We start from the raw sequence: 57,671 nt of genomic DNA on the forward strand, positions 1-57,671 counted from the left end.
AGGCCGAAACGGCGCTGCGAAACGCCGAGTCCGACCTGTGGAAGCATGCCGTCCCGGCGATGAAGGACGCCGTCGAGCAGAATCAGCTCGCCTCCAAGTACGCCAGCGCCAACCAAGCCAACGCCCCACCCAGGGACGCACATGGCACCGCGACCCAGCGACCCCAGCAGCCCCCTCCCCAATCCGCGGGAACGGCGGCTCCGCATGCGACCGGTCCACATGCGACTCCGCACACACAGCACGCCCCTGCCGCCACCCACAACGGCACTCCCGTCCCGACCGCCGCCGGCCTCGCCGCCGGGGCGGCATCCAACCTGGCTTCCGGTAACCCCCCGGTCGCACCCAACCTGCGTGACGAGCACGGCGACAGCACCCTCCGCCACCTCCTGCAGGTGCTGGACGCACCCGGCGGACAGGCGGCCGCACCGTTGCTGCCGGTGGCGCAGGCCGTCCGCGACGCGGCATTCGATCAGGTCGAGTCGCAAGGGATGCCCATCGGCACCGACGTCGCCGACCACGTGCGCGAGACCGCACGAAATCTCTTGGACACCAGCCTCAATCAACTCGATCCGGCGCAGCGTCAACTCGTCACCGACGCCGGGACGGTGCTGCAGCAAGGACGCCGGCTCGAAGACGCGCACACCGCAGCCGTCGCCCAGTTGGTTGCACAGGTGCCGACCGCCCAGCCCGTCCTCGCGGCCGCTACGGGTACCACCGTCCCGTTCGACCAGTTGCCCGCCGACGACCGCACCGAGACATTGCAACGGGCACAACAGGGAGACCGGTCCGCCGCGCAGACATTGGACCGCCATTTCGGCCCCGCCACCGCCCAGGGCCTGTGCACCGTGCTGTGGAGTGCGGAGCGCGGCACACCACCAACACAGGTTCAAGTCTTGGCACACGCCATCGCCCGCGCCGCAATCGGCGCCGCCGAGGCCGGTGGCTGGCAGGTCCCCCCGGGCGTAGACGTCGGCGACTGGCTGCTCGGCGAAGCGCGCAACAACACGTTGCCCGACAGCCTCAATCTCTTCAATCCCGCCGTACGCCGACTCGTCGACGAGACGCTGAATTCCCAGTCCCCCGACGACCTCACCGACGCCCAGGCCGCCTTGCTCGGGTGGGTCGCACAGGAGATCGCAGTACGGGCCACCACCGGTTCGACCGCCCGGCAACCGCAGTCCTCGGCCGAGAACCACGCGGCCCGAACGACTCCTGAGACGACAGCCGAGGCCGATCGGAAAACCAAGCAGGCCATTGCCCGGCAGCTGTTCGAGACGTTCGACATCGAGGTGCTCGGACTGGACAAGCCGGGGATCTCCGTCGACACGGCTCTGTCGATCAGGAATGCGATAGTCGACGGTTTCGCGGCAGGGCAGGAGATCAAGCTCGACGTCGTACTGGTCGCCCCCATGGTCGGCAGTACCGGCGCCTGTATCTGGACTCCCCAAGGCATCGAAGAGGACGCCCCGACCTTCATGGTCCTGAACGAGAACCTCTTCGGTGACCCGGAGAAATTCCGGAACACCATGCGGAAGGCGGTGCGGGCAGGCCGCCTGATGGCCCCGACCGGCGATCCTGCGTACGACGCCGTCAGTCACGAGATGGGGCACCTGCAAGACAAGAACGCCCGAGAGGGCATCTACGAAAAGCGGCCGATACAAAAGGAACGAATCAGACACGAGAAAGAAGAGCTCGCCAAGAAGGCGGAAGATACCGGGGAGGCACGCTCCGAGAAATCGGATCAGACGGCGGAGGTACGCTCCGCAGACTCGAAAGAGGCGCGGGCCTTCGGTTTCCTGTACGAGCATTTCGTTGCCTTCAAGAAGGCGGACATGCTGCCATCGGAAATTGCTTTCGATGATTGGCTGGGTCAGCTCGACTCATACAGCAGGAGTAGGAAGAAGTTCACAGAAGAAGATCGCCTGTACAAGGCCTTCGTATCGTGGACGAATCAATTCGAGAGTCGGGCGGCTTTCGACAAATGGCTGCAACGAGCCGGAATCTCACGGGTTACCGGTCCGCTGCGCCGGGTTTTCGACGAGCAAACAGACGAAGCCGATCGAGCGGGCTGGGTCGATATGAGACTCGTATACGACGCTTGGTTGCAGCAGCTCGATCCCCACACTCGCAGACAAATACTCACCGGCGAATTCGAACAAGCCCATCCCGATCCGGACGCGGCGACGAAGAGGGACGAACTGGGGACTTACGAACCCCAGCTGGGCGACCTCAAAGTATTCAATCCGGCAGAAGCACTGGCCGAGGCGAACAACGCCTTCGGCAGGACCGCACCGGCCGATCGCACACATCCCGCCTACGTCCTGCAAGCCCTGCTTCGAGACACTCCGTATTTCCAGGTGTTGAGGGAAGCCGAACAGCGCAATGCCCTGGTGCAGGCGGACTATCGCGGTCCGGTCCCGGCTGCGTCCGAGTTCGGCACGAGCATCGCCTCGAACGGACCGTCGGCATCCCTGGCCGCGAGATGGCGCGCTATGTCCCCCACCGCCCGCGCCGACTACGCGGAACAGCAAATCGCATACTTGAACCCCGACACCGGTTTCGTGCTCGACGAGTTGGCCCGGCTCCAGGCGGAGCACCGCGCCACGGTCGCATCGTCCCCGGATCGCACCGCACAGACGCCCGAACCGCGAGCGCCCCAAGGTAATTCATCACGTACGGCGGCGCCCGGGCGACCTGACGGCAGGTCGGCGCTCCCACCGGAGTTTTGGCAGCAGCACAGTCAGTCCCACGCGCGGGCAGCTGTCCCGGCCCCGATCCACCTCGGTGACCCCGACGATGCGCAGCTGGACCCGACGCAACCCGTCCCGGACTTGCCGACCCCTCGCTCAGACCTCGCGTCGAGGCGTGCTCCTTTCGACAGCTTCCGGCAGCAGATCTTGGCGATCTACCTCGCTGGTCCGTCGACCGAACGGAACGGTGCGGTGGCCGGCGCGCTGGCCGATGCCGCCCCTGAGGATCTGCAGCGCGCCCTCCGCGAAGCCGGGCTCGACCCGAACCAGCAGCGCGTACTCCGCCAGTTCTGGCCAGGCCAATCGGACCGGACGGCCGAGGCGGTGCTACCGGCTCCCGGCGAGGACATGGACCCCCTGCTGTGGGCTCCTATTCGCAAATTCGCCTCGGCGGTCGCGCGGGTCCGGGCGGTGGGAGAGTCTCCCGCGAGGGTGGTTCCGGAATCAGATCGGCCCGAACCCGAGGATCCGACCCCGGACAGAGGCGGACTGACCCCCCGGGAGCTCGAGGTGCTGCGCCTGAGTGCGCGTGGCCTGTCGTACCGCGAAATCGGCCCGGTGATGGGGATTTCGCACCAAACCGTCCAGACTTATGCCCGGCATGTGTGCGCCAAACTCCGCTGCCCGAGTTTGATTCCCGCGGTCCTCGCGGCAGATCGGGAGGGCTGGCTCGGCGACCCGTCCGGCCGACCTACCGATGTCGAGTTCTCCCCGGACGATATCGCCATCCTCCAGCTGGCGGCGAACGGCCTGGACAATCGCGCCATCGCTACCGAGCTGGCGACGACGCGGTATCGAGTGCGGACGTTCATGGCCGAGCTCCCTGGCCGGTTGGGTGTCGAGGGCAGGCTGCCTGGTCTGCTGGCGGCACAGCGGCAGGGGGCGTTCCAGCCTGGCGATCCCCAGTCCGCGGCAACGCGGAAGCACGTCGATCTGTCTCCCCGCGAACACGAGATTCTCGACCTGGTTGCGGCCGGTCTCACGGATCATGCGATCGGTGACCAGCTGGGAGTCACGGCAGCTACGGCACGGGGCTATCGGGTCCACATCCAGGCCAAGCTGGGCACCTCGGATCCCGAGGAACTCGCAGCCCGGGCGCGTGGCCTCCAGTCGCCGCGCGCACAGGCGCGGACCGTCGAACTGAGCGAAGTCGAGGCGCTGCTCCTCCACCTGGTCACCAAGGGAGTGCCACCCGAGGCCCTCGCAACCGCACTCGGCATGCCGCAGAGCCGGTTGGATCCCTTGCTGGCGCAACTGGCGGACAAGATCGGCGCGCGCGGCAGGATCCGGGTGTCGGCGCAGCGACAAGAACCGTCATCGCAGCGCGAGAGGCTCGAAGCGCTCGCCGAGTCGCTGCCGGGCGCGAGCCGTGATCCGGCAGCGGTGTCCTGGGCCACGGTGCGCGCCTTCCGATCTCGGATCGCCACCCGCCCGTCCGAACTGACCGCGCGTGAGCCCGAGGTGCTGCGGCTGGCCGCACAAGGCTTGTCACTCAAAGCGATCGCTCGCACGTTGGGCGGATCGCACGCCACCGTGATCAACGAGCTCGACAGCATCGCGGTGAAGCTCGGAACCCCGGATCGGGCCGTGCTACTGATGGCGGCGCAGCGGGCATGGTCGGCCGACCACCCGGAACCGATACCCGAACCAACGGCCGACGTCAGTCTGACACCGCAGGAAACCGAGGTCCTTCGCCTGGTGGCCCGGCGGTTCACGAACCCGGCGATCGCGGCAGAGCTGGGCATCTCTGTGCCGTTGGTGAAGCACATCCGGATCGGCCTGCGCACCAAACTCGGTATCAACGACACCGCCGGGCTGGTCGCCTGGGCTGTGCACAGCGGTATCGCCGTCGACGATCCCGCGGACGCCCCGGACCCGGAGTTGCAGGCGCGCGTAACGGAGGCGCTGCAGCGGGCAACGGCGACGGCTACCGACAACGACCGAGACGAGTCGACACCCGACTCCCACGAGGCCTCGCCCATCCCCGCCGACATCGACGGATCTGGCGAGGCACAATCGGCCCAGCCCGCCGAAGCGGCCTCGGACCCAGCCCAGACCGCGCTGGCCGAGCACCTCGGGCTGCCACCGGGTGCGGTGACGCGGGGAGCTGTACGCCTGGCCCTCGCCCTCGTCGCGGAACAGACACACGCCATGCCCACCGCCGTGACCGGCATCGACGGTCAGGCGCTGAGTCGATGGATCCGGTCCCAGCTCGAACTGCATGCGGATCAGGAAGCGGCCACTCGCGAGGGCGCGCTTGCCGAGCTGGAGCGGCGCGACGGCGAAGAATCCGGTCTCCGGGATGCGGCCGACCCTGAGGCTGATCCGTTGGGCCAGAACGGTTTCGACAACCGGCGCCGGGCCCTCGACCAAGAATTGCGGGCACTGCTGGGGTTGCAAGACCTGAGCCCACCCCAGCCGATGACCACGGGCGAGGTGCTGGCCGAGCTGTACTGGATCACAAGCCTGACGGACTCGCCGGAGCTGGAACACTTTGTCGCCGCGAGTGAGACCTTCCTGTGTGCCCCTCTCGAATTGGCGGCAGTCCCGCTGGACGCGGTCCAGATCCACACGCTGCGCAACCAGCTGGCGCAGCAGGTGGGCGTCGCCGACGACGAACTGACCCGCACGCACGCCGAAGTGCTGGCCGCCGACGAGACCGTTGCGCCACAGACGCGCCGTCTGGCGGAGCTCTACCTCACCCTCCGCCTGATCGAAGCCGAGCAGAAGCCGACACGGGCCGATATCGCCCGGCTGGCGGGTGTGGGCGAGCCGTACGTCAGCAGTGTGTTCAACGGACGGTTCGGCGTGAAGAAGCCGTGGCACGGCGAGACTACGCAACGCGTCCTCGCTGCGGCTCACCGGTTGGGAGTACCTCCGGACCGCGCGGACATCGCGGCCCTCACCGATCCGAACTTCGTGACCCAGCGTGTTCGTCCGGCACGATGGGTCGGCAACGAGTTCGTCCCCGCGTGGATCAAGCCGCAGCCACCTCGCGAGACGTTGGCCGAAGCAGCGGGCACGGCCAAGGCCACGGTCCGTGATGTGGTGAAAGGCTCGGGCACGCAAGATGACATGCGGCTGGTGCGAAGTGCGGCCGAGAAGATCGGGTTCTGGTATCACCCGGACGGGCCGATGGGGACGGTCGACGCGATCACACTGTCGGAGGGCGAATTCTACGTTCTGCGCCTGATCGCCGACGGCATCGCCGAAGATTCCCTCGCCGCCGTGCTCGGGATCACGCCGGACCAGTCGAACCGGCTGCTCGTCCGACTGGCCGAGCGGGTGGGATTCGAGAGGCCCGTCCGTATGCCTACGGACGCACAATCGAGCGGTTTGCCCGACGGCGCCGTGCCGCCGTCCCCGGAGCAGACCGGTCTGTCACCTCAGCAGGTCCAGAAGCTGCGACTGGTAGTGGCGGACGTGCCGCATATCCCCATCACGGGCACGGTTCCCGCGGACACCGTTCAGGCGTTCCGTTCCGCCCTCGCGGAGCGGCACCCCACCGCACTCAGCGGCAGGGAAAGGGAAGTACTCGCGCTACTCGCCGAGGGCCTGACTTCCGGACAGATCGCGGCCAGGCTGGGGTTGTCCCGCAACACGGTGAACGGGTACATCGCGCGCGCGGAAATCAAGCTGCATACCGACGGCCTGCGTCCCACCATGCAGGCGGCACAACAGCACGGATTCGTCGGAGACGCGGAGGAAACAACCACACCGGGCCGCGAATCGGACCACACAACCGAGTCCGGTCAGCACGAACATTCTTCCGCTCCGCCCGACGTCTCCGCTGTCGACGCCGATGACGGAATCAAGCAGGCGATCGCGGCCCAGTTGTTCACCTTCTTCGGCATCGAGGTACTGGGGCTGGACAAGCGGGGGATCTCGGTCGAGACGGCGCTGTCGATCCGGAACGCGGTGATCGATGCCTTCGCCGAGGATCCCACCATTCGACCTGCGGCGATTGTCGTCACATCCATGTCGGACCGCGCCATCGCCGCGGCGGATTGGATGCTCGGCGAGCCGGAATTCGTCCTGTTCCTCAACGACAATTACTTCAGCAACAGGGAGTCTTTCACCGCCGCGATGGAGGCGAGCTTCCGGCGCGGTACGAAGACCGCGCCGACCGGTGACCCGGTATACGACCGCCTACGGCACGAGCTGGCACACCTGCGCGACGCGGCCGAACTGCTGTCGCACCACGCTCCACCGCTCAGCGAATCTCGGTACGCCCACCTTGCCGAGTTGCGAGCCGCGGGCGAACTCCCCGCGGACACCCGTTTCGATCGACGGCAGGACTACCGGGACATGCTGGCGCCCAAGGTGTTCGGCTATCTCCGCGCCTACTTTGTCCGGTTGCGCGCAAAGGGAGTCCTGCCTTCGGATACGCGGTTCGATGAATGGCTGAAACTACTCAATAGCGACAGCCGCGAGAAAAAGGAGGAACCCGCGGAGAAACCGGGAGAGCCCAGGGTCGCTTTTCTCCCCGAGGACGAAGTCGACCCGGATTGGGATTGGTGGGGTGCGGAGGCCGTACTCAATCCGGCGGAGGCGCTGGCCGAGGCGAACAATTCGTTCGGCCGCAGCGCGCCGGCGGATCCCACGCATCCGGTGTACGCCCTGCGGGGATTGCTCAACGGCCTCACCGTGACGCAGGCGCTGGAAACCGACGGGCCCGCGAATGCCGTGGCCCGACCGTACCAGCGCGGTTCTGTCCCGGCCGATTCCGGATTCGTCGCAAGCATCGCGCCGAATGGCCTGGTCGCCACGCTGGCACGAAAGTGGCGCGGGATGAGCGCCGAGGCCCGGGCAACCTACCGGGGACAGTTGGAGGCGGAGCTCACACACGTCACCGCCGACGGCTCGCCCCACTTCGTCCTCGACGGGCTGACCGAACTGGTCGACCAGCAACAGGCCAGAATGCCACGCGCAGAAAACAATACCGACGACGAACCTCCGTACGTCGCCGACGGCAACCGGGGTACCGCAAGTTATTCCAGGGCCGATCCCCCAGACCAGGCATCGACAGAGCAATCACCAGCGGCCAGCGAACAGCAATCGGCCAGCGACCGTGAGACGACATCCGGCAGCCGCATCGATCCTGTCGCGATCGACCTCGGCGATTCCGACGAGCCGGACACCGTTCTGCAGCGCGCGCGGCAGGGGGATGCGACGGCGTTCAACGAGTTGCGCGAGCGATACGGCCGGGCCTCACTCCGGGAAGTGCTTGCTCGGCTCGGGGTTCCGGCCTCGCCGACCGGCCGCGACTTGCGGCCGCTCGTACAGGTGGCACAGGAGCTCAACCGCATGGCATTTCGGATCGCGCAGGCGCACCGATGGCGTGCCGATGCGGGCACGGATCCCAGCGAATGGCTGCACAGCATCGTGGGAGGTCTGGTAGACGGCTGGTTCGGGCTGAATGCCACGCAGCGCAAACACGTCACCGAGGCGGTGGACGCAATGCGGCGTGGCGCAGCGATCAGCTTGGTGCAAAGAGGTGCGCTCAACAGATTGGTCGACGCAGGCGAGCAGGTGATAGCAGTCGCCGAAACGCACGCGACCGACTCGTCACAGCAGACGGATAGTGGGCTAACCAAGCGTCAGTTCGAGGTGCTCGGGTTGATGGCCGCGGATATGACGAGCCCCGAGATCGCGGAGGAGCTGGGGTTGTCCCCGGGGACCGTGAGCATCTACGCGACCCAGGTTCGCCAAAAACTCGGTGCCCGCACCCGGGCGGAAGCGGTGTACATCGCACTGAGCACAGGCATCCTCCCTGGCAGTCCCCGCGCCGACGGCGAGGCATCCGGTCGCGAAGATCTCCAACTGACCAGTCGCGAAATCCACGTACTCGGGCGGATCGCGAACGGAGACACCAGCGACGACATCGCTCAAGACCTCGAGATCTCTCCGAGAAGCGTGGACCAGTTGGTGGGTCGAGTCGGCCGGAAACTGGGCGCTCGCAACCGTCCTGGAATCCTGGCTGCCGCCGCAAGAACCGGCGACCTCCCGCTCGCCGACCCTGCCGACGCCGTCCCGGGCACCGGCCGCATATGGCTGGCCGATTACGAAACCAACGTGGTCACTCGGATCGCGAACGGTGAGACCAGCAAAGACATCGCGCAGGCGCTGGGCCTGTCCTCTCTCACCGTGGACGACTACCTAATGCGTGTTTGCCGCAAGCTCCGCGTGCACAACCGGGCAGCGATGGTGGCCGTCGCCATCCGCGCCGGACTCCTTCCGCGCACGGACAGGGCTGTGGAAGCGCCCGAGTTGACCACCGCCGAAATCGACTTGCTCACCCGCATCGCACACGGCGATACGAACGCCGATATCGCGGAGGACCTCGACATGTCCTCGAGCGCTGTGGACAAGGCTCTCGCCCGTATCCGCGAGAAACTCGGCACCCGCAACCGGCCGCAGACGGTAGCCGTCGCCATCCATGCCGGTATTTTGCCCGGTACCGACACAGTCGGAGAAGCCCCCGCAACCGGTCCTACCGAGACAGCCTCGTCGCCGCCAGTGTCGAACGCGGAGCTGGAGCCGACACCCCCCGTACCCGACACTGCCCCGCCCGCAACCTCGGCAGATCTGCGGGATCAGTACGGGCTCGACACCTTCCGGTACGTGCTGTCTCTGCTCGGAGTACCGACGGTGGCAGGCGGTACACGAAGCCCACGGCAGGCGCGCGCCGTGCAGTTGGCTTTGGAGATCAATGACGAGGTATTCCGATTCTCGGAGATGGACCGGGACGGCGATATCGCCGACCGATTGCTGGAAACCGCGCGAAAACTAGTGGAGCACAGGTGGTTCCACCCTCTCCGTGCCGAGATTCTTGCAGTGATGCGCACCGATGGCATCGCCGAATCGGATCCTCGGTACCGTCGGATTGCCGGCCTGAGCGTCACCGAGCTGCGGCGGAACCTCGACCAGGCCGAACACAACCGTCGTTCGAAGTTTCTGGAGGCAGCGGACAGCCTCCGCCACGGCGGGGGCATCCAATCGTTGACGCGCCTGGAGAAGAACGTTCTGCTGCGAGTCGCGGACGCGCCGCACGGAGCCGACGACTCGACGCTCCCGGATGCCCCGGCAGCCACCGGCACCAGACAATCGAATACCGATACGGCAGCCCACGTACCTTCGACGGGTGTCAACCAATCATCTTCCGACACAGGATATCCCGAGCTTTCCGATCGCGAAATCGCTGTACTCAGCCTCGTGGCGGAGGGCCGCCCCCATCGCGAGATCACAACGCTGCTTTCACTGTCGCGCCGCGAGATCGGGACCGCCATGCGTTCGATCGCGGCGAAACTGGGCACCAATCAATGGGCGGAAATGTTGGAGGTGGCGCGACGCAGAGGAATTGATCTGAATGTCGGCAGCCCGGCGAACTCCCAGCGCAACCAGTCCGGGAACGATGCCGCTGCCCGATTCGGCACCGGCACATCCGACGTGCCGCAGATCCACCTCGGCAACATCACCGATCAACCACCGCACCCCCCCGCGGACACCGACAGCCGGCACCCATCCACGCCCGGCAACCCAATCGACCCTGTCGCTATCGACCTCGGGGACTCCGAGGACCCCAGCGTCCGGGACCTCGAGAAAGAGGAATCACGCGACAGCAGCGCCCATGAACCGATCCATCCGGCAAGCACCCCATCAGGGGCTGGGCTGGGATCGCCCGGCGCACATGCACATGTGCCCAGAACCGCGATGCGGCAGTTGCTCGAGCGATACGTCGCACAGGGTCGCCGGGATGATGCTATCGCTGTGCTGCGGCACGAGTTCGGCGACAAGGTGTTTCGGTGGATTTCAAGAGCCTTTGCCGAACCCCGAGTGGCGCAGGAAATCACAGACGAAGCATTCGCGGCGAGTGTCGACCGTCTCGCTCAGATTCCTGACCGGAACGTCGAGGCATGGGTGGTATTCATTGCGCGCAACCTCATGCCCAAACACGCCGAGTTTGCGCAGTTCCGGCAACGTATCCAGCAGGTCTTCACTGAAGCCGGAGGCGCGGAAGAACTCCGGCAACCGCTGGCCGAGGCGACGACGTCGGAGCTGCAACGGGCTCTGGAGGCACTGAATGCCACGCAGCGCGCGAGGCTCGGCCGCTTCTGGTCCGGCGATGCCGCGCAGTCGCTGCCCCAGGGCAATCGCCAGGCGCAGGACCGCGCGGTGTGGTCCGCTGTCCAAACATTCGTACTCGCCGTTGCCGCTGAACGTGGGAGGCACTCGACGACCCGGGTTGGCGTGGCGGAGCTGAACGGCTTGCAGGTCCAATTGCTCGGACTTGCCGCGTCGGGCCTGTCCAATGAGGAGATCGCGGAGCGTTGGGGGATTTCGACACCCCGCGTCGCCGGACACTTTCTACTGATCGCCCGTCTCATGAACCTCAACGTTCGCGAATCGGCACTCGATGCAGCACATCACTGGTTCCCCGAGGCCCCCCGCCCGGACTCGGCCACACGCACACCGCACACCATGACGGTGGGGGATAAAAAACTCTACCGCGCTCTCACAGAGACCGAGAAGGAATTGTTCCAGATGGCGGTGGCGGGAAATACCGACACCGAAATCGCGGAGCGCTGGAAGATATCCGAGACGAACGTTGTCGCGCGCTGGCTCCAAATCGCACACAAGCTCGGGATCGAATTCCGCAGCGACCTGTTGGACAGCGCAGCACAGGCAGGCATCGTACTTGCATCACGGCCTGAAATGACTGAGCGCCATGCGGGCGACACAGCAAATTTCGATATCACGGAACAGCAGATAGAACTGCTGCACCTACTCGCGAAAGGCTGGGTCAGCAGCGCGATAGACGAGCGCTGGCATGCACCGCCCAGAACAGCCGAGAAACAACTGGCCCAGGTAGCCAAGCGGTTCGAAATACCGGGCCGGGGCCCCGCAGTAGTAGCATATGCGTTACGCAGAGGAATTATCGAAGGACCGTACGACGGATCGGCTGCGGCCGAGCTGACGCCGAGAGATATCGCACTGATCGAGCTTGCGGCAGAAGGTAAGGCCGATCCGGAGATTGCGAAACTCATCGGAAGAACTCCCGCAGCAGTAGGCGAATATTTCAGGGATATTCGCCACCTACTCGGCGCCAAGACGCGTTCTGAGATGGTGGCTATGGCTATCACCGCAGTCGACACCCGAGCGGAGGAAATCACACCGGGTCGACGACAGAAAGAGCTACGCAAACTATTTCCGCCCGCAGCATCCGTGCCGCGAATGCTGCCGGACCCCGATGATCCGCGTTATGCGTCGATCGATCAATGGCTGAAAGCACTGCGGCGACATTTCAGGATGACGCAAGCAAAGTTCGGCGAGCAGGCCGAAACAGGCACATCGACAATTTCCCGGATGGAGCGGGGCCTGTCGAAGCCACGAGTCATCGTGCTTCGGAATTTGCGGGACAACCTGGGATTTTCCAACGATGTACTTGTCAAGGCACTGCGACGCTTCTATGCACGCCCGGGTGCGACTGTGGCCAATCCGGCAATACAGCGCCGGTTCTGGGATCTGATCGCCACGCGGCGAGGATCTCGCGAGGAAGACGAGATCCATGCGGAAATATTTGAGGAATACGCGTGGATTGCCCGTGCGGCGGCTGCGGGCTGGGACGAATCGGATGGGAGCCGGGCTGCCAGCGACATATTTATCGCCATTCTGAACTTCGCCCCGGTGGACGATTTCTCCGATCTCGCATGGGCGACTGCCCGAGGCGCCTGCAAGGACGACTATTTCGAGCACCGATTTCCAGATATGGACGAGACCACCCGGAAACTCGTCGTCCGGGTGGAGACTTACCTCCGGACCTTCGACAATCCGGATTCGGTCCCCGACACTGAGATCGCGATATCGCTGAACCTCGAACTGTCGAAAGTCTCCGAGGCACGCGCGATTCTCGATCAACGCCTGGCCGCGATTCAGCCGTTTTCCAAGGTCTTTTCAGGCAGGCTACGGCAAGCGCTATCAGATCTGCCCGATCCCGAACTCGCGGAACACGCAATACGCCTGCGCCTTTACGAAGATCTCCCTGTGACACGGGTGGCGAAACGTTTGGGAATCTCACCTGAGCAAGTCGAGCATATCCTCGGTGTGGCCGTGCCAAAACTTCAGGCCGCATTCGCTGAACGCGATCCAAACCCACCGGGTGGCGACGTCCGGGAGCGGGAGAGGCCACGCGGCCCCCGCATCGATCCTGTCGCCATCAACTTCGACGATACCGAACCCACACCGGACACCTCCGAATCGCCCGAATCGGAAACTCCGAACAGGGCACCGTCACGTATTCAACTCACCGATATCACCGCTGGTGACACCACCGCGGCCGAACTCGTAGCGCAACAACTCACCACCTTGCTGGACGGCTGGGCGAACCCCGACTACATCCGCGACATCGCCGATGCTGTCAGCGCATCGGTCCGATGGGGAATCGGCACCATCACGGTCACCGCCGAACTCACCCGCAGTGAACTGCACGTCCATCTCACCGACATCACCGGCGATCACAGCTACGTCGAAGTCGACTGGCACCTGGACCCGACACCCCGGCCCGTCGAACGCGCCGCCCGGCCACCCGCCCCCGCCTCTGCGGACGAACTCGATCTCGCCCGCATGCTGGAGATGTTCGGGGACGAGGACGAAGTTCCCCGCTATCAGCCCGAGGTCGGACGTACGCGAACCGCCGTCGAACAACGGCTTCCGTGGCTGTCCCGCAACGAGGTCGCGCCGATACTGCGAGCGGTCAGCGAACTGGTCACCAACGCCAAGAAGCACCTCCACAGCAACGCCGCCGACCACGGTCTCGCACCCGAAGAAGTCCTCGACCTCTCGGTATCGGCCACCGGCGACGTACACATCACCGTCACCAACGAGCTCGCACCGGGAACCGCCGCGAAACTGCCGCCCTGGACCGACGACGAGCAAGCGTGGGAGCGCGAAGGCGGCCGCGGAACTCAAATCATGATCGCCGAAAGCACTGTGGCGGTCCGACGTCTCACCTTCGCCAATGGCAAGAACACCATCGAACAGTCCGTCGAACACTGGCAGACGCCGCCAGACGGCGAAATCGCCACGGCCCATAGCGAACTCGGATCCAAGAAGCCCGCCGCCACACGATACACGACGACTGGCCGGTTCCTTCGCAACGCCGTCGAAGGACAGGAGGCATCCGAAGAGCAACCGGCCGAGGCCGGGCCTGTCCCCGACTACATCCGCCACTGCGTAGCCCAATCCGTCCGCATGGCCGAGGCGGACGGCCTCGTCGATGCGCGCATACCGCACAAGGACGCGACAGCATGGCGCGAACTCGTCGCCGGCCTGGGCACCGGCATCCACAAAATCGCCGTACCCGAGACCTGGGACAATCCCGACAACGACCCCCTCGCGCAGTACGTCGACGCGATCCTCGAACCCGACAACGAGATCCACAGCGCCGTTTTCGTCATCGAGGACGATCAGGGCAATGCCCACAGCTACTACGTCACGCAGCTGAACGGCCAAGCCATCATCTTCGACACCAACATCGCCCAACCCTCCGCCACCGACCCCGCCCACCCGCACGTCCCCGGCAAGCACGTCGCCAGGGTCCGCACCCGGGATAAGTGGACACAGTCCTACCCCACCATCAACCGCGCCTTCGTCGCCTACTTCACCACCGACACCGACACCGATGGCCTCAAAGGCACCCTCACTCCCCTCGCCCCACCCGACAACGCCAACTTCGAAGGCACCGACAACCCCATCCGAGGCAGGTCCGGCGATACCGAATCCGCCACGACGGCCGCCGCGACCAACCCACCGTCTTCCACATACCGGGCGCCGACGGACCGGAACGATCACGACCCGGTCCCCCTGCCGACAATCCAGGAACTGGTCGCTGATCAGGGGAAACTGCGGACGTTGCGACAGGAAGTCGGGGCACTGCGACGACAACTCCTCGACCTCAGCAAGGGCCGCGCGGATCTATCGACCGCAGCAGCGGTGGACAGGTTGCTGGGGGCACTGCTGCAGCTCGAGCGAGAGGGCAAGCTGAACCCCAGCCAGGCGCGCGCACTCCCGCTGGTCGAGGAGTACCGGCAGAAGTCCCGTCTCCTCGACGACGCCGAACTAGTCCGCGGCCAACATCGGGAGCACAAGGCGAATGCCGCTCGCCGTGCAGATCAGCCGGAAGGCACTCGGCCGACGGAACCCCGTGGACCCGACCCCACCGCCATCGACCTCGCCCCCGACGAACCGTCCAACTCACCCTCCGCACAACCCGAACCGCAACCGAACCGGCAACCATCGGCGGCCGGTCCCGGGCAGGAGGACGTGGGCGTCCACACAACGCCGGACAAGGCGCGTGCGCGCCTGGCGAACTATTTGGAAGCCGACCAGCGGGTACTGGACCAATCGGACCTGGTATGGCATGTGATGGAACTGGTCCAACGCGAATGGCGCGGGATGAGCGAGCGGGCTCGCAGCCGAGCGGCCGGAGGCTTCGTATTGAGCGAGCTTCCTAGATGGATCGGGCAGCGAATAGTTTATGAACGCGACGTGCGCGAAGCGCAGACGCGAACCTTGACAACCGGAGAGCGAAAGCGGTTGGACGCCAGGCGCACTCACCTGGACAACGAGCTGGTTCGACTGCTGTCGCTGACAGATCCGATAACCCCGTGGGTGGCCCCGGCGAGCCGGGATCCCTTATCCGAGCTGCGCGATATCGCGGAACACCCGGGACTGGTGTCCAACAATCAGTGGCTCTTCCGGTCGATAGTCCAACTGACCGAGGACGCCCTGGGCCTTGATTCCGCACGGCGGGGGAACGCCGACCCACTCCTCAATCTGGTCCACGACGTGAACCCGGCGCACGGTTGGGACAACTGCGCGGAATGCGCGATAGTCGTCGATCTCAGGCTCGACGGCAGAACCGGCCTTGTCGCGGCACCGTCGAGGGGCCGAATCATCACCCGTGACTCCGCTGGACACATCCACGTGCCTTTTCTCGAAGCCCACTACTCGACATCGCTGCGAACTGTCCGCAGCCTCGCCGGCTTCGAACGTGAGCTGCTCGATTCCGGTCATCTCGCTCGCGGCATCGTCGCCTTCATCGACCGCACGGAGTGGGACGACAATCTCAACCCGTTTCGGCATGTTGTGAACGTTGTCAATGACCACGGCCTCATTCGCTACCTGGACGGGGGAACGGGCCGCGACGTGACGACCACGATGCGCGAACGCGGCACTCGACTGACGCTGCCCTGGCATCAGCGTGCTCGCGGTGACGAGCCCTCGATCGAGATGGCTTTCATGCGAACCGACGGGCGATACACAGGATTTCAGCGCGGCGCGCCCGGCATCATGCCGCCAAATTCGCCTGCGAGCCCGGACACCACACTGACAGCCGCTGTCCCGGCCGGGCAGTCGACGCCGGAAAATGGACGGCACCACCCCGTCGCCATCAACCTCGACAACGATCCCGACGCGCCGGAAACGCCGGACACCACCCCCGCACCCGACGCACTGCAGGTTCACCACGCGGAATCCCGTGACACCGACCAGTTGCGGGCACTTCGCGTTGCGGTCGCTGCGAGACTGGATGGCACAGCGGACGTTTCGCACGATCCCGTGCTGAATCGCGCACTCGCCCTGATCGATGAGTTGTCGGCCGCGCGGCGCGAGCCGGATGCGCAGATCCCGGCGGATCGGCTGCGGTTGCTCGAGCAGTTCGCACACCAGGTATCGACGTGGTTGGCATGCGCGGACGAAGCCGCCGAGGCGACCGCCGCCTACGAGCGGGGCCTGCAAGAAGGGACCTCGGCCGTCCTGCAGTCCCGGCACGCCGCCGCGGAGGCCCGGCTGGGTGTAGCTCTCGCCGCCGTCGCGGAGGTCTGGGAGCAAACCCGCCGGACGCACGCCGACACACCCATACTGACCCGGCCCACGGACCACCTCCGGCCCGGGGAGACGGAGCGGCTGCGCGAGGTGGCCGAAAGGATCTTTGCGGAGATGATGGCTGCGGCGGCAGCGGTCGATGCGGAAAGTACCACCGACCAAGAACAGCTTGCCGAGGCCACGCGGCGCTATGGCGCGCTGCGGGATATGTCGCAATGGCTGGAGGAGCTGGAGGAACTGCTGGCCTTCGCGGGGCAGTGGGATACAGCACGGATAGGCCGGGAGCGCCTCGCGTTCCTGATCGATCATTTCCGCGCGATCTCAGAGCTGTTGGCGGCGGCGGAGATTCGCGACAATGCCGCCGCTGCCCTTGTTGGGGCGACCGATCGAGAACGACGACTCGCGCAAGCCGCCGAGGACTACGGCATGGCCGACCATGCGGTCCGCAACATCGCGGAGATGCTGGGCGAGCCGCAGAATCACGCGACGGCCACTCCTCCGGCGGCGCAACCCGGCGCACCCGTCGTCTGGCCCGGTGCGGACGGACAACCCGACTACATCGCACAAACCCAGCCCCGGCAGCACGATCTCACCGAGCCCGCGGCATCCGATCCCGGCGGGTCAGCGTCGCGCGATCGGGCCGCAGCGGACCGCGCAGCGCAGCCCGGATCGGAACACCCCCGGGGGCACCATGTCGAGGAACCCCGCGACTCCGATGAAACCGCACCGCGGCGCTATGTCGAAGAGAACCTGACGGTGGAAGATCTGGGTTCCGTTGCGGCAGCGAGCGATCAGGGTCGGCACGCGATCAACGAGGATGCCTTCGCCCTGATCAGAATGAATGTCGGTGGCGAAGTGGCCACCGCACTCATCGTGAACGACGGTCGCTCCAGGCCGAAGGGCGGTCACCGCGCCTCTGCGGCCGCCAAAGCAGCCGCTCACGAATTCGTGGTGGCGGCGCTGCGGCAGGCCGACCGAGACGGCCGGATCGATCCAGTGGCCGTAGTCGAGGGTGCCGTGGCCGCCGCCCAGGAGGCGGTACTCGCCTTGCCCCCGGAGTCTCCCACAGACAAGCCGCCCGCCACCACGATCGTGGTCGCGTTGATGGAGTCGGGACGGCTCACCGTCGACTGGGTAGGCGACAGCCGGGCGTACTGGATTCCACTGGACGGCGGCCCTCCGATACAGCTGACCAGGGACGACTCGAAGGTCCAGGACGTTCTGGATGTCTTAGACGACACCACTCGTGAAGAAGCCGAACACTCGCCGATCGGCGGCCCGGGTCTCACCCACAGCCTGGGCCGGTCTCTGAACGGGCTGAAGCCGCGCGAGAAGGCCCGAAATGTACGCGGCGAAGGTGTCGTCCTGGTGCTGACGGACGGCGTGTGGGAACCGATCAGCCCGGACGACCCCGAACCCATCGCAGACATCGTCCGGCGGTTGCTCGCCCAGACCCCGGGCGATCTCGGCGCCGTCACGCGCGCACTGGTACGGGCAGGCATCGAAGCGGGCACAGCCGACGACGTAACCGCCGCAGCGGGGTTCCTGTCGGCCGCGAACATCGACACCCCCGCGAATACGGCGACGGACCACGACGGGCCCGCGAGCGCACCCCGGAGACCGGACACCGTCGCCATCGATCTCGACGGCCCCGACGAACCTCCGCCCGTCACACCCCAACGGTCGCGCGCCGCTGGACTGGCGGAGCAATCAGCGCAGGGCACCGCGACGCCCGGCGCCACCCCGTGGGCTCGACCCGCACAGAGCGAGACACCGCCGGGAACCGCAGCGCTCAATGTGAGCGTTTCACGGCCCGGTCCTCTCCTGCATCGAGTCCAGGAGGCGGAGCTGGCCCGGTACCTCTACGGTCAGCCCGAGGTCAAGGCTGCGGTGGTGGCGGTGCTGGACCGACTGGAGACGGTGATCAGGGGCCTGTTCGAGGACGTGCTCGAGGATCTGCCCGCGGCGGTCAGGGACGAGCGGATCCGAGCAGTCTTCGACGCGTCCGCGAAACCTCGGTGGGGCGGTATGGTGCTGCCGTCGGTGCCGATGGACGAACTGAAGCGCGACGGAAACCTGCGCGAACTGTTGTCGGCCATGCTCAACGCAATGATCCGCAACGCCGAGCTGGGGGAAGCAAGCGCGGGGCTGACGTTGGACCAGGGCATCGCCCGGTACATGAATCAGACGGAGGCGTGGCGACGGAGCAAAGCGGGCGAGCTGGGGCTGGACTTCGACGCACTGGAGGCGGTTCGCGCGGCCGTTCTCGAGGACAAGCAGCCCGGAGAACCGGTCACCTGGAAAGACCTCGCCTCGGTCAAGTACGTGCGGAGGCACGGCGACGCCGCCGATCGGGCGTTCGCGGAGTACGAGCGACGAAAGCTGGCATTCCCCGAACGAAATTCCGACGTGCCACGTCTCACTCCCACTTCCCGGGATGCCGCCGCGCTGGGCATGCCGCTATCGCTGCGCGAATTCGCCGCGCTGCCGGAGCGGAGAGTGCTGCGGATCAGCAAACTCGAACTCGAGGACGGCGTGGCGATCCCACGTCTCGCGGACGGCCGCGTCGATACCTCCCGGTTGGAAGCCCAGCTGAGAGAACACGACAACTCTGTCGCCTATGTCGCGCCCACCTACCTGCTCGACCCACGCGGACATCGAATCGTCGATGAGAAAGGTTGCCGCATCGCATCGATCCGCGTCTATCACGATGAGGGCACAGTCGGTCCCGAGGAGGCCTTCGCCCTCGACCACTCCGAACGGGTCATCCAGCTCCCGTGGCGACCGGGATACATCTACGTCGCCCCCGACGAGAACAACGACGACATCCGCAGGCTGGCCGAGCAGGAAATCCCGTCGAACGCCGGCATTTCCGGCACCGCCACCCGGATGCTCGCCCGCTTCGACTGGCTGCGCCCGCCGGGCGTCTCCCGGCACGATTTCATTGCGGCGTTGATCGCTTTCATGCTTCCCCACCAGCACACGGTGTACGAGATCGTGCGGGGCTTGGAGATGGCGGGCGTGCGGTTGGGCGACGACTCGGAGTCGATGTACCGCACGATCATCGAACAGTTCGGCCCCAGGCGGCTGCCCGACCGCCCTCCGCATGCCGAGCCTAGTGATAGAAACCGGCAGCCGGCACGGACACCGTGGCACCCATCCGAATCTCCGTCCACTGCTCGGCCCGGTCCGGCCGCATCGGAGCCTCGAACAGACGGCTCTACACCTTGGAAGGACAGAGCGTCCCTCGCCGAGACCGCGCGGAACACAGGCAGCACTCCGAAAGAGGTCGTGAAAATAACGCCGTGGGCGGTGCAGAAGCAAGCCACGTCGATCGACGCCAAATTCGGCATCGAGGGGCGCAACGAGCTGGATCCAGCAATCCGAGCCCGCCACGCCGGCAGCACTGCCGCGGCCGCCCCGCGCAATCCGGCCGGGCCGACCGAGACCACCGATCAGACACCGCAGACCGACAAATCAGCGCGCCCCGAAACGGACGTGTCAGCCCGCACAGGCGCGGGTGCGCGGGCTGGTCGTGGCCGGGATCTGCTTCCTCAGTTGGACTATCGGATGGCAAAGTCCGAGATCGTCGATCCGCCGAGGAGCGAGGACGATCCGATTGAAGATCCGGCCATGCTGCACATCGCGCGAGCGCAGGGATTCGACTCTCTGCCAATGCATGCCACGCCCGAGGAAATCGATGCCCTTGTTGCTGCAGGTGATCACGAGTTGTTCCGCGGCGTCCGCGACCCACGTTATGCCGTAGAGCTCAGGTCGGGTCGATATCTCACGGGTATCCCCGGAAGTTCGTCCTTCGGCATCGGAATCTATGCGAGCACCGACAGCGAAATCGCGCTCGGCTATTCCGACGACCGATCCGGCGGTGTCATCCGGATGGCGCTGCCGCGGAGTGCACGAACGATCGACTTCTCCCGGCTGCAAGAGGAGATGGATGCGGAAATTTCTGCCCTCGACGAGGAAGAGCAGACGCTGGCCGCACGCGAACAGAGTTCCGAAGTGCGTGCCCGCCGCGGGGACCTCGCCATAAAGCGTGAAATCCTGTCGGACGCAGGCCGATACGCCGCCGTCCGCGGCTACGACGCCTACTACGTACGCGAGGAAGGCGCCGCCGACGTCTGGGTCATTCTGAACCGGTCGGCAGTGGTCGTCGCAGCAGAGCCAACAGCGCAATCCGCGACCCCGGATGCGAAGCCGGCCCCATCCGGCAATCGCGTCGACCCCGTCGCGATCGACCTCGACGATCCGGACGAGCCAGCGGGCAACGAGCCCGCTGAGGGGCCCGCCACACCACAGCAACCGACCGATCCGCCCGCCGAGAAGTCGTTGTCGACGCGAGAGCTGCTCGTAGTCAACAAACCGTTCGCACATTTGCTGCTGGGCAGATGGTATCTCCCGGCGGAGGTCGGCAACATTTTCGGCACCAGCCTCGCAACGACTGCCGCGCCCTACGCGCTGATGAACGCGGGCCAATCACCGGCGGCAGCCGCCATAGCCGCCGCCGCGGGGTGGCTCGCGAAGGGCGCCGAGCCACTGGCCGGCCGCACCGCCGACCGTTCCGATCGGCGAAAAATAATGCTCCGGGCCCAAGCGATCGGCGCGGTGGCTGCCGCCGCCACCACCGGTTTGATCCTTTTCGATGCGCCGAATCTCGCCCTTACGGTGGCCGCGGCATCACTGGTCGAGGGTACTGCGGCGACCTACTATTTCCGCGCATTTCAAGCAGTGAACGGGGACCTTCTAGTCACCGATGCGCAGAAGCAAACAGGCAACGACCTGAGGAACGTCACCGGATCCACGGCATCTGTCACCGGACAGGCCCTGGGTCCCGGCCTGGCCGGCATCGCGCCCGCGGCGCCATTCGGCCTGAACACCCTTTCCTATCTGACGAATTGGGTGAACATAAAGAACTTGTCGTTGCCGCCCCAGACCTTCAGCGCGCCGCAGTCCCTGTTCCGTGATATTGCCGCCGGTGCACGGACACTGTGGGACGACAAGTTCCTCCGTGACTACACCGCAATCTCCGCGATAAATAATGCCGCGTTTGCAATGATGGGCTTCCGCACCGCCACCGTAGTGGAAGCCTCCGACCTGGGTTGGGCCGCAGGCGCCGTGGTCGCGGCGCCTGCCATAGGTGGGATAATGAGCGGCGTTCTTTCGAAGGTGACTCGTAACGTAAAGACCACCACCTTTTACCCGCTTGCACTGGCCAATATGGCGGGGGGCTTTGCGCTCCAGGCCGCGACCACCGACCCCGCAATGATCGCGGCTGCGACATTCGTGGACTCGATGGTGATGTGGACCATGCTCGCCCGGGCCGGCACACACGAGCAAAAGGTCATCCCCTCGGAAATGCGAGGTCGAGTAGGAGGTGTGAAGGGCGGGATCTTGAATGTCCCCGCCGGTGCCGGCCTGTTCGTGGCCAGCGCCCTCATCGGCGGCGCCGCGGCGAACGCGCACAGCGGCGATACGGTTGCCGCGCTGGCGGCGACCATCAGCGCAATCACCGCGGCCGGGTACGGCGTTGTCCTCTTCGTCAGACAAGGCCGCGTCTTCTACCGGATCGTCAGCAAAGGCGGCCGTGGGTGGTTCGGACGACGCGAGCGCCCCGCCGGGACCGAGACCGCAATCGGGCCGACGCAGATCCCGGCAACAGCGAGCGTTGGCTCGCCTACGCAGGCAACTCCGGATACACCCACCCCCGCACCGGAGGTCATCGGCAACTGCGCCATCCATATGAGCCGCGTCCACCGGGCACTGGGTGACGACACCACGCCGAAACCCGTCGACAGCGACCCGCGATGGAAGGCCGAAGACAATTGGCGCATCACCGAGGAGACCCTCGGCGCCCAACTCCGCCCGATGAAGACCAGGGGGCTCGACCCCATTGCCATAGCCGTCGAAAAAATCCGCGACAAACGCAACAAAATCGACAGTGCCGCTGTCACCGTTGCCGGACACATCCACTACATCGTCGACGTCGAAGGCCAAATCCTCATCTTCGACACCCTCATCGACACCGCCACCACCCCGGATGCGAGCACCGCATCAGAAGCGAAACGCGCCCGGAAACAACGTGACCTCCACGTCCGCAACTACGAGGGTGACGAAAACGGTGAAAACAAATGGGAACCCTCGTACGACACATTCGAAGAGGCCTTCGCCGCCTACTTCAAGAGCACCAAGACGGGCACGCCCACCCCCGCCCGCCGCCAACTGCCCGAGTTCCTGCACCGCAAACACCCGGTCCAGCTCCTGGGCCGGTCCGCCGACATGCCACCGGAACAATTCCGCCGGTTGCTCGAACAGCACGTCGCAGACGGTCGACCCGATCTGGCAGCAGACTTGGTCCGTAACCGCCTCGGCGACACGGTTTTTCACAGGGCAACCAGGACAATAGGCGAACGCAGCGCTGCAGCGATCCTCCCCGAAGTCTGTGCGGCCGCCGTCGCCCGTCTCCCGCAACTGGGCAACCATGGAGTCGACGAATGGATCGTCGATGTCGTCGCCAGGAACGTCGTGGCGCAACACGCTGCCACCGCCGATTTCTGGCGTAGGATCCGGCGATTCCTGGCCCGCGGTGCCGACCTCACCGCTCCGCTGGCCGAGGTACTGGCCGAGGCAACCACCACACAGGTGCGAAACCACCTGAGCGCTCTCACCACCAACGATCGCAGGCATCTGCACCGCTTCCAACCGATACCGAGCCGAGCACGCGGCATTCAGCCCACCCAGCCGGATGATCCTGCCGATGAATCTCCTGCACTGTGGGCTGCGGCTCGCGAACTGGCCGTGGCGCTCGCCGCCGAGGGTGGCGTCAGCGCGCGAATACCGCTGTCGCCGGAGCCGAACAGTAAACCGGTGACCAGCGCTGCCACCACGACGACGGCCGAGCAGCTCGCCGAACCGGTACTCGGCCGGGACGAACTGCCCGAGCACACCGCCACGGAAGCACCCGCACGTGGTGACCGGAACATCGTCTCTGCCGAGGTGGCCCGCCTGTTCGCGGCGGGTCGGACGGTCGGCGAGATCGGGGTCGCCCTCGGTATGAGCAAGCGCGCCGTAAACGGTCGGCTCCGGCGCCTGTGGGACGAACAAGGATTGCCGGCCACTCGCGAGGCCACCACGGCGGAGATTGTCGAAGCCCTGCGCCGCAGCACAATTGCCGACGAGCTGCCGTCTGTGATCCGTGTGACGCTGGCCGATAACCCGGAATTGTTGCGGGACGGCATCGATCGGCTCGCATCCAGACAGCGGCAGCTGCTGGTGCTCCGCTTCTGCCTGGCGCACACCACCGAACAGGCGGCATGGGCGACCAACCGCGCCGCCGATTCGGTCCGGAAGCTGGAGCGAGCCATCTTCCTCCGCCTCGCTCGCTTCCTGAGCGAAGAGGAAACCGCAATGCCGCCGAGCGCGAGGGGGACAACGCAATCCGATGCATCGGATGCGAAGCCGGCCCCATCCGGCAATCGCATCGACCCCGTCGCGATAGACCTCGGCGACAGCGAGGACGTCGGCGGGGACGCAGTATCGCGGTTGAGCCCGGCGGAGGTCGGTGTCTGGCTGCGCGACGAACTGCGCGGACTGACGGGCAACCCCGACGTCGAGGTCCACGAATTCGACCGGCCCGATCTCGACCCGGAGACTATCCGTGAGATCGCCCGGGCTTTGGTGGACATGGCCACGCAGCACCCGCAGGTCGATATCGGCAGCATCGACATCGACGAGCTCTCGTCGAAGGTGGGCGCGAGGACGATGTCGAAGACCGATCCCATCACCGGTGCCGTCACAACCGAATGGATGACGTTCAACGCCGGCTTGGCCACGAATCCGGACGAACTCCATCGGTGGATGCAGGACCGAATCGCCTCCGGGAAGGCCCATCCCAGCATGGCCGACCGTCCTGCGTATGCGATCGTCGTGCACGAGTTCGGTCACATGCTCGACTACGCGGGACGGCGGGAGGCTCGATACCGTGCCGAGGAGATGCTGTTCGATCATTACAAGGCAAATCGCCTGGGCGAGAATACTTACGCGGCGTTCACGGCCTGGCTGCACCGCTACCTGACCGTATACAGCTTCGACAAGAACGGCTATTTCAACCCGACCGAGGCGTTGGCCGAGGCCTTCGTCGATGTCGTGCTCAACGGCCGCGACAGTGTCAACGAGCCGGTGCGGCTGATTTACGACCTGCTGGTGGACTCCGTCGCTGCACCCCGGACAACGGCCGACAGCGACGAGGTGGACCACTCACCGGCCCCCGAGCCCGAGCAGGAAGTTACGCAGGTCATCAGCCAGATGCGCGACCTGGAGAGTGCATTCGGGCAACTGGCCGACAGCGCCGGAATGATCGACCCGACCGTGCTGCTTCGTATCCGTGCGGAATTGGACGCCCTCATGGACGACCGGCTGGCAGCCCGCCCGGATGCCGCGCTCCGGCACGACCAGACGATTGCCACGCTGCGGGATTTGACCTCTCGCTCGGACCTCACCGAGAGCGATGTCCGAACACTCGCCGAGATCGTCCCGATGAAACGCAGCCGAATGTCAGGGTTGTTGCGCGGGGCGAATGATCGCTACGTCCAAGCGCTGCGTGCGGCGGCCCGTTCGCTGCTCGCGGATCTCGACGCCGATCGGCCCTCGCGCGTGGCCGTGGACGTGGCTGTCAGCGAATTCTTCCACGGCCTCCGCGCCGAGGTCGACGATGTGGTGGGAAAGTTCTACTCCGGCCGGAACTCCGAGTGGACGGTCCAGCGCTTGCTCGACAACAGCCGTTCGATGCTGTCCGCTGCCGAGGCCGCTCGGCGGGCCATCACCGACGCGTGGCGCCGCATCCCCGAGGATCGGCTGCTGCCGCTGTTGTCGGAACTCGCCCGAGGCGGGCTTGGCCGAGATGACGTCATCGCTGCCGTCATCGCCAGACTCCCTGCGCCGCTGGGTGTGTCGGGCAGCGTCCGGGAATCACTGCGCCGAGCCGAGAATGCGGTGTTGCGCAGCTACACCGAAGCCGCGGTGCGCGGGTACGTGTTCGGGGAGCAAGACGCGCGGACCATCACGGCCTTCGAAGAGGCCACCGCGAGGGTGCGCGCTGCGGTGGGTCTGTCAGAGACCGATCGGGACCTGTCCGCCGAGGTGCGCGACGCCGTGGTCCGGGCCCTCTCGCTGAACGGTTTCCCCGCCTCCGACACCGCACAACCGTCGACGCACACAGGAACGACCCCGGGCAACAGCGCCGACCCCGTCGCGATCGACCTCGGCGACGGCGACGAGCACGAACCCACAACACCGATCGACGACGCCGAGTCGCCTGACCCGTCGGCCGAGGGACCTCGCGCGAGCCGGACGGCAACCGAGATCGTGGCCGCCTTGGAGCACGCCGACTGGCTGCCGATCGAGGTCAGGGACGCTGTACGTGATAACCGGCGAGCGTTGGCCCGGCGTGTCGACAGACTCCCGGATCTACAGCGAGAATGCCTGCGCCAGAAGCTCATCGAGGGGCACACGACCGCTGCGGTGGCCAGCCTTCTGGGCAAGAGCCGCGGGGCCGTCGCCATGGCCCAGCGCCGCGCCATGGCGAGCTTGTCCGAGCTGCTGCCCCCCGGTTCTCGAACTTGGCTGCAGGCTCCGCAGAAGACGGCGCAGATTCAGGCGGCCGAGCAGGACAAGACCCCCGACGCGACCGCGCCGCCCGTGATTTCCGAAGAAGACGCCGCGCTCGACGCCGAAATACGTGAGCTGGAGCGTGCGCTCGGCATCGAGACCGATGCCGAGCGGACACTCGAGCTCACGTTGTATATGGAGGACAAATTCCGGAATGTAGCCATCGCGGCGGGTGTGGATCGGCCCGAGTTGCTCTTCGGACGTAATGAGTGGCTGAGCTGGCTGGAAGCTCGCCACTACGCCAAACAGCATCTCGGCGACGAGCTGAGCGTGGAGTTCATTCTGAAATTGCATGAGCTGCTCGGGCAGCGGATGGACCCGGAGTCGGCAGGGAGGTTCGGTTTTTCGAAAAACAGGAACTGGGGCTCGTTGCAGTGGCCCGCATCCGAATACGAGCGTGCGGCAATCGGTGCCAACCGTCTTCTCACCTATGTGCCTGGGCCGTTCGAATCCGGCCCGTACGGTGTCGTGTTCTATCCGGCAGAGGAGGGTAAGCCGGGAGCACGCCGGGCTCGAGTCCTGGATGCGCCGTTGACCGAGGCGGAGATCGCGGCCATCAATGACGATCCATTGCTCGGATACCTGCCCGCATTCGAGACCCAAGAATACGGGGTCGTCCTGTACCCGAATTTCGGCAGCCCGGACGGGACGGCCGCGGACGTGGCAGCGATGTGCGAGTGGTTCAACGCCGCAGTGAGTAATCCCGACAAGGATCCCTACGAAGTAGCCGCAGACCTGGAGCTGTGGAGCATTTCCGGGCATCACGGGAAGGGCGACTATCACGGCCGGCTGTCCAGGATCCTGCTGAATTGGGCGCTCGAAAAGCAAGGGAAGCCCGCCAGCGCCATTCCGGAGTTCGACGAAGATCTCCTCACCATGCGGGACGACTGGGTGGACACGGTCAAGGCGGGAAGCCTGCGGTACCGACTGCTCGTAGCCCAGGTCGACCAATCCGCGGGTACAGCGGATCCGGTGTCACTGCTCGGTCTCGTCGGTGCGCAAGAGCGCTACCGCCGCATGGGTGGAAGGCCCGCGCCGTTCGTGCCGGGAGAACAGCACGATGCCCTCGCCTGCAAGCGACTGCTGGCCACGCTGCTGTCGGACGCGCCGCTCCCCGAATCCGACGAGCAGGTACTGGCAATCGTCGACCGATCGCTGCGCGACGGGCCGAATGGGGGCGGGGCCACAGCGCCCCAGCCGGATAGCACCCCGCACGAGCCCGCAAAGCCGACATCATCCGGCAACCACATCGACCCCGTCGCCATCGACCTCGGCGACGAAGACTCCGAGGCTCTAGATCCCACTTCACAGCAGCGCGCCCGAACGACACCGGACCACTCCCGAAACTCGCCAGGCCTGCCCGCAGCCGGCGAGTCCGCGGAGCGACTCTTGAGGGTACTGGACGATATTGGTGATCCAGGGTACGGATGCATCGACGGCTACGGGCCTGTCGGGTTGTACGGAGCGGCCGCGATTGCATTGAGGCATGTCGATGATCGCGGTATTTCGCGTTTCTTCCTGGTGGAGCGAGGCGGAGGCTTCGGACCCGGCAAGTGGGTTTGGCAACTTCCCGGTGGAGCGAAAGGTTCGAAAGAGACACCAGTCAATACCGTGGCACGCAAGCTGGTCGAGGAAGCAGCTACCACACAGGACGACCTCGACCAGTTGACATTGAATGGCCAACGCGTATTCCGGCACCCCGGCCATGATTGGACCCACATAATATATACCGCGGATCTACCGAATCAACTGACGCCAGCAGCCCCGATAAGGGGAGGGACCGTCGCGGAAACCAGGAAAGTCGGGTGGTTCACCGTCGAGGAGATGCTCCGCCTGGACCTGGACAGTATGTTGCGCGGAAGCATTCCCGACATCATGGCGGCCTTTCCGGAACCCGGGTCGACATCTACCGAGCAGTCACAGTTCACACAATCGGCCGAGTTCATCTCCTTCAATGTCGATTCGGGTGCGCCCGAAATGACGCTCGACGGTTTCTACCCGAACGCCCCGTCGAACACTTCACCGTCGGCAATGGCTCGAACGGCCACGCATGCCGAGGAGGTGAATGTTCTCACTCATCACGATTTCAATCAAATCTATTTCTACACTGTCGCCGGTCATGAGACGAACGACCTGATTCGCAGCGCCGACGATCCGGACAACCCCTATGAAGGATTGGAGTCCATAGTAGGCGATCTCAACAGCGCACTTTCCAAGTTGCCGAATTACGAGGCACCGGTTGTATGCCTCATGATCCTGCCGCAAAACGTCGTCGACGAATGGATTACCAAAGGAAAGATAGTTGTCACCGGATTCCTCGCAGCCTCTCGCGACATATCCAGAGTGCCGGCCTACATAGCCAGAGCAGCCAACGTCGAGATCTGGATCGACAGCCGAACCGGTAAAGATGTCTCGAGATTCGGCAGGATGCCGACCGAAATGGAGACAGTATTTCGAGCGGGAACCGTATTCCCGATCACGGCCAGCTACTACAACCCCATTTCGAAACGCATCGTGCTCGAGACGACGGAGATTCCCTGGTCCGGTGAAACTCCCGACTCGGGCGATGCCCCATCGCGCTCCGGAAGGAAATCGGACAACCGCATCGACCCCGTAGCCATCGACCTCGACCCCCACGAACCGGACGCATCCGACAACGCCGAGACCGCCGGTCCGGCTGACACATCCCGCGAGGGCGGCGCCGCTCGCTCCCTCGAGCCGCCACAGCACGAACCCCCACCCGAGTCGGCCGGCGCGGTCGTCGTCCATGGTGTAGATGAATTCGACGAGCTTGCCGATCTGGAGCCGGGACGGCCTGACGGCGAGATGTCCGGCGTCGTCTTCGCGGTCGGTGCGGACACCACCGTATCGACGACACTCGCCGTGCAGGCGGGCACCGACCACCGTCCCCGGACTTCGCTGTCCCTGCACACGGTCGAAACACCCGCATGGCACGACGAGGTGGAGCAAACCCTGGACCTGCCTTACCTCCAGGTGCGAGTCGGGGACGTGACGGCGGAATGCCGGATCAGATACGTCGTCCACGACGACGGGTTCATCGACGCCTATGTCATGTACAACCATCCGGCCCTGTCCGGCAATGCCTTTCGTCTGATCCGCGCGACGATCGATGCCGCTCTCCTCGAGCGCAGCTCCGGTGCCGCGGTGTTGATCAACGAGAGCTTCGAGGGGGATGCCGAGACGCCCCCGCGTTCTGCCACGCGGATGACGTCGCCGCGGGCATACTGGCGGCCGACTGGCAGGGGCTGGCAAGCCGACATGCATATCGGCCAACCCCGATTCTCGGCGGCCGCTCGGATGCGGAGCACCGAGCCCACGGTGGACTGGTTGGTCGACCGATTGAGCGAATTCGGATGGGGAACCGCCGCAGACATATCACGTGTGGCAGTCGCGCTCGGCACGGTAGTTGCTGAGCCGCTGCAGCACAGCCGCGCGGAGATACAGATCGCCGTAACAGTCACCGGACCGGCCCATCCGGTGCGGGTGGAAGTCACCGACGACGCCGTCGCGAACCATGATCTGACGGAATCGATCGACGTCGACGACAGCGGCACATACTCTGTCGACGCTACGGCGCAACGCGTCACATGGTTCGAGGTTCGAATCGCACCCCCCGATACCCCCCCTGCCGTCGCACCCCGCGACCAGCACATCGGACGCGCAGACCCCGCCGCCATCGACCTCGACCCCGACGGGGATATAGGGCAAAGGTCGGCAACTGGTGAGGCCGATGACATCCAGGACGCGATCCGCCGGCTCGAACGGGCACTCGGCATACGCACCGACGCCGAGCGCGCACTCGAGCTCGGCCTGTTCATGGAGGACACCTACCGGGAGATCGCTCTCGTCGCGGGCCAGGAACGCCCGGAGGATATCTTCGACGGCCCTGAAGGATGGGCGAGCTGGCTCGATGCCAGGCGTTACATCGAAAAGTGCCTCGAGGAGGATGCCGACCAGGATCTGACCGTTGATTTTCTGCTGGAGATCCACCGCAGGCTTACTGTTCGGCATCATCCCGAGATGGTCGGCAAGTTCCGGGTGGACCCTGGCGGCTTCGGTTGGCTGAGGTCACCGCTGACCGCGGACGAGATCACCGCAGTCGAGCAGAACCCCCAGCTGACCTACGTGCCCGGACCATTCAGCCCCGGTCCGTATGGAGTCGTCCTCGAGCCCCTGCACCCCGGCCGACCCGGAGCGACGACGGTACGCCGGTTGGAGGTGGCACCGACCGAGGAAGAGTTGGCAGCCATTGCGGCCGATCCGCTGCGCGCGTTCCGGGGCCCGGAAGAGCAGACAGTCGAGCACGGAGCGCTCCTCTACCCGGCGTTCGGCGGTGCAGAAGGCACGCGCGCCGCGCTGGAGCAGGTGTGCCGCTGGTACAACGCGGCCATCCGAGAGCCGGGCGCCGATCCTTACCTGATCTGCGCGGAGCTGCAACAGCGATTGGTCACCATTCACCCGTGGGCCAAAGACTTCAACGGCCGCTTCTCCCGAATGGTGGCATTCGTATGGGGCCTGAAAAAGGCCGGTCTGCCTCCCAGCGCCGTGCCCGGCTTGTTTGACGACGACCTGTTCACCACGGCGCCCGAGTGGGCCGATACCGTCCGGGCCGGAAGCCGCCGATACGCCGACTGGACGGCCGAAGTCGAACGACTGGGCCCCGCGGTGGATCCGGTGCGACTGCTCGGCCTCGAACAGATGCGGGAGCAGTACCGACGCATGGATGGCATAGCGACACCGTTCCCGTCCGGACAAAGGCACGACGGTGATATCGCGATGCGAGTGCACGACGCACTGCGTTCGGGGACCTGGGACCGCGCTGCCGTCCCGGACATTTCGCAAGAGCGATGGGCAGCCAGGAAACCCATAACGCCCCAGTCGGCACCAGACGAGACAACGCCGTCACCCGCATGGGTTGCGGACGAAACTCTCGCCGCAACGCCGGAGGCGGGATGGGCAGCCCGCAAACCCGCGCCCGCACCTACCGCACGGGAGCGAATCGGGTTGCCCGACAACGCCGACCCCATGCCCTCAGCGGCAGACCGGAACGTCGATGTCGAACTGAACCTCGCAATCCTCGCCCGCCACCACGACCACTTCCCGGTCGAATACAGCACCGACCCGGGAGTCGTCTACATCCCCGACCCCGGGAGCTCACCAACCGAAGTCTTCACCACCGGCATCCTCCCGAAGGGAGAAGGCCCACTCACCGCCTACCGCGACCTCGACCACGCCCGCCGCTGGTCCACCACCGGCCGTGTCTTCGCAGCACGCCCCGAAGCCGCATTCCTCCGCGACGACCCCGACCGCTCCGCCCAACTCATCGGCGGAATCACCGGACGAGACATACTCGGCTACTACCACTTCGGCCACGAAGTGCCGGCCACCCTCCCCTACGGATTCACCACCGCAGCCCAGTACGCAGGTGATTGGATTCCCAACTCCACACACGACGATCCGCCCGAGGCACCGCTGCCAGCCGAAACCACTACGCCACCCGCGCCCGGTTCCCGGATGTCCGCCGTCGAATTCGCCGTGCTGCTTGATGAAGCCGAACGCTCCGGACCGCCCGCCCGAACGCGCCCCCGCCATATCGACAGCCAGAACAGCCGCACGGAACTGCTCATCTATCCCAACGGTTTCCAGGTTATCGAGAAGAGCTCGCTGACGCCCAAGTGGCGCGCCGCCGAGATCCTGGTATCGGCTGTCGGCTATCTGATCGGGGCACCCGTACCGCCGGTGATCCCCGCATACGACCGCGAAGATACCGTGCTGATGCCGCGGCTACCGGGCGATGCCGTTCCGAACGTTGCCAGCCTGGATGCTGCTGATCTGGAGATGTTGCGGAACCATCCGGACACGCGCGAGCTTGGTTTCCTCGATGTGGTCGTCGACAACTGGGACCGAACGGACAACCTCCTGCGCGACGGACACCACTACTACGGGATTGACCACGCGTTCGCCTTGAAGAAGCCCCTCGACCCGAGTGCGAGCCCGATCTCGCAGCGCTATGTCACCGGCGTCGACCGCCACAACGAAGCCGACCCGTACGAATGGGCGGCCATCGACCGGAGCCGATCAGAACTCGATGAGCACATCCGTACCGTCAGCGCACTGCGGGCGTTGTTCCTGGTCTACGGGTCCGTGGACGGGTATCGACGGGTGCTCGCGCGGCTGGAAGGGATGCGCGAGCACGCTTCCGACGACGCACCGCAGGATTCGAGACGGCCCGTGTCCGGCGACCGCGAGATCGCCGAGTTCTGGCAAGATTTCCAGGATTTCCTGATCCGTGCCGGGACCGTCGTAGTGGGGGACCCGGCCATCGAAGAACTGTCCCGCGCTCGTACGTCGGATGTCCGGGCTGCATTGGACAGCCTCACGGAGAGCCAGCGACGCCTCATCGATCTGTTTCGGCGCGGTTCCGAGACTCCGGCTTCGGGACAGACACAACCCATCGATCACGGGATCGAACCCGACGAGATAGTGGATGCTGCACGCACACTCGCGATCTCCACAATAGAATCCGGCAGCCGGTCCGGGCCGGAACAGAATCGGTCCGTACAGAAGAACAACTCGGCAGGCGACAACCGCACAGACCCCGTCGCGATCAACTTCGGCTACAGCACGTCCCCGTCCGACGACGAGACCGCCCCACCCGAACCAACTCCCGACTCCCGCTGGGCCTTCGGCACCGCCGAAGGGGAGGAAGGATCCACGCTTCCAGCCGATCCATACCCCACCCAACAGGAGAGGAGGCACGCGGCAAGGGCAATCGCCGCACTGCGCCATCAGTTCGGGGAGGACGCGACACTGCGGTCGCTGTTCGAGCGCGTCGACCCCGCTCAGGTAGTCGATGCCGCCCGAGCCCGCGCCAGAAGAAATGCGCGCTGGTGGTTCTCGCTGTCCGCCGAACAGCAGGCGGGGATGGTGGCGGTACACCCCGCCCTGATCGGCAATACCGACGGCATCCCGTACACCATGCGCGATTACGCCAATCGCCGGTCGATCACCCGGCAGCTCGCGCAGCTGCGCCGGATCATCGGGCACCGCAAACTCACCACCGCGGAGAAGGCGCATCTGCTCAACCTGGAGACCACCCGGGATCAACTGGCCGAAATAGAACGCCGCGTCGCGGAATTCGGTGCGGCGCCGGTACAACTCCTCGCCTACGACGCCCAGAAATACGGCGGCAACGGTCGGATCTCCGTCTCCATCGGAGACGCCGACCAGGCGACGAACGTCACCCGCCATGTCGGCGGCTTCGGGACCACGCTGCGGTCACTGCTGTACCGATCCGGGTTTGCGGGTGCGCAGTACGAGATGACCTCACGGTATGCACCCGAAGAGACCGTGGCGGCCATCATCGATATCGCCTACGAACACCCGACCAAACTGCTGAAGGGAACGGCGCCGGTTCTCCCGTTCGATCCTGCCTATCACCGGTTCGCCGAAGTCGGTGGCTATGTCGTGGCCCGAGACACTGTGTCCTACAACGCCACTCGTGAGGCGCTGGCCGAGCATCGGGGAACCGCGCTGCCGCGGTTGCACACTCTCCTCGGACACAGCTACGGCACCACGACCGTGTGCTACGCGGGCCGGGACGTCCGGCTGGCCGGCGAGATCGACCAGGTGGTTCTGACGGCCTCCCCGGGCGCGGGCCCGATGACCAGGGCCACCGACTTCGGTATCGGGGCCGAGAACGTCTACGTGCTGACGGCGACCCGTGATCCCATCGCCTGGCTCGGCGCCACCACTCCCGACCGGCGCGGCCGATTCCTCAACCGCGGTCTGGGACCGGATCCGGCCGGCGAGTCCTGGGGAGCGGTGCGGGTCACCGCGGAGCCACCGGAGACACCGGAGTTCCGCACGCGCATGCAGGTCCATCAGGGTTACAACTCGTATGCCGATATCGAGGCCCAGGTGCCGACCGAGTCGCTGGACAATATCGGCCTGATCACCGCAGGCCGTGGCGCCGAGGCCACCCGCGCCGAACATCGACCGGCCGATACTGGCCGCGGTCCGGCGCTTCGTGTCACCGATCCGGAACGCCCGCGGGCCGCCCGCACCCGCGCACTGAACGATAGCTTCGCTCCGGCGGAGGCCGCCGAAATCGAGCAGCTCATCGCTGAACTGCTGACCTTCCGCGACAAGGACGGTAATCGTCCGTTCGCCTACCTCGAGAACATGCCGATTCCCAGCGCCGCCGAGCCGTCCGGGCCGGATTGGGTCGCCAACCGCGGGCAGTGGTTCCGGGCGCTGCGCGAGGGCGACCTCGCCACGCTGCGCACCGTCGAACTCACCGCCAAGGATGCCTTCGAACTGAAGCGCTTGCTGCGACGCTCCCCCATCTACCTGACGCTCGCGCTGGTCGTCGCTACCGGTTTGAAAGCCGAGCAGCTGCTGGGCATTTCCGACCCCGGACCGCTGTTGTTCAAGCAGGAGAAGCGAATACAGGGCGACGAGACGATCACCGTCTGGAAATTCCGGACCTTGCCGGAGGACGAGCCGGAAGGTCCCACCAGCAACGCTGCCGTCGATCGGGCCAGTCCGGGCCAGCGGTACCTGCGCGACACATCGCTCGATGAGCTGCCGCAACTGCTGTCGATCGCGACGGGAACCATGTCCTACCTGGCGGGCAGACCGATGCTCGACGGCGACCGTGTCCAGATGCGGAAAGTACTCACACCCGAGGAATACGAATTCTGGGAGCAGCACCTCAAGAACGACCTGTGGTCGGCGCTGCACTTCCCCGGCTGCCGCGGTTTCGACCGCGAGTCGCCGGAATACCTGCGCACCCGATATCTTGCGGCCCGCCTCTATTCGCTGATCGGAAGCCGGTCGGTCGACGAGTACATGCTCGGGGTGATCGACCGGTACCTGCTCGGCATGGTTGGCAGCCAGGGCCGAGTACTGATACAGAAGCTCGCCGCCCACCTGCACGGCCGTATCCTCGCCGGCCCCGGTGCGAGTACGGAGACGACCGATGCCGCAGCACAACCCGCGCCCGACGCCGAACCCACGCAATCCCCCGATGGTGACACCGATCGACCGGCCACGGACAGCGGCGCGGCGCAACCGTCACCCACCGCGGCGGAGCCCGCGCCCGACGACCCGCTGCTCGAGCGGATCCGCGGCATCAACCCCCTGCGCAACCGGGACAACAGCGCCGAGTGCACCATCGCCGCCGACCTCCGGGTCAGCGGCCGACCCGACATCGTCGCCGAACCGTCAGAAACAGGACGAGCACCCGGTGATGACAGCCGATCCCACATGCGGTTCATCCAGTCCCACTACGACACGACGTTCCAGCACGTCGAGAGCTGGACCGACCTCGAACAGCAACTCCGCGACGCCGGTCACCTGGCACGCGGCATCATCGCCTACCGCCACCAACCCTTCGGAGGTCCACCAGGCCACACCGTCAACGTCGTCAACTACCACGGCACCATCCGCTACGTCGACGGACAATCCGGCCGAGACGTCACCAAGAGCATCCACGCACTGACCAACCGACTCACGGTTCCTGCGAGCCATCGCGACCGACCTCCGGATATCGACGCCCACTTCCTCCGCACCGACGGCCACTACACCGGATCCCTCCCCGGCGCACCGGGTGTAGCGAAGCCCGTCCCTGGCCAAATTTCCTCGAGCGCATCGAGCACCCTCGATAACAGAACGACCCCCGGCAACGCCATCGACCCCGTTGCGATCGACCTCGGCGACGAAGACCCCGAGGACCACAATATCGTCGAAGGTCCGCTGACCGACGCTCCTCTGAATCCACTCGACGGCGCTCAGGTGGTACGGCTGATCCTCGACGGTCCGTCGGTACCGGTGCAATGGCAACCGCCCGCGCAGCTGCCGGATGGTGTGCTGCTCGCCTCGGCCGCCGAGCCGGATGTCGACCTCGACGCGATCCGTCAGAGGTGGGAAGCACTCGCGGACGACTATCCGGAATCGGGGTGGCGTATCGGCGGAGGGCTGTTGTTCCGTGGCGACACGCGTCCGCGCACCGTCCCGTGGGCGGATGGGTTCGTCCCGCTGTCACAACGCGACGGCAGGGTTGTTTACACGACGGTGCGGGTGAATCGGGCGGCCGAGTACGGCCAATCGGTGATGATGGACGACGAGACATCGGATTGGACCCTCGTCCACCAGATCTACGTCATCGACGCGCCCGGCGGATTCGGAGTGGTGGACGAGTACGGCGGCGTCGTCTCCGTGCACTGGCCGGGAGGCCTGCGTAGCGACCGCGTCGTGGGCTGTTTCGAGATTCCCGCGAAAATCTGGCGGGGCGATTTCGCCGCCCTTGCCGACCAATTACCGCGGTACTGGCGCCCCAACCCCAGATACTTGCCGGACGAGCCCACCGATACAGGAAAAACACCCGGCACCCCCCAAGACCCCGTCGCGATCGACCTCGGCCTCGATGACGAAGACTCCGGGGGCCGCGATGTCGTCGTTCCCGGGCACGCCACCGGTACCCCAGCGGGGGTTGCCGAGCTGGTGGGCGAGGATCTGTCGTTCCGCGACGATGTCGCCGAACAGCTTGTCGCACAGCACATCCCGGGTGGTGCGCCGCCGGTGACGACGACTCGCGCCGCATGGGAGCGGGATGTCCGCCGTGCGGTGCGCAGTGCGGAGGCGAGGCTCGCCGGCCTACGCCTAGGGCCGGGGACGGAATCGGGGTTGGGCTTGCTCGGCCTGCCGCCGTTGTCCGAGATGTTCTGGCCACGAGAGGATCCCGCAGACGACGGCGAGCAGCCTGTCGGCCTGCACAGCGCGCCGATACTCGACGGCCTCGTCCGTGACAGCGCACAGGCGGGATCGGCTGGGAATCACACCGAATTCGGCCCACCCGCGTGGGTGTACGCGGCATTCGCCGTCCGCAATCCCTGGCCGCCCGAGGTACGGCCGCAGGTGCTCGACTGGTGCGTGCATCAGATTCGGCAACGGCACGGGGACGCCGCGGAAGCCGACTTCCACCGCTACCTTGCGGTCGAAGCACGAATCGCGGCTATCGGCCAGGCACTCCACACGCCCACAGACATCGCTACCAACCCCGGCCGGTACACCGATCTGCTGTCGGCGTTTTCCACGAACCTCACCCTCGTGCGCCGCGAAGCGGCCATCGGCCGGGCCCTCCTGAAGTGGGGGAAGCTCACCGCCGAGTCCGCGCACCTGGCCGTCCTGCGTCGGGCAACGGAACATCGACCGATACCCGAGGACGAAGGTCAGCGTGTGCTCGAAGTATTCGCGAGCCACCTGTCCCAGGCACGGCCGTCGAACCTCGATGCCTATATGACACCCGCACTCGATGAGCCGCTCCCACCGCGGCTCGGGTCTTCGATTCGAAGATTGCTGGAAAACCGACAGCAGGTCGAGTTGAGCCACGCAGTCCGGCCACCGTCGACACAAACACAGAGCAGAACGCACAGACTGAACGTGACTCGCGCCGCCTATGAGCCGGACCCCGCCCGCGAGGGGGCGGAACGCCTCCGGATGCACGCCGCGGTGATGATCGATCAGGCCGAATTCGGCGATGTCGAGTTGCTTTTCGAGCTCGATGCCTCCGGAATCGTCACGGCCTACGTCGAGCCCGGCCCGGCCGGCGACTTCCTACCGGAGTATCGGTCCGCTCGGCGCGACGCAGGACGAGGGTCGTTCCTCGACTTGGTTCTGCACTTCGTACGCGGCATCGGCGCCGATGTGCTGCAGGTGAAGGTGGCCGACGACTGGGGCGCCGCCGAACTGCACGGTCGCGACCTGCTGCTGGGCGCGGGCCTCGCACCGGTCGAGAACGCCCCCCAGTGGCTGAGCGAACGCTGTGCACCACCGGCGGTCGCGGCCGACCCCGTCCCTTCGGGCCTGGATCGACGACTCACTCGCGAGCAGGTGCTCGGGTTGATGGAACAGGTCCGAGTGACCTCGCCGCACGAATCCGAGAACCAATGCGGTGTCTGGCATCTGCCGCTGCCCGCCGGACCGGGCGCCGCGTCGGAACCGATGGTGACGGTCCGGGTGTACCTCGACGAGGCGGAGCGTTTGGGCTTCGATCTGGACTCGCTGGCCGCGCCGGCGGCGGAAGCGTCGGACCTGTTCCACCGGGCCGGAGTGCGGGGCCCGCGGCTGCTCTATGACTCCGAATCATCGCAGACGGCGCTGGATTTCAAGACCCGCGTGACGATTCACGAGCACATCGCGGGTGATGAAGTCCTGCCGGACGAGGGTTGGGACCGCACAACCGAGGACGTCTTCCTCGAGTTGTCTCGACTACACGGCGTGTCCTCCACTCCCCACACGAAGTATCACTGGGACCGGGAGCAAAATCGCCGGGTGCTGGAACTGGAGCACGGCGACTTCGACCACAGGCTGGACACACTGATCGGCGGCGTCCCGCTCTTCGCCTCGTTTCAGCCGAAGCTCATCAACGAGGGCAGAGAGCTGATGGGCTTCACGCACGGCAACCCGATCCGCCGCAAGATGCGGCGCGGCGCCGACGGCCGCATCGGGTTCACCGATTCGAAACTCGCGCAATACGCGCCCATCGCATGGGATTGGGCCCGGTACTACCTCGTGAACGACTGGGTCGACGACACCGAACGACGTGCCGTGCACTCCGAAATCCGCACGATTCTGCAATACCGATACGGAGACGATGTCGGTGACGAACTGGTAGCGGACTTCGAACGCTACGTGCTGCTGGAGGCACGCAAGTCGATCACCGGCGACGCATACCGGCTACCCAAGAAGATCGCCACCGGGTTCGCGACCATCGAGGAGGTACTTCCGGACTTCTACCGGAACGTCGCCCTCGTTCGCCGCGCCGCCGGGCAGGACCCCATCTCCGAGAATGCGGTCCACGATCTGCTGGCGGAATGGGCGCTGCGTGAGCTGGAATTGCTGGACACGCCCGCCACCGCGGCGACCACCTGGGAGATTCCGCCCGTTCACGCGACGGAACCACGCCGGTGGATGCGGCGGATGCTGCACGCAGCCGGCAGGGAGCTCGGTGCCGGTCACCACGATGTGGACGAGTCGGCGGCACTGGCCGCCGTCCAACGCTGGGACGGACCGCGACGGCTGGAGCCGGTCAGGCTGCGGTGGCTGGCTTCTTCGGACGGCGTCATGGCCGTCGTCACGGCTGCGGTCGTGGAAGGCACACGCGTGCGCGGCGAGGTCTATTTCACCTTTTCCGCGGATGCCTCCAGCCGGATCGTCGCAGACTGCGTCGGCGACATCGAAGGCCAGAAGGTCGAACCTCTCGTGCTCGACTTCGTTCGTGACGCGGGCGCGGACCGGCTCCGGGCGGCGTTGATCAGCGACTGGCCGGCGGCGGCCCGGGCCGGATTCGACTGGAACAGGGAGCATCTCGGTGAGAGAGAAGCAATCCGCGAGGCCTTGTGCGACGCCATAGACGACCTCGAACAGCGCGAGCCGACCGTCCCGCCCGGCATCGCAGAAATAGGCCGAAGGTTGCGAGCAGGTGACCTCCCTACGCCGAGGGAACTGTGGGATGCCGGGCTGATCGACGCCGGTGTTCCGCTCGAGGAGATCGCCGCACCGTGGGCCGCGTGCATCGACATGGCCGGCGCACCTACTGCCGCGGATATCGAATGGAGCCAGCCAAAAGCACGGCCGGTCGTAGCCATCCCCACGGACCCGCCCGCACAGGAAACGCTGCTGGACAACATCAAGCGCGAAGGCAGCGGCACGCTGGACTCGAAGGTTGCCGCCAGGCAGATCCTGCGGGCCAGACTCCGAGCACCCGACTACGAGGGCAACAACAAGCGGGCCTGGCGCTACCGAGACGACAACGGCAACCGGATAGTCGTGCACCAGATACTGCCGACGACCACAGGGGAAAAAGACCTCACTCGCAACCCCGATCCGTCCTATCGGAATGTCCGCTGGTTCCACTGGCTTCCGTTCGATGCACCTGATGCCGTGGAGCTTGCCGCAACGGTGACCGATGTTCCCGCACGGGTATACCGGTGGCGCGATTACTACGTGGAGGAGTTTGCCGACGGACGCACCCCCGCACCGGACGATCCGGACTGGAACACCGTGCTGGACAAGCTGTTCCAGGTGAAACGGCACCTGCTGAATGTGCAGCTGCCCGCACACCTGCAGGTGCGGCCGGTGACCGAACACCTCCACCTCTACCTGGATCAGCAGCGCCGCAACTACCGTCGTCGCGCGCCCTGGCTGGATCGACTGTTCCGGCTCGCGCCACACCAGGCATGGTCACCGGAGACCGACGACGCGACGTGGCGGCCGAGCCTCAATCACAACGACATGGTTCTCAGCAACGTCCGGATCGACGACCGGAACGACACGACGATGCTGATCGATTGGGACAATGCGACAGTCACCCACCCGCTGTGGGACTACGTGACCATGCTCTGGTCGAACTGGCCACCGGATATCGCCGAGCAGGTCGAGCACAAGATCAGAGCCGAGGTCCGCGACCTCGAGGCCAACGGGCTGGTCGGACCGGGCGCCGAAGCGGAACTGGATCGGCTGCTGACAATGGGTTGCCTCGACTCGCTCTACGCCGATTCGCGCAACTTCGTCCAGCAGATCGCGGAGGATGCCAGCAAGGCCGACCGGCTCATCGGACGGTTCTACTCCGACTATCGACGGCTGTGCCGCCTGCGCGGATGGGAGCCGGAGTCGCCGGCTGTCGTTCGCACGCTGATGCTGGAAGCGGTGAACGCGGTGTGCACGAGGCAGGGGCTGCCACCGCTGCCGAACGAGCCTGCGGTGCAGCCGAGCCGGCCGGCCCCATCACCCGCGGAAAGTCCGGATTCGGTTCTACCGGCCGCCGAGGTTTCCAGCGACACCGAACTGCTGGCTGTCGTGAACGGTCTGCTGGATCGACGGTACGGTCCCCGGAACTACGTCGTGACACCGACCGCCGCACGGTACACCGACAACGCCGGGAACCGGTGCTTGACCGTATCGGCCACCATTGTCGCCGGGGGCACGTGGCGCGTCGGCGAATCGGGCGACATGCGTTTCGATGTCGACCCGGGTGGAGTCGCCGAGGGACCGCCGGTCGTCGACGAAGCGGGCGATATGCGTTTCCATGTCCGCCAAGACGAAAATCGCAGAGTCACGGCGACTTTCGACCACCTGGTGGTGGACCCGGCCTTCGCGGGCGGGCACTTCGCGCAGCACTTCGTTCCGCAACTGCGCCAGTGTGTCGGCACGGATGGCCGGGTCATCGTGCCCGTCAACGGCCCGACCGGCTTCACGATTGCGGCACAGAACGGTCTTCGGCTGGATTCCGATCCGGACCATCTGGCCGAATCGCGGGAGAGCACGGCGCACCTGCTGAGCACCGACCCGCGCGAACTCATCGCCGACCCGATGCTCGACCGGTTCGACCGGACCGCCGAGGCGCGACCGACCTTCGCGGAGCTGGCCGCGTATCTCGAGCCGTCAGCACAGGAGTGGCCGCAAGACCGCCGGTGGTGGGGCGTGCTGGACGGTGCGTCCGCGGACGTTTCCGATCCACTCCCCGGCGCGGCTCCGCGACCGACAGCCCGGATGGCGTCCCTCGGTTCCGAGACCGAGGATCCCGGATTGACCAGAACCGACATCGAACTTCTCACCACGCTGTTCCGCAACCGAGCCCACTTCGCCGGGAATCATCACGGGGTTTGGATCTTCGAGCTGAACGGCCGGAAGATTGTCATCCGGGCATCGATCAATACGCCGAATCCGAATTTCGATCCCCGGATCGGCCTGACGTTCGGGGAATCCGCCGCGGTCCAGCTGTGCCGCAAGGCCGGTGTCCGGGTACCGGCGCTGTATCACGTCGGTGCACAGGAGTCCTATCCCGAGCATTACCTGTTCCACGAGTACCTCGGCGGCGAACACCCCACGCCGGACGATCCGTGGCAAGACATCGCGGAGGCCCTGTTCCCCGCACTCGACCGCCTGCATTCCCTGCACGCCGAGCACTGGGCCGCGGCCGAACCCGAGCAACCGGTACCCACTACCCGCGTCGAATGGGAGCGGCGGCTGGTTCGCGAGGTGGCACGGATCCCCCTGGAGTTCGACACCGATGATCGGCTGCACGGCGAGCTCGGTATGCCCGGCCTGTACGACATCTTCGAGGTCCGGCCCGCATCGAACGACGATATCCAGCTCGGTGTGCTGCACGGCGATCCGACCTTCCTCAATATGAAGCTGGGCCCCGATGGCGTCGGGCTGCTCGACCTGGAACTGACCCAGCCGGGATCGCCGGTGTGGGACTACGTGGCGTTCGCGACAAGGAACCCGTGGCCTACCCCCGCCGTCCGGAACGAGGTCATGAACTGGTGCCGGGCGCGGCTGCGGCGCGACCACGGCGCGGACGCCGCTGCGGACTTCGACCGATATCTCGTGCTGGAGGCATGGAAATCCGTGGCGGGAGACAGCTTCCGGTTGCCGCTGCTGATTGCCCGCGACCCGGGTTTCCTCGCCGACGCGACGGATGCGCTGCACCGCAACCTGGAGGTCGTGTTCCCGGCGGCGGGCCGACGGGCACCGGATAAGGCCCAGGTGCGTACCCTCTTGCAGCGATGGTCACGCCAATTGGTGCGGCAACGCGAAAACCAGCAGACCACAGCGGATTCGGCCGCCGACAGGTCGGCGGCCGTCAAACCGGCGACCCATGCGACGGAACCGGACACGTCCGGACTGCCGCGGCTGTCGCTGCGCGAGTTGCTGCGGGCCGCGATCGGGCACGACAGCGCCGCAGCGGCTGCCGGCCTGTCCGAAGCCATCGCCACCCTGCGGTGTACCGACGGAACAGCCAGGCTGGAACCTATTGCGGCGGAATACGAGCCACTCGGTGATGCGGACCCGGGTGTGGTGAGCCGCATTCGGCTGCGAACCGTGCTGATGGACGGCACCCGCGAATACGGCGAAATCACGGTGCGTTTCGACCTCGACGGGAACGGACGAGTCACCGCACGCCCGGAACCGATCGGCGCCGACCTCGATCGCCTCGCCGCCGACTACGGCGGCCCGTACCTCCTCGGACCGGCCGAGGACCTGGCCCGCCGGATGGGCGCCGATGCGATCGAGGTCGAGGTCTCGCGCAAAGACGGCGTCCGAGCGGCGCGGTGCGGTTACAGCTGGGTCTCCGAGCCCGGCGGGCATGCCGGGCCGGGTGCGCTGTTCGCCCGCCGATGGGCGTACAAGGACCTCACCGATCCGGCGGCGCCGACCACCCCGATCGCATTCCGCCCTGCACTGCGCCGCCCGCAGGGCACCGATTACCTGCTCGACATCGCCGAACCGGTCCAGGACGGCGGCTTGGAGCTCGACGATGCGGCCCGCATGCTGATCACCGTCGTGACGAATTCCCCCGATGTCGCCGGTCATTACACGGAAGTCTGGTGCGTCACCGACGGCGGCGGAAACCCGGTGAAGGTGCGGCGCATCGTCGCCACGCCTGGAGACAAGGATCTGGCTGCCAATCCCACGCATCCGAAACTCATCGCCGGAGACCGGCTCGTCAACCATGTCCCGCTGGATGATGAACGCGCGGAAGATCTGGCCCGGCAGGCAGGTGTCGACGTGCCGACGACGATGGCCCAGTCCGACGACTACTCATTCCGCGAAATGGGCCCCGGCCGCGTCCCCACGACCGGTGACCCGGACTGGCCACAGACTTTGCGCGCCCTGCTCCGACAGTTGCGGCGGTTGCAGGCGGTCGAGCTGCCCGACGATCTGTCGGTCCGCACCGTAGCCGACCAGGAGCAGCTGTACCTGAGCATGCAGCGGATCAAGCAGGAACAATCTCATCTGTTCCTGCACAAGCTGGGAATACCCCTGCCGCACGAGATCTGGGTGCCGGGCGACACCACCTGGACCGCCGGGCTGAGCCACGGTAACGCCACCTTCCGCAACCTGTGGGTCCGGCCCGACGGCGAAGTACGCCTCGACAACTGGAATCTCACCGGCGTCCGGCACCGGTTGTGGGACTATGTCACCGTCTTCTGGAACCCATGGCCGCCGGAGGCACTCGGCCGGGTCACGACCATGGTGGAGGACGAAATCCGCGACCAGCACGGTGAATCAGGAGTTCGGGAGTTCCGGCGGCTGCGGGCCATGGCCGCCCTCGACTCGCTGTACACCGACTCTCGACACTTCGTGCACAAGATCAGCCTCGACCCCGCCACAGCCGGCCCCCTGACACGTCGCTTCTACTCCGACTACCTCGCGCTATGGAGCTACGCCGAGACGACCGGGCAGTGGCCGTCACGGGGGACGCGACTGACCTATCAGCAGGTCCGCGATCTCGTGCTGCATGCCGCCGACCCGAGCCTGCCCCGGCCCGACCTGCCCAGCACCGATCTCGACACCACGACGCACTCGACTCGGCGGACCACCGCCGCACCGGACCCGAGTCTGTCGGAGGTGCCGGCCATACCGGATCTGCTCGCCGACCCCCCTGCCGAAAGCGAGTTGCTACCGCGATTGTCCGGCCTGCAACGGGAGTACGGCCTCGAGCTCGAGCTTCGGCTGACCCGGGTCAACTATCTGCGCACCGCCGACGAGTCCATCTCCGGAATACGGATCCGCGGTGTGTTCGTCAGCCACGGCGAGAATCCGGCCGAGGCGGGCGATCTGGATCTTCGCATCGAGTTCGACGAAAACGGCTGGCTCACCGCGGGCTTCGACAAGATGTGGATAGAACCGTGGCAAGTCCACACCAGAGCCAGTGACCAGGTTGTCTCCTCACTCCGCGCCTACCTCCGCCGGTCCGAGGTGGAAGATGTGACCTTCACGGTGCACGGCCGCCGCGGGGCACGTGCCGCGATCAGCCACGACCTCGACTGGAACGGCGTCACCGATCCCGACCATCTCGCCGCAGGCATGCGAGCGCTGAGCAGCCGCATCCGTGCGGATCTCGCCCTGGAACCGGACGCCGCGGTCACCCGGGAGTTGCGACAACTCCTCGGCGAACTCGATTACCCACCGAACGACGCCGCACCGAACCACCGCTACCCCACCCTTGCCGAAATCGACCGCCACCTGCCGAGGGGAATGCATGCGGCCGACTTCCTGAAGGGATTCCACTGGACTGGCCACACCGCGCCGTGAGATCGTCAGGGCCACACCATTCCGTGAGGTGCGCCCACCGGATTACGACCGCTCTACGGTGGGCGACGCCACCCTGTCACCACCCATATGAACTGGCTGTCCGCAAGCCCTTCCAACCCCACGAAGTCTACTGAAGCGATCACCGGTCAGCATCGAGGCGGCCGTCGTCATTTGTATCAGCGCATCGGGTACCCCGGCGCGCTGGCCCATTTCTCCCCCGCGATCACGACGTGGTCGAGGAAGCGGAGGCCTACGGTGTGGGCGGCTTCGGTGAGGATGGTGGTGGCGCGGCGGTCGTCGGGGCTGGGGGTGGGGTCGCCGGAGGGGTGGTTGTGGACGACGGCGAAGGCGCGGCCGTCGTGGCGCAGGACGGTGTTCAGTATTTCCCGGACGGGGACGGCGACTTGGTCGACGGCGCCTTCGGCGACGAAAACCTTGTGGCGCAATCGGTTCTGCGTGTCGCATACCAGCACGAGCAGTCGCTCCACGCGGGCGCCGGTGAACTGCGGACGGGCCGCGGCGGCCACGTCGGCGGCGCTGGTCAACCGGAACGAGGTCTCCGGGGCGCTGCGTGCCCGGGCTCCGAGGTGGAACGCGGCGATGATCGCGGCCGCCTTCGCCACGCCGATCCCGGCCCGCCGCGACAACTCCTCCGGACGCGCGGATGCCAATCCGGGCAGGCCGTCGTGCTCGACCAACAACTCCGCCGCCAGGTCCAGCGCACTCGCACCACGCCTGCCGTGCCGCAGCAGCAGCGCGAGCAACTCCGCGTCGCTGAGCGCTTGTGGTCCGAGCACCAGCAACCGCTCACGCGGCCGCTGCGCGACGGGCACATCGACAAGAGAGACCGCCATGACTCCACCCCTCGGTCCGGCCGACAGTGCTCGGGATTCTGCCAGCCACCACCGACACCTCCCGCGGAACCGGTGTCCCGCGGCATGCGCCTGACCCGGACAACCCATATGCTGAGAGGCGGTTCGGTAGCCAAGTCGGTCCGTGAGCTGGGAGTTGATGGGCGATGTGGTACCTGAGGGCGCAATGGCATCACAACTTCGACGACGAGCCGGTCGAGATGTTCAGCGAGATCGCCGACGACGGCTTCGAGGTGCGCAAGGTCGAGATCTTCTCCGACGGCCACATGGACTGGGCCGATGCCAGCCGCGGCACCGGCACGACCGTCATCAGTCAGATGCCGATTCCCACGGCGGACGAACTCGACGCCCAGGTGGAGTATTCCGCCGTCGAGGTCGATTCCCGGGAGTTCGAGACCGTATGGCTGCGCGCCCTCCGGGAGACAGCGCCCGGCAAGCGATAAGGTGCGTCGGATGACGCATGCTCAGGCCGGGCCCTAGCGGTCGACGGCCGCGGCCTCCGGCTCCGGACGGGTGCAGAAGGCCTTCGCGGCGAGCTTCTCCAGATGATGCAACTGCCGCTCGTGGACGACGATTCGGCGCAGGGCCTCGTTGATGGTGGCGTCGCTCGTCGCCGTGCCCATGATGGCGGCCGCAGCGGCGAGCAAATTCTGGTCGAGATCGATCCGCACGGATTTCATGCGTCCTCCTTCGTACATTCGCCATCTTGCGGCATGACGCCCGCTCATGTCCGGCAAATCGAGAACTCGGGCTTGTGTTTATACCCTACGGGGGTATAGTGCCACGCATGGAGCACAGGCACGACCCCTCCGGCGACCACGCCGCGCATGCGCACGCGACGCACACCGCCGAGCAGCACACCGCGAAACATCCGTCGGCTACCTGGCAAATGGCCGCCATGGCGACTCTGCACTGCCTCACCGGCTGTGCCATCGGCGAGGTCCTCGGCATGGTGATCGGCACCGCGCTGGGCTGGAGCAACACCGCGACCATGGCCCTGGCCATCGTGCTGGCGTTCCTGTTCGGCTACGCCTTCACCATGCGCGGCGTGCTGCGGGCAGGACTGCCGCTGGCCGCGGCCGTGAGCACCGCCCTCGCCGCCGACACCGTGTCGATCACCGTCATGGAGATCGTGGACAACGCGGTGATCCTCGCCGTTCCGGGCGCGATGGACGCCCACCTGGACAGCGCGCTGTTCTGGATCACCCTCGCCTTCGCCTTCGCGGTGGCGTTCGTGGTGACCACGCCGGTGAACAAATGGATGATCGGACGCGGCAAGGGCCACGCGGTGGTGCATTCGCTGCACGAGGGACACTGATCGCAGCGCCCCGCGTTGCTGCCCAGATCGCCAGGAAGAAGCCCGTTCAGCTGGGCAGTTTGCTCAGCTGGACGGGCTTTCGTTGTCGACGGCGGTCAGTGGTGCTTGCATCGAAGTATGTTCACCGAGGCTCAGCTGTACTCGCCGGTCACCCGCACCGGCGACGACGTGACAGTGCACCTGAGTGCCGAGCACCCGGGCGTGCACGATCCGGAGTACCGCGCCCGGCGCAACGCCATCGCCGCGCTGGCACTGGACTACGCGCCAGGGAAACCGCTCCCCCACATCGACTACACCGATGAGGAACAGCAGGTGTGGCGGATCGTGTCGGCCGAACTCGCGCGCAAACACCGCACCTACGCCAGCGCGGAGGTACTCGCGGCGGCCGAGGCGCTGGCCCTGCCGACCGATCACATCCCGCAGCTGGACGAGGTGTCGGCGGCGCTCGCACCGCTGACCGGATTCCGGTATGTGCCGGCCGCGGGCCTGGTGCCGCTGCGCGAGTTCTTCGGCTCCTTCGCCGATCGGATCTTCCATTCCACCCAGTACATCCGGCATCACTCCGCGCCGCTGTACACACCGGAGCCGGACGCCATCCACGAGATCATCGGGCACGCCAATCAGATCGCCAGCCCGCGCTTCGCGGCCGTCTACGCCGCGGTCGGCGCGGCGGTCGGCAGGCTGAGCACCGAGCGTGCGCTGAAGTTCCTCGCCGACGTCTTCTGGTTCTCGATGGAGTTCGGCGTCGTCCGGGAACATGGCGAGGTCCGCTGCTATGGAGCGGGTCTGCTGTCGTCCTATGGCGAGATCGAGGAGTTCCGGCACGCCGAGCTACGCCCGCTCGACATCGCCCAGATGGGTACCGCGGTCTACGACATCACCCACTATCAGCCGATTCTCTACTGCGCGGAATCGATCGCCGAGATCGAGGACGTGATCGGCGGCTTCTTCGCGACCATGGACGACGACACACCCGATCGCTTGCGGCCGGCCAGCACCGCGGGCGCGCAGTAGGTCCGGCACATCGGGCCGGAGCCCGTCAGGACTCCCGCCCGAGCGGCATGCCCGCGTCCAGGAAGTCCAATGCCCGGGTGATGTTCTCGATGTTCAACGGCGTGACCGTCGCCATGGCCAGGGCAGCGCCCGCCATCGCGCCTGCCGCCACCCGCACCTCGAAATCGTCGGCGGGCCTGCCGACGTGATCGGCCAGCAACTCGGCGAGGAGATCGATACTGCGGATGATTTCCCAGCCGATGGCCGACCGCAGCTCCGGCACGTGATAGAGCAGCGCTTGCCGCTCCTGCTCGAACGCCAGATCGGCCGAGGGAAGACTGTCGAAGACTTCGAGCACCGCGTTGCGTAAAGCGGTGAACGGCGAGACGTCGCGCGGCTGCCGTCGCAGCGACTCGATCATCAACGGATCCAGATCGTCGGCGAGCACCAGCTGTTCCTTGGTCGGGAAATAGCGGAAGAAGGTGCTCGGCGAGACATCGGCGGCCGCGGCGATCTGCTCGATCGTCGTCTCGCTGTAGCCCTGCTCGCGGAACAGCCGGAACGCCTCCATGCGAATCGTCCGGCGGGTCCGTTCCTTCTTCCGCTCGCGCAGACCCTGCGCCGTCCCGTTCGCGGGTAGCTCAACCGACATGAATCGATTCTGCCGCACCCGGCTCGGACGCCTGGGCGGGTCGCCTGGTGCGCACGAACACCACGGCCAGCCCCGCCGCCAGCAGGCACAATGCCGCGCAAGCCCACAGCATCGCGCTCATGCCGCCGACGAACGCGCTCTGCACGTGGTGCAGCATCGCCGCATCGCCCGACTCATGCGCGGTCGCGACACCCGCGTTGACACCGTCCGAAATCGGGTCGCGATTCAGTGCGCCGAGCTCCGAACGGTAGCGGGTGGACAGCACGGTGCCCAGCACCGCGACGCCGATGGTTCCCGCGGCTTGGCGCAGCGCCTGCAGCAGCGCGGAGCCGGATCCGGAGCGCTCCGCGGTCAGCTCACCCATCGCCATACCCATGGCCGCGGGCATCACCAGGCCCATACCGGCGCCGAGCAGCGTCAGCCACACCGCCGTGAAGCTGTAGCCGCTGTCCACGGTGGTCAGCGCGCCCAGCGCCAGCGACCCGCCCAGCAACGCGAACCCGGCTGAGATCACCATGCGGGTGCCGAGTTTCGGCAGGATCCGGTCGACCAGCCTGCTGCCGACCAGCAACCCGCCGATCAGCGGAAGCAGCCGCAGTCCGCTACCGAGCGCGTCCACACCGAGCACGGCCTGGAAGTACTGCGGCACGGTGAAGAACATGCCGAACATGGCGAAGTTCACCACGATGGAAAACGCTGTGCCCCAGCGGAATCCGTCGGCGGCGAACAAGCCGAGATCGACCAGCGGATACGCGGTCCTGCGCTGCCAGGCCAGGAAAGCGCCGAGCAGCAGCACACCGCCCGCGACGCTCGCCCAGGCAGGGCCGTCGCCCCAGCCTTCCTCGCCGATGCGGATGAAGCCGTAGGTGAGCCCGAGCATGCCCGCGACCGACAGCAGGGTGCCGAGCAGATCAATGCGGAAACTGTGTGCACTGCGCGATTCCGGCACCAACGCCGCGACGGCGAGCGCGCCGATCACCACCATCGGCACATTGATCAGGAACACCGAACCCCACCAGAAGTTGCGGAGCAACCATCCACCCACGATCGGGCCGAGCGGCAGTCCGATCGCCGTCGAGGTGATCCAGATGGTGAGCGCACGCTGCCGTTCCGCTCGGCCGGGAAACATGTCGGGCAACACCGACATCGACAGCGGAATCATCGCCGCCGCCGCGATCCCGAGCACGACGCGCGCGGCGATGAGCTGGCCGGGTGAGGTGGCCACGGCGCAGGCGATCGACGCGATCCCGAACAGCACCAGCGCCGCCAGAAGGAACTTCTTGCGGCCGTAGCGGTCGCCGAGGGCGCCCGCAGGCAGCATCACGGCGGCCAGCGCCAGCGTGTACGCACTGCTGAACCATTGCAGCGCCGCGGTATTCGCGTTCAGGTCGACGGCGAGCGTGGGCAGGGCCACGGTCAGCACGGTGACGTCGAGCCCGATGGTCAGCATCGCGACCGCCAGCGCGCCGAGCGCGAGCCAGCGACGGGTCGAGTCGGTCTTCATGACACCTCCAGAAAGAGAGCTACAACTTTTTGATAGTAACTCTCATTTGAGAGGTTGTGTCAAGATTGTTCGACGAGCTCAGGGATATGCGCGGCTGACCGGCGGAACCCTCGCTAGGCTCACTGCCGATGAAGATCACGGAATTCCGTCGCCGCGCCGGGTTCTACGCGGGCGCCCTGCTGGCCGTCGTGGCGATCGGGGCGACGGCCGTGCCCGCGTTCGCCGCGCCGACCACCAGCACGCCGTTCACCACGCCGAATACCGACGGCTGCCCGCAGAAGACGCTGCCGCCCCCGCCGATCGATGCGTCCGAAGTGCCCGCGCCAGGGGAGCCGACACCGGCTCCGCTGCCGATCCCGGCGCCTCCGATCGGCGGCGCCCGGCTCGGCGAGTGCGGAGTCGTGCTACCGCGATCCGGACCGCCCGCACCGCAGGACATCTCGGCGACGGCCTGGCTGGTGGCGGATCTGGACACCGGCGAGGTGATCGCGGCGAAGGACCCGCACGGGCGTTATCGGCCCGCGAGCACGATCAAGGTGCTGCTCGCCACGCTGGCGCTGCGCACACTGGATCTGAACAAGGTGGTGGTCGGGACTCGAGCCGACGCCGATGTGGACGGCACCAGGGTCGGCATCGGTCCCGGCGGTCGCTACACCAATCGCCAGCTCATGCAGGCGCTGATCATGGCATCCGGCAACGACGCGGCGCACGCCATCGCCGCGCAACTGGGCGGCGACGCGGCCACCGTCGCGAAGATGAACGAGCTGGCGAAAAAGTTGCGCGCCATGGACACTCGCGCCGCCACCCCGTCCGGCCTGGACGGCCCCGGCATGAGCACCTCGGCCTACGACTTGGCCGTCCTGTTCCGCGAAGCCATGACCGTCCCGCTGTTCGCCGAGCTGATCCACACCGAGCAAGTCGATTTCCCCGGTTACCCGGCAGATCCCCAGGTTCCCGGCGACACCGACCGTCCCGGATATCCGATCGGCAACGACAACCAGCTGCTCTACAACTACCAGGGCGCCCTCGGCGGCAAGACCGGCTTCACCGACGACGCGCGCCAGACGTTCGTCGCCGCCGCCCAGCGCGACGGCCGCAGACTCGTCGTCACCCTGTTGCAGGCCGAGGTGCGGCCGTTGCGCCCATGGGAGCAGGCGGCCCGGCTGCTCGACTACGGCTTCGCGCTGCCCAGCGGCGCGTCGATCGGCAACCTCCCCGGCGCGGTGGTACCCCAGCGTGACGCGGTGGTACCCCAGCGTGAACAGAACGAAGTCGCGCTTGCCGCCCCGCCCGCATCGGGAACCGACCCTTCCGCCATGCCCCTTGCCGAAGAGCGCCGCGTCGATACCAGGACCGTGCTGATCGCTGGCGGCGTCATCGTGATCCTCGTCCTGCTGGCGGGGGCGCGCCGAGCCAATCGACGACGCTGATCAACCTCGCGCTCCAGACAACTCGGCCCGCCTACTGGTCACCGACGGCCGGGCCACCGGCGTAACCCCGAAAGGGCGAGGGCGGCAAGGGCGCCCGCACCGAAGAAGGCTGCGCCCACACCCACCGAGACATCGCGCGCGCGGGCTCGTGGCGCGATCACCGCGGGCGGAGGCGGGGGGATCTCGGCTTCCGGCTCGTTCTCGGCGGCGGTGGCGGCCCAGGCGGTGGCGAACAGGACGATGCGGTAGGTGACGTAGGTGAACACCATCAGGCCGATGATCGAGCCGAACGTGGCGCCGGCCGGGCTGCTCAGCACCGATCGCAAGTAGATCGAGGCGACGATCTTGAACACCTCGAACGCCAGCGCGGCCAGTGCCGCCGCCTTGGCCGCGCTGGCCAGCGTGACGGGCTCGCGCGGCAGCCTGGCGATCACCCAGGCGAACACCGCCCAGGAGGCCAGGAACCCGAGCAGCGTCGACAGCAGCGTCAGCAATACCCCGGCACCGGGTAGCTCGGCGAGACCGAGGCTGGTGAGCAGCCGCCTGCCGAGGGCGCTCGAGGCCAGCGCCGACAGCCCCAGCGAGACCACGAACGCGAGACCGAGACCGACCAGCGCGCCCAGATCGGAGAGCTTGGTCACCAACCAGTTGCCGTCCGGCCTCTTCTGCTCCCACTGCTCGGTGAGCGCGGCCCGCAGGTTGGCCATCCAGCCGAGGCCGGTGTAGAGGCCGACGACCAGACCGAGCGTGCCGACCGTGCGCCGCGACTCGACCGCCTTCTCGACCAGGTCGTTGATCTGGTCGCCGAACGAGCCCGGAATGTTCTCGACGATCTTGGCCTGCAATTCGCCGAGCAGCTCCGGATTGCTGGACAGGACAACGCCCGAGACCGAGAACGCGATCATCAGCAGCGGAAATAGCGATAGCACAGTGAAGTACGTGATGCCGGCCGCGTAATGGTCGCCTCGTTGCCGCTCGTAGCGCCCCGCCGCCCGGATCAGATGATCCAGCCACGGCATCGCCTGAATCCGGCGTTCGATCCCGGCCTTGATGTTGTCGATCACCTGCACGCTGCGCCCCTTCGAACGTGAGACAGACCTCACGAAGCCTAGTTGGCGCAGCCGAGCCTGGCCGAGGAAGCGGCCTAACGGCCCAGCAAGCCGACCCGGTCGTATACCTGGGCGAGGGTGTTGCCGGCGATCTCTCGCGCACGCTCGGCTCCGGCGGCCAGGATGCGGTCGAGTTCGCCCTGGTCGGACAGATACTCCTGCACCTTCGCCCGCAACGGCGTGACGAATTCCACCAGCGCGTCGGCGACGTCGGACTTGAGCTCGCCGTAACCCTTGCCCTCGAAGTCCTTCTCCAGCGTGACGATCGGCGTCCCGGTCAGCGAACTCAGGATCACCAGCAGGTTGCTGACGCCCGGCTTGCCGTCGGGGTCGTAGCGGATCTCGCGTCCGGTGTCGGTGACCGCCGATTTCACCTTCTTCGCGGTGATCTTCGGGTCGTCGAGCAGGTTGATCAGGCCCGCGTCGGTGGAGGCCGACTTGCTCATCTTCGCGGTCGGGTCCTGCAGGTCGTAGATCTTCGCGGTGCCCTTGACGATATGCGCCTCCGGCACCACGAACGTCTTCTTGAACCGAGTGTTGAAGCGCTGGGCCAGGTTCCGGGTCAGCTCCAGATGCTGGCGCTGATCCTCGCCGACCGGAACCTGATGGGCGCGATAGAGCAGGATGTCCGCGGCCATCAGCACCGGGTAGGTGAACAGGCCCACGGTCGCGTTCTCCGCGCCCTGCTTCACCGATTTGTCCTTGAACTGGGTCATCCGGCTGGCCTCGCCGAAGCCGGTGATACAGCTGAGCACCCAGGCCAGCTCGGCGTGCTCGGGCACCTGGCTCTGCACGAACAGGGTGGACTTCTTCGGGTCGATGCCGAGCGCGAGCAGCTGCGCGGCGGCGGCCTTGGTGCGCGCCTTCAGCTCCTTCGGATCCTGCGGCACCGTGATCGCGTGCATGTCCGGGATGAAGTACAGCGCGTCGTAGTCGTCCTGCATGGTCACCCAGTACTGCAGCGCGCCAAGGTAGTTCCCGAGATGGAACGAGGAGCTGGTCGGCTGGATCCCGGACAGAACGCGCTGTTTGCGTTCGGCGGCCGGGGTGGGCGCAGGACTGGACATACCCCGATCTTCGCATGCGGCTCAAGCCGAATTTCGCTGCACCCAGTTACGCGGGTCGATCCCGGGCATGCTCGGCCGCCCGCTGCTGACCAGTTCGTGCTCCCGCTTGGAGAGCAACTTGTAGACCGGCGCGCTGGGTCCGGCCAGCGTGCCGCGCAGCACCGGCGGCACCAGCGGAACCGAGACGTGCGCGGTGCGGACTGCCCGCGTCAGCGCCTGGTAGGCGACCTGCTCGGCCACACCCCAGCGCATCCCGTACATCCGCCGGATGCGCGGCGGCAGGCTGCCCTGGACCAGCAGATAGAACGCGGAGGTGACCTGATGCAACGGCACACCCTGCGAGTAGGGCACCCGCTGACCGGCCAGGTAGGAGCCCACCAGCCGCGCCTCGTCGGTGAGGAACACCTCGTCCGAGGCGAGGTAGCCGTCGAAGTAGGCGCGGAAGTCCTGGTAGCTGCCCGGCGCCGCGTCCGAGGGCATGCCGAACAGCTCGGCCCAGCGCACATAGTCCTGGTAGAGCGCCTCGCGCTCGCCGTCGGTCATGGTGCGCACCAGCAGGTCGTACATCACCTCGGCCGAGTCGAAGGTGAACGCCATCGTCATGAACATCAGGTGTGGGTCGAGCGCGGAGTACCGCGTGCCCGCCGGATGCTGGGCGCCCGCCTCCTCGGGCAGCGCGCCACGCACCTTGACGTGCTTCTTCCTGGTGAACGCCAGCGCGCGGTCGGCCTCGGCCTTGCTGCCGAGGAACACCGCCTCGAACAGGTGCCCGGTCAGCGCCAGCCGGGTGTAGGGCGTCATCCGATGCTCGGTGTTCTCCGCGGTGCCGACGTAGAGCAGCGGATGCACCGCGCCGACGACCAGGGCGCGCAAACCGTAGGTGAGTCCTACAACGCGCTTGCTCATCACCCGCCGAATCATCGAGTGATCGCTGAAATAGCCGGGCTCGGACATCGCCGCCTCCTCGTCAAGAGCATCTGGCAATAGCATCTACCAGAATTCCAATTCTGGCAAGAGTCTCTGCCAGAATTGGAACGCACCTGACCTTGCCCATATACGGACTGCACACGGCCACCGAGCCCGTTCGCGAGCCACAATCGGACACTGCGCCTCGGTTGCGCAGCGACATTCGACGCGCCAAGCGTTGGTGAAATCACTCCGATTGCGGACCGCGTAAGCACATCGGCCGAATCCCCGATTTCGAGCGCAGCGAGACCTATGCCGGTTTGCGGCCCGGCTCGCGTCCGAGCGGCCGACGCGCAAGCGACGAAGTCGCAAGCGGCGGTCGCTCGGACGCGAGCCATAGGTGGGCCGCGCACACGCCGAGCCGAAGGCGCGGCAAAATAACACAGTGACTGCGCAACGAACTTACGGCGGGATATCCGCTCAGGAGCGCCGGGCGCAGCGGCGCGTGGCGTTGCTGGAGGCGGCGCTGGAGATCATCGGGACCGAGGGGCTGGAGAAACTGACCGTCTCGGGGCTGTGCGCGCGGGCCGGGTTGAACGAGCGGTACTACTACGAGAATTTCGACAGCCGTGATGCCGTACTCGCCGCCCTGATCGACAAGATCGCCGAGGAACTGGCGGACGCCATCCTCGCGGCCGTGCGCGCCGCCCAGGACGGATCCGTCCGGACGCCGGACACCCGCGCCACCGCGCATGCCGCGATCACCGCGGGCGTGCACCTGCTCACCGACGACCCACGTAAAGCGAAGGTCGCGCTGGTCGCGGGCATGGCGACGCCGGAACTGCGCGCCCGCACCACCGAAACGGTGCGCGTGTTCGCGCGAATGGTGGCCGCGGAAGGCATCGACTTCTACCGGATCGGTGCCGCCGCCCCGGACCCGGCGATCGACTTCCGTGCCATGTATCTGGTCGGGGGGCTGGTGCAGACGCTGACCGCCTGGCTACACGGCGATCTGGAGCTCAGCCGCGACGAACTGATCGAGCACACCGTCGAGGTGTTCGTCCTGCTCGGCGAGGATCTGGCGAGCAAACTGCGGTGAGCGCCGGGCGTTACATTCGCAGCGACACGTCCTGGAGGTCGGGCGCGTCACCTTGCAGGACGACCCGAAAGAGCACGTCGCGCCGCGACCAATAGGCCGCGCAATCGCGCATCGCCTCGGCGAACCAGTCGCGTTCGACCAGTTCATCGGTGAGCAACCCGGCCGAGTCGCGCACCACGGCAACGTATCCGGCCGCTTCGCCGATGAAGTCGTCCAAGTCGCGCAGGCATTCGTCGAACGCGTCCTTGTTCTCACCGAAGTAGTACGGGAACTGGAACGCGGCGGCGAACTCGTCGAAAACCCGCGCTGTGGTGGGCATCTTCGTGCCGCGTACCTCGCGCACCAGATATCCCGAAGGCGCCCGGTCGCGCACCGCGCTGAACTCGGCGGCGTCGAGCGCGAGGGTTCCGAACGTGACGCCGGGCGGAGCCAGCGCGGGGCTGGGCAGTACGTCCTCCGCGTCGGGACGGGCAAGGAACTGCGACAGCGTGACGGTCTTTGTCATCAGCGCATCCTCGTGAAGGTCTTGTAGTGGTCGCCGGTGTACCAGGCCGAGCCGTCGCTGCCGGTGACGATGCGTTCGGCGTCGCGGGATCGTCCGGGTTGCTTCGGGTTGACGTCCCATTCCTGGTAGGTGATCGGCTTACCAGTGGAGTCGGTCGCGGGCAGGTCGCCGCCGCGGTTCATCCAGCGTTCGCCACCCTTGGTGCCGGGGGCGTTCGCCGAGTCGGGCCAGCGGCCCGCATCGATCTCCCGCAGCGTGGCGTAGGCGCGCTGCGGGACACCGGCCGCGTGGGTGACCGGGGACGCGCTGTCCACGCCGCGCGGCACGGCGACGGACGCGGCGGCGCTGCTCGTAGTGGGACCGACTGAGGAGGTGGTGACCTCCGTGCCGCCGCGCAGGGCGAGCACCGCGACGATCAGCGCGAGCGCGACCGCCCCGATGACGCCGAGGCCGCGAATCATCTTCGGAGAAAGGTTCATCGGTACTGCACCGTGACGGGCGAGTGGTCCGACCAGCGCTGATCGTAGGCGGCCGCGCGATCCACCACCGCCGCTTTGGCGCGGGTGGCGAGATCGCCTCGGGCCAGGTGGTAGTCGATGCGCCATCCGCTGTCGTTGTCGAACGCGCGACCGCGGTAGGACCACCAGCTGTACGGACCGTCCACGCCGGGATGCAGCCCGCGCACCACGTCGACGTAGCCCGCGGCCAGCAGCTCATCGATCCAGGCGCGCTCCTGCGGCAGGAACCCGGCCGATTTCAGGTTGCCCTTCCAGTTC

General features: G+C 66.3%; 16 protein-coding genes (2 of these 16 only partly in view). 6 read left to right on the top strand and 10 right to left on the bottom strand.

What is annotated here, in order from left to right; translation table 11 throughout:
- Positions 1 to 45,440: the 3' portion of a LuxR C-terminal-related transcriptional regulator gene (locus IU459_RS14660; RefSeq protein ID WP_195130061.1), read on the top strand. The gene continues 5,590 nt to the left of window position 1, outside the view; the window shows 45,440 of its 51,030 coding nt (coding positions 5,591-51,030); its start codon lies beyond the left edge, outside the window; it ends in the stop codon at positions 45,438 to 45,440.
- Between the two features lie 176 nt (positions 45,441 to 45,616).
- On the opposite strand, the gene radC is transcribed toward IU459_RS14660, so the two are convergent.
- Positions 45,617 to 46,294, bottom strand: a complete 678-nt coding sequence (radC, locus tag IU459_RS14665; RefSeq protein WP_195130062.1) for a RadC family protein — start codon at positions 46,292 to 46,294, stop codon at positions 45,617 to 45,619.
- A gap of 164 nt (positions 46,295 to 46,458) precedes the next feature.
- Between radC and IU459_RS14670 the strand changes: the two genes are divergently transcribed.
- Positions 46,459 to 46,755: a DUF6881 domain-containing protein gene (locus IU459_RS14670; RefSeq protein ID WP_195130063.1), complete on the top strand. Its 297-nt coding sequence runs from the start codon at positions 46,459 to 46,461 to the stop codon at positions 46,753 to 46,755.
- A 33-nt stretch (positions 46,756 to 46,788) separates the two neighbouring features.
- Here the strand turns inward: IU459_RS14670 and IU459_RS14675 are convergent, their stop codons facing one another.
- A complete protein-coding gene (locus IU459_RS14675) occupies positions 46,789 to 46,992 on the bottom strand; it encodes a type II toxin-antitoxin system VapB family antitoxin (RefSeq protein WP_195130064.1) in 204 nt (67 codons plus the stop codon).
- A gap of 107 nt (positions 46,993 to 47,099) precedes the next feature.
- Between IU459_RS14675 and IU459_RS14680 the strand changes: the two genes are divergently transcribed.
- Positions 47,100 to 47,630 carry a DUF4396 domain-containing protein gene (locus IU459_RS14680; protein WP_195130065.1) on the top strand — a complete coding sequence of 177 codons (531 nt, stop codon included), beginning with the start codon at positions 47,100 to 47,102 and terminating at the stop codon, positions 47,628 to 47,630.
- A 117-nt stretch (positions 47,631 to 47,747) separates the two neighbouring features.
- On the top strand, positions 47,748 to 48,644 hold the full coding sequence (locus tag IU459_RS14685) for a phenylalanine 4-monooxygenase (RefSeq protein ID WP_195130066.1): 897 nt from the start codon (positions 47,748 to 47,750) through the stop codon (positions 48,642 to 48,644).
- Positions 48,645 to 48,669: 25 nt separating this feature from the next.
- Here the strand turns inward: IU459_RS14685 and IU459_RS14690 are convergent, their stop codons facing one another.
- Positions 48,670 to 49,275, bottom strand: a complete 606-nt coding sequence (locus tag IU459_RS14690; protein WP_195130067.1) for a TetR family transcriptional regulator — start codon at positions 49,273 to 49,275, stop codon at positions 48,670 to 48,672.
- Positions 49,265 to 50,779, bottom strand: a complete 1,515-nt coding sequence (locus IU459_RS14695; RefSeq protein ID WP_195130068.1) for an MFS transporter — start codon at positions 50,777 to 50,779, stop codon at positions 49,265 to 49,267. The genes IU459_RS14690 and IU459_RS14695 overlap by 11 nt, the downstream gene beginning before the upstream one ends.
- 128 nt (positions 50,780 to 50,907) lie before the next feature.
- Between IU459_RS14695 and IU459_RS14700 the strand changes: the two genes are divergently transcribed.
- Positions 50,908 to 52,209, top strand: coding sequence for a D-alanyl-D-alanine carboxypeptidase family protein (locus tag IU459_RS14700; protein WP_195130069.1), 1,302 nt, complete (start codon positions 50,908 to 50,910; stop codon positions 52,207 to 52,209).
- A gap of 38 nt (positions 52,210 to 52,247) precedes the next feature.
- Here the strand turns inward: IU459_RS14700 and yhjD are convergent, their stop codons facing one another.
- The 3 genes from yhjD to IU459_RS14715 all read right to left on the bottom strand — a co-directional run bounded on the left by yhjD (position 52,248) and on the right by IU459_RS14715 (position 55,339).
- The gene (yhjD, locus tag IU459_RS14705) at positions 52,248 to 53,279 is read right to left on the bottom strand and encodes an inner membrane protein YhjD (RefSeq protein ID WP_195130070.1); all 1,032 of its coding nucleotides are present in this window, start codon (positions 53,277 to 53,279) and stop codon (positions 52,248 to 52,250) included.
- Positions 53,280 to 53,353: 74 nt separating this feature from the next.
- Positions 53,354 to 54,385 carry a tryptophan--tRNA ligase gene (trpS, locus tag IU459_RS14710; protein ID WP_195130071.1) on the bottom strand — a complete coding sequence of 344 codons (1,032 nt, stop codon included), beginning with the start codon at positions 54,383 to 54,385 and terminating at the stop codon, positions 53,354 to 53,356.
- 21 nt (positions 54,386 to 54,406) lie between these two features.
- On the bottom strand, positions 54,407 to 55,339 hold the full coding sequence (locus IU459_RS14715) for an oxygenase MpaB family protein (protein WP_195130072.1): 933 nt from the start codon (positions 55,337 to 55,339) through the stop codon (positions 54,407 to 54,409).
- 397 nt (positions 55,340 to 55,736) lie between these two features.
- Here IU459_RS14715 and IU459_RS14720 point away from each other — a divergent pair, with 397 nt between their 5' ends.
- Positions 55,737 to 56,390 carry a TetR/AcrR family transcriptional regulator gene (locus tag IU459_RS14720; protein ID WP_195130073.1) on the top strand — a complete coding sequence of 218 codons (654 nt, stop codon included), beginning with the start codon at positions 55,737 to 55,739 and terminating at the stop codon, positions 56,388 to 56,390.
- A 10-nt stretch (positions 56,391 to 56,400) separates the two neighbouring features.
- Here the strand turns inward: IU459_RS14720 and IU459_RS14725 are convergent, their stop codons facing one another.
- The 3 genes in view from IU459_RS14725 to IU459_RS14735 are tightly spaced (each overlapping or abutting the next) and all read right to left on the bottom strand, a layout consistent with a single transcriptional unit that may run on beyond the window.
- Entirely contained in the window at positions 56,401 to 56,895 is a 495-nt protein-coding gene (locus tag IU459_RS14725; protein ID WP_195130074.1) for a barstar family protein, read from the bottom strand.
- The gene (locus IU459_RS14730; protein WP_195130075.1) at positions 56,895 to 57,374 is read right to left on the bottom strand and encodes a ribonuclease domain-containing protein; all 480 of its coding nucleotides are present in this window, start codon (positions 57,372 to 57,374) and stop codon (positions 56,895 to 56,897) included. The genes IU459_RS14725 and IU459_RS14730 overlap by 1 nt, the downstream gene beginning before the upstream one ends.
- Positions 57,371 to 57,671, bottom strand: the end of a protein-coding gene (locus IU459_RS14735) for an exodeoxyribonuclease III (protein WP_195130076.1). Its footprint extends 476 nt past the window's final position; only the last 301 of its 777 coding nucleotides appear in the window; its start codon lies off the right edge, out of view; the stop codon is at positions 57,371 to 57,373. Before IU459_RS14735 ends, IU459_RS14730 begins: the two co-directional genes overlap by 4 nt.

It is taken from the genome of Nocardia amamiensis, from assembly GCF_015477605.1.
In the GTDB taxonomy this organism is placed as follows: domain Bacteria; phylum Actinomycetota; class Actinomycetes; order Mycobacteriales; family Mycobacteriaceae; genus Nocardia; species Nocardia amamiensis_A.

Bases quoted from the DNA above. Each gene is read 5' to 3' on its own strand.
- radC (WP_195130062.1), bottom strand. From the start codon at position 46,294: ATGGCGGTCTCTCTTGTCGATGTGCCCGTCGCGCAGCGGCCGCGTGAG.
- IU459_RS14670 (WP_195130063.1), top strand. From the start codon at position 46,459: ATGTGGTACCTGAGGGCGCAATGGCATCACAACTTCGACGACGAGCCG.
- IU459_RS14675 (WP_195130064.1), bottom strand. From the start codon at position 46,992: ATGAAATCCGTGCGGATCGATCTCGACCAGAATTTGCTCGCCGCTGCG.
- IU459_RS14680 (WP_195130065.1), top strand. From the start codon at position 47,100: ATGGAGCACAGGCACGACCCCTCCGGCGACCACGCCGCGCATGCGCAC.
- IU459_RS14685 (WP_195130066.1), top strand. From the start codon at position 47,748: ATGTTCACCGAGGCTCAGCTGTACTCGCCGGTCACCCGCACCGGCGAC.
- IU459_RS14690 (WP_195130067.1), bottom strand. From the start codon at position 49,275: ATGTCGGTTGAGCTACCCGCGAACGGGACGGCGCAGGGTCTGCGCGAG.
- IU459_RS14695 (WP_195130068.1), bottom strand. From the start codon at position 50,779: ATGAAGACCGACTCGACCCGTCGCTGGCTCGCGCTCGGCGCGCTGGCG.
- IU459_RS14700 (WP_195130069.1), top strand. From the start codon at position 50,908: ATGAAGATCACGGAATTCCGTCGCCGCGCCGGGTTCTACGCGGGCGCC.
- trpS (WP_195130071.1), bottom strand. From the start codon at position 54,385: ATGTCCAGTCCTGCGCCCACCCCGGCCGCCGAACGCAAACAGCGCGTT.
- IU459_RS14715 (WP_195130072.1), bottom strand. From the start codon at position 55,339: ATGTCCGAGCCCGGCTATTTCAGCGATCACTCGATGATTCGGCGGGTG.
- IU459_RS14725 (WP_195130074.1), bottom strand. From the start codon at position 56,895: ATGACAAAGACCGTCACGCTGTCGCAGTTCCTTGCCCGTCCCGACGCG.
- IU459_RS14730 (WP_195130075.1), bottom strand. From the start codon at position 57,374: ATGAACCTTTCTCCGAAGATGATTCGCGGCCTCGGCGTCATCGGGGCG.